This window comes from Pseudomonas sp. ACM7, assembly GCF_004136015.1.
Lineage (GTDB): Bacteria > Pseudomonadota > Gammaproteobacteria > Pseudomonadales > Pseudomonadaceae > Aquipseudomonas > Aquipseudomonas frigoris.
Window position 1 is genome coordinate 4,522,175 of sequence record NZ_CP024866.1, and the last position, 56,970, is coordinate 4,579,144.

The following is a 56,970-nucleotide window of genomic DNA, read 5'->3' on the forward strand; positions in this document are numbered from 1 at the left end:
CGTCATTACCGATAACGGCGCTCTGCCGCAGACGGTCGATGTCAAGCCCGATGGGAGCTGGACCTCGACCCGCACCGGGCTGAGCCGGACCGCGCACAGCTTCGTCGCGAAATCGGAATCGCTGGCGTCGGCGGCCTGGGTTGTAAATGTGGTGGCAGAGGTGCAGCCGACCATCGACAAGGTCACCGACTCGCAGTTGCGGGATATCGCCAACCGCGGCACGACCGTCGACACGACGGTGATCCTGACGGGCAAGGCGACACCGAACCTGAAGGTCGTCATTACCGATAACGGCGCTCTGCCGCAGACGGTCGATGTCAAGCCCGATGGGAGCTGGACCTCGACCCGCACCGGGCTGAGCCGGGCAGGGCACAGCTTCGTCGCGAAATCGGAGTCGCTATCATCGGCGGCATGGACCTTGACCGTGGTGGCATTGGTCACACCGAGTGTTGCCGTCAGGGACCCGCAGGGGAATTCTATTGCCAACGGCGGCACGACCACGGCAACCACCGTGTATGTCGGCGGCAATGCGTCTATCAATACCACTGTCGAGGTTCGTGATAATGGTAGTCCGAAGCAGAACGCATCGGTCAACAGTATCGGTGGATGGGGGGAGATCAGTCTGTCGGTGGGGGTTGGTTTTCATAGCATTACGGCCAGAGGGCTTTATGGTAATAACCCGGTATCTCCGGCCCGGACCTTTACCGTAGTGGTTGATACCTGGCGGGACTCCATTACTGACTTCAGCAATGGGACCGCAGGTAACTGGCAAATAGGCCCTGCAGGTTTTCAAGGGCGTATTACGGGGGGGGTGTTTCATAACGATACGACAGCTCATACAGGGCATGCCGGAGTGTTGTTCAGTCAAACATTTAACTTCATGGCAGGACGAACCTACTCATTCAGCTATAGCGTTCGAAACTTTAGTCCGCTCGTAAACAATATACCGCCGATTTTTTCAGTCAGCACCGCCTCGAACCAACAGATACTTCCTGTCTATAGCGTCCCCAGGACAGGGCAATGGTATCAACAGAGTGCCAACTTCTCCGTTACCCAGACTGGAAATCAGCTAGTGCGCATAATGAGTCACCAGGACAGGGGCGGTGGCGGTGGCAGTGACGGAGGGAATGACTATCAGATAGATAACATCATAGTGAGAAGACTTTCCTGAAGCTTAAAAAGTAAATGAGCAGAAAAGGTGAAGGTTTATTTTTCCGACATGAAAAATAAACCTGCACCCTTGATTCCAGAGCCATGGAAATGTCCGGTGAATTTTCAGGGTTGCCGGTCGGAAGTGCCGCGACTGTCAGTCCGAGGCTAATCCAGGTGATAGCGGACTTGGTCGCTATGGCGCCAGTCCAGACTACACAGAATCCATAAACCCCTCTATTCCCCGCCCCCGCAAAAGTTGGAAGGCTTCTTGCAGTACCCGCTCTGCGCCTGCTTCAGGCGTCAAAAAGTTTGCTTTAAAGGAACGGGGAAAACCGGTGGATCGCTCTCAGTTATTCAACAGTGCTCGCACAAACGTTGCCGACTTAAGTCGAGGCAATCTGGGTGTGCCGTTGTTGCTGCTGGTCATGCTGGCGATGATGATGTTGCCGGTGCCGCCGTTCCTGCTGGACGTGTTCTTCACCTTCAACATCGCGTTGTCGATTGTCGTCTTGCTGGTCTGTGTTTACGCGTTGCGGCCGCTGGATTTCGCGGTGTTCCCGACCATTCTGCTGGTGGCGACCCTGTTGCGACTGGCGCTGAACGTGGCCTCCACGCGAGTGGTGATGCTCCACGGTCAGGACGGCCATGCCGCCGCCGGTAAGGTGATCCAGGCCTTCGGTGAGGTGGTGATCGGCGGCAACTACGTGGTCGGTATCGTTGTGTTCGCGATTTTGATGATCATCAACTTCGTCGTGGTGACCAAGGGCGCCGGGCGGATTTCCGAGGTGAGCGCGCGTTTCACCCTTGATGCGATGCCCGGTAAACAAATGGCCATCGACGCCGATTTGAACGCCGGTCTGATCGATCAGAACCAGGCCAAGCTGCGCCGGATGGAAGTGGCACAGGAAGCCGAGTTCTACGGTTCCATGGACGGTGCCAGCAAGTTCGTTCGCGGTGACGCCATTGCCGGCCTGCTGATTCTGTTCATCAACCTGATCGGCGGCATGGCGGTCGGTATCTTCCAGCATGGCATGAGCTTCGGCGACGCCGGCAAGGTTTACGCGCTGTTGACCATCGGTGACGGTTTGGTGGCGCAATTGCCATCACTGCTTTTATCTACAGCAGCAGCGATCATGGTGACCCGTGCTTCCGGTTCGGAAGACATGGGCAAGCAGATCAATCGCCAGATGTTCGCCTCGCCCAAAGCGTTGGCCGTGGCGGCGGGTTTGATGGCGGTGATGGGCCTCGTGCCGGGCATGCCGCACTTTTCCTTTCTCAGCATGGCAGCCCTGGCGGCCGGCGGCGCGTACCTGTTCTGGAAGAAGCAGAACGTGGTCAAGGTTCAGGCATTGCAAGAGGTCAAGCGTCAGCAGGAGCTGTTGCCATCGCCGGCCCGCGCTCAGGAAACCAAGGAGCTTGGCTGGGATGACGTCACTCCGATCGACATGATCGGCCTGGAAGTCGGCTACCGGCTGATTCCGCTGGTGGATCGCAATCAGGGTGGTCAGTTGCTGGCGCGGATCAAAGGTGTGCGCAAGAAGTTGTCCCAGGACCTGGGCTTCCTGATGCCGACCGTGCATATCCGTGACAACCTCGACCTGGCGCCGAGTGCCTATCGCCTGACCCTGATGGGGGTGATCCTCGCTGAGGCGGAGATTTACCCGGACCGCGAACTGGCGATCAACCCGGGGCAGGTCTACGGTACGCTCAATGGCATTACCGCCAAAGATCCGGCTTTCGGTCTGGAGGCGGTCTGGATCGAAATCAGCCAGCGTGCCCAGGCACAATCCCTCGGTTACACCGTGGTCGATGCCAGTACGGTAGTGGCAACCCACTTGAACCAGATTTTGTACAAGCACTCGAGCGAGTTGATCGGTCACGAAGAAGTGCAGCAACTCATGCAATTGTTGGCCAAAAGCTCACCAAAACTGGCCGAAGAGCTGGTGCCTGGTGTGGTGTCTCTGTCTCAGTTGCTCAAAGTATTGCAGGCATTGCTAGCCGAACAGGTGCCAGTACGGGACATTCGCAGCATTGCCGAAGCCATCGCAAACAATGCCAGCAAGAGTCAAGATACTGCCGCGCTGGTGGCCGCGGTGCGCGTCGGCGTATCCCGCGCAATCGTCCAAAGCATTGTAGGGACTGACTCCGAGCTACCAGTGATCACCCTGGAGCCAAGGTTGGAACAAATATTGCTCAATAGTCTTCAGAAGGCAGGACAAGGCTCGGAAGAGGGTGTTCTGCTGGAGCCAAGCATGGCTGAGAAACTGCAACGCTCGTTGATCGATGCGGCGCAGCGTCAGGAAATGCAAGGTCAACCGGTGATTCTGTTGGTAGCCGGTCCGGTTCGCGCGATGCTGTCGCGATTCGGCCGATTGGCAGTCCCGGGTTTGCATGTGTTGGCTTACCAGGAAATTCCTGACAACAAGCAAGTGACCATCGTTGCGACAGTAGGGCCCAACGGCTGAGGTAGTGGTTTATGCAAGTTAAGCGTTTTTTCGCCGCCGATATGCGTCAGGCCATGAAGCTGGTTCGTGATGAGCTGGGCGCTGATGCCGCTATCATTGGCAACCGCCGGATCGCCGGTGGGGTCGAGCTGACGGCTGCCCTGGATTACAAGTTGTCGGCGCTGGCTCCGCGCGTTCCGAACATGGAACTCGAAGACGAGCTGCGCAAGACCCAGTCGCGGATCGTCACCGCCCAGGCCGAACTGAGCCTGCGCAGCGATGGCGAGAGCGATAAGTCCACCAATCGCCAGTTGTTCGCCGGCCTGCCACTGACCGCCGCCGAGCCGCTGATCGAGCCGACCTACACCGAACCCCGTCGTCCAGTACCGGCTGCGGCACCTGCCTCCGGTGGCGTCGACCCACGGGCGTTCGACTCGATGCGTTTCGAACTCAACAGCCTGCGCGAACTGATGGAAGTGCAACTCGGCTCCCTGGCCTGGAATCAGCTGCAAGGCAGCCGTCCGGCCCAGGCCAATCTTTGGCGTCGCCTGCAACGCATTGGCCTGTCCGGCCCGTTGTCGCGCGATTTGCTGGCGCTGATTACCGATATTGAAGAACCTCGTCAGGCCTGGCGCATGTTGCTGGCACACCTGGCGCGGATGATCGTCACACCGGAAGTCGAGCCTCTGGAAGAGGGCGGCGTGATTGCCATGGTCGGCCCTGCCGGCATGGGCAAGACCACCACCCTGGCCAAACTCGCGGCCCGTTACGTGCTCAAGTACGGCGCGCAGAATATCGCGCTGGTCAGCATGGACAGCTACCGTATTGGTGCTCAGGAACAACTCAAGACGTTGGGCCGGATCCTCAATGTGTCGGTGACGCATGTCGATCCGGGCCAATCGCTGGTGCAGGCTCTGGAGCCTTTGCTGCGCAAACGCGTGGTGCTGATCGATACCGCGGGCCTACAGGCCAGCGATCCGGCACTGCGCATGCAGCTCGAAAGCCTGGCCGGTCGTGGCATCAAATCGAAAAATTATCTGGTCCTGGCAACCACCAGCCAGAAACAGGTTCTAACGGCCGCTTATCACAGTTACAAGCGTTGTGGGCTCGCTGGCTGCATCCTGACTAAACTGGATGAAACGGCAAGTCTGGGCGAGGTGTTGAGCCTGGCCATCAGTCATGAATTGCCGGTGGCTTACCTCACCGATGGCCCGCGGATTCCGGATGATTTGCATCTACCGCGTCGTCATCAGTTGGTCAGTCGCGCCGTCAGCGTGCAAATGCAAGAAGAACCCAGCGAAGAAGCCATGGCTGACATGTTCGCTGATATTTACCACAGCCCGACCAAGCAGGTCGGCTGAGGTATTAATGAACAGTTTTTGTACCTACATCGATGGTCTGCCATGCATTGTTCAGTTAGTGAACGCGCAGCCAGTAATGTGGCCTCCGTCTAAGTAAGACAAGGTAAAGAAAATTCATGGGCAGCATGCATCCCGTACAGGTGATCGCGGTGACCGGCGGCAAAGGTGGCGTCGGGAAGACTAACGTGTCAGTGAACTTGTCCCTGGCTCTAGCTGAGCTCGGTCGGCGCGTCATGCTGTTGGACGCCGATCTGGGGCTGGCGAACGTCGACGTCCTGCTGGGACTGACACCCAAACGTACTTTGGCCGACGTGATCGAAGGCCGCTGCGAGCTGCGCGACGTACTGTTGCAGGGCCCTGGCGGCATTCGCATCGTCCCGGCCGCGTCCGGCACACAGAGCATGGTTCATTTAAGCCCGGCCCAACACGCCGGCCTGATCCAGGCGTTCAGCGATATCGGCGACAACCTCGACGTGCTGGTGATCGACACCGCTGCGGGCATTGGTGACTCGGTCGTCAGTTTCGTCCGCGCAGCGCAAGAAGTCTTGCTGGTGGTCTGCGACGAACCGACCTCGATCACCGATGCCTACGCACTGATCAAACTGCTGAACCGCGATTACGGCATGAACCGCTTCCGCGTCCTGGCCAACATGGCCCAAAGTCCGCAGGAAGGGCGCAACCTGTTCGCCAAGTTGACCAAGGTCACGGATCGCTTCCTTGACGTCGCCTTACAATACGTCGGCGCGGTGCCTTACGACGAAAGCGTGCGTAAGGCCGTGCAGAAGCAGCGCGCCGTCTATGAAGCCTTCCCGCGTTCCAAGTGCTCACTGGCGTTCAAGGCCATTGCACAGAAGGTCGATACCTGGCCGCTACCTGCCAACCCGCGTGGGCACCTGGAGTTTTTCGTCGAGCGCCTCGTGCAACAAACGGCAGGACCCGTCCTATGACAGCCAGTGGCTACAACCTCTACAAGAAGTCGGCACGTGACGCGCAGTACGAGCTGATCGAGCGTTACGCGCCACTGGTTAAACGCATTGCCTACCACTTGCTGGCGCGTCTGCCAGCCAGTGTCCAGGTTGAAGATCTGATCCAGGCCGGGATGATCGGCTTGCTTGAAGTGTCGACCAAATACGACGCCAGCAAAGGCGCGAGTTTCGAGACGTACGCGGGCATACGAATCCGTGGCGCGATGCTCGATGAAGTACGCAAGGGGGACTGGGCGCCGCGTTCGGTCCACCGCAATACCCGCATGGTCAGCGACGCAATTCGCTCTATTGAAGCTAAAACCGGCCGTGACGCTAAAGATCACGAGGTTGCGGCCGAACTCCAATTGAGTCTCGACGATTATTACGGGATTTTGAACGACACCCTGGGCAGCCGCTTATTCAGTTTCGACGATCTGTTGCAGGACGGCGAACACGAAGGGCTGCACGAGGATGGCGCGAGTGCTCATCTCGAGCCGTCACGCGATCTGGAAGATGAACGCTTCCAGGCGGCGCTGGCGGACGCGATTGCCAATTTGCCGGAGCGTGAGCGACTGGTGTTGGCGCTGTACTACGACGAAGAGTTGAATCTCAAGGAAATCGGTGAGGTCCTGGGGGTCAGCGAATCTCGGGTCAGCCAGTTACACAGCCAGTGCGCGGCCCGTTTGCGGGGGCGTTTGGGGGAGTGGCGAGCGCGCTGAAGGCAGTGTGGGGACACTGCGAACGCGGCGGGTGGGGTGTTGAACCTTACCGGTCCCGATCTGTTGTGCTCCAGACAGTCATTGAGTGCTTTGCCGGATTGATTGAAATGGCGCGTCCAGGTGCTGGGCGCGTTTAAGACTGCTTGGAGGTCGAATTGGACAAGAACATGAAAATCCTCATCGTTGATGACTTCTCAACGATGCGGCGGATCATTAAAAACCTGTTGCGTGACCTTGGGTTCACCAACACGGTCGAGGCCGACGATGGCACTACTGCCATTCCGGTTCTCAACAGCGGCAGCATCGACTTTCTGGTAACAGACTGGAACATGCCTGGCATGACCGGTATCGACCTGCTGCGCCACGTGCGTGCCGATGAAAAGCTCAAGCACCTGCCGGTGCTGATGGTGACCGCTGAAGCCAAGCGCGAGCAGATCATCGAGGCAGCCCAGGCCGGTGTTAACGGCTATGTGGTCAAGCCCTTCACGGCCCAGGCGTTAAAAGAAAAAATCGAGAAGATTTTCGAACGCATCGGTTGATGTGCGAAGCCACTGCGCCACGGGGGAGCTATGGAGCATAACGAGTCTTCACAGGGCGATTTCGAATCGACTCTGAAAAAACACGCGGTCGAACTGGTCGAAAGCCTTGAAAAAGGCAGGTTCGGCGACGCTGTGCAACTGATCCATGAGCTCAATCAGACCCGTGACCGTGGCCTGTATCAGGAAGTGGGCAAGCTCACTCGCGAGCTGCATAGCGCAATCGTCAATTTCCAGATTGACCCGCACATGCCGCAAGCCGAGGAAGTCTCGCAGATCACGGATGCCACCGAGCGTCTGGGTTATGTGGTCAAGCTGACCGAGGCCGCTGCCAACCGCACCATGGACCTGGTGGAAAACGCCACGCCACTGGTCAACGGCCTGAGCAACGAAGCCCAGGCCCTGAGCACCGACTGGGGACGGTTCATGCGTCGCGAAGTCGGGGCTGAAGAGTTCCGCGAGCTGGCCCGGCGAGTCGACGGTTTCCTGACACGCAGCAGCGAAGACAATCGCGTTGTGTCGAGCAACCTCAACGACATTCTGCTCGCTCAGGATTACCAGGATCTCACCGGTCAGGTGATCAAGCGTGTGACCCAATTGGTCACCGAAGTTGAAAGCAACCTGCTCAAGCTCGTGCTTATGGCCAGTCAGGTGGACCGCTTTGCGGGCATCGAACATGACCGTGAAGCGATGCTGGCAGAAAAAGATCCGCAAAAACATCTCTCTCAGGGTGAAGGTCCGCAGATTCATGCCGATAAAAGAGAAGACGTTGTGTCCGGTCAGGACGATGTGGACGATTTGCTATCCAGTCTTGGATTTTAGGTTTTTAGGTTTTTAGACCTTTAGGAGCACCCCCTTAATGAGCTTCGGCGCCGATGAAGAGATCCTTCAGGATTTCCTGGTTGAGGCCGGCGAGATTCTAGAGCAACTGTCCGAACAGCTGGTCGAGCTTGAAAGCCGACCTGATGATGCGGACTTGCTCAATGCAATTTTTCGCGGTTTTCACACTGTAAAAGGAGGCGCCGGCTTCCTCCAGCTCAACGAGCTGGTGGAGTGCTGTCACATCGCCGAGAACGTGTTCGACATCCTGCGCAAGGGTGAACGTCGCGTCGACTCGGAACTGATGGACGTGGTTCTCGAAGCGCTGGATGCGGTGAACGGCATGTTTACCGAAGTCCGCGAGCGCAGCCCGATCACGGCTGCCACGCCTGAATTGCTGGCAGCGCTGGCGCGTCTGGCCGAGCCGCAAACCGCCGATGAAACGGCTCCGGTCGCCGAAGTGGTGGAAGAACCTGCCGCCGAAAGCGAATCGGGTGACATCACCGATAACGAATTCGAACAACTGCTGGACTCGCTGAACGCCGTCAAGGCTCAGGCAGAAGCCCCGGCAGCTGTGCCAGCGCCGAGCAGCAACGCGGCAGCCAGCGACGAAATAACCGATGCCGAGTTCGAGTCGTTGCTCGATCAACTGCACGGTAAAGGCCAGTTCGCCGTCGATGCGGTAGCCCCTGCGCCAGCCGCACCGGCTGCCCCGAAAGCGGCAGGCGACAGCTCCGATATCACCGACGACGAGTTCGAAGCACTGCTCGATCAGTTGCACGGCAAGGGCAACTTTGCCGTTGATGCGCTGGAATCGGCCATTGCTGCGGTCCCGGCCCCGGCTGCGCCAACCGCTAAAGCGGCTGGCGGCGATCTGATCTCCGATCACGAGTTCGAATCACTGCTCGACGAATTGCACGGCAAAGGCAAGTTCACTGAAGTCGGTACCGCGTCGGGCGCCAGCGCTTCGGTTGTGGCGCCAATTGCCAAGGCTGTTGCACCGAAACCCGTTGCCAAAGCGCCCGAGCCTAAAGCCGAAGCGCCGAAGCCTGCCGCTGCTGCTGCCCCGGCTCCGGCCCGTGCCCCGGCCGCGCCGCCACCGGAAAAACCGGCCAGCGAAGCCGAGACTACCGTGCGGGTCGATACCGCGCGTCTCGACGAAATCATGAACATGGTCGGCGAGTTGGTACTGGTGCGTAACCGCTTGGTCCGTCTGGGCCTCAACAGCGGCGACGAAGCCATGTCCAAGGCCGTGTCGAACCTCGACGTGGTCACGGCCGACCTGCAAACCGCGGTCATGAAGACCCGGATGCAACCGATCAAGAAGGTCTTCGGGCGTTTCCCGCGCCTGGTTCGCGACCTGGCTCGCCAGCTCAAGAAAGAGATCAACCTGGAATTGGTCGGCGAAGAAACCGACCTCGACAAGAACCTCGTCGAGGCCCTGGCCGACCCGCTGGTCCACTTGGTTCGCAACTCGGTCGACCACGGTATTGAAGAGCCGGCCGAGCGTGAAGCGATGGGCAAGCCTCGCAGCGGCAAGGTGATCCTGTCCGCTGAACAGGAAGGCGACCACATCCTGCTGTCGATCTCCGATGACGGCAAGGGCATGGACGCCGATGTTCTGCGCGGCATTGCCGTGAAGAAAGGCTTGATGGACAAGGATGCAGCGGATCGCCTCAGCGAATCCGATTGCTTCAACCTGATCTTCGCGCCGGGTTTCTCGACCAAGACCGAAATTTCCGATGTCTCCGGACGCGGCGTGGGCATGGACGTGGTGAAAACCAAAATCGCCCAGCTCAACGGCACCATCAATATCTATTCGACCAAGGGCAAGGGCTCGAAGATCGTCATCAAGGTCCCGTTGACCCTGGCGATCATGCCGACGCTGATGGTCATGCTGGGCAACCAGGCGTTTGCGTTCCCGCTGGTGAACGTCAACGAGATCTTCCACCTCGACCTGTCGCGCACCAACGTGGTGGACGGCCAGGAAGTGGTGATCGTGCGGGACAAGGCGCTGCCATTGTTCTACCTCAAACGCTGGCTGGTCAGCTCCGCCGCTCACGAAGAGCAGCGCGAAGGCCATGTGGTGATCCTTTCGGTGGGCACTCAGCGGATCGGCTTCGTCGTCGATCAACTGGTGGGCCAGGAAGAAGTGGTCATCAAGCCATTGGGCAAAATGCTCCAGGGAACCCCGGGCATGTCCGGCGCCACCATCACCGGTGACGGCCGCATTGCGCTGATTCTCGATGTTCCGAGCATGCTCAAGCGTTACGCCGCACGGCGTATTTGATTCTGGTGGGGCGGGGCGACTGAGCCTCGCTCCGTCTAACGGAGTGTTTATGGCAGTTAAAGTCCTGGTGGTGGACGATTCGGGGTTTTTCCGCCGCCGCGTCTCGGAAATTCTTTCAGCGGATCCGAATATCCAGGTCGTCGGCACGGCGACCAACGGAAAAGAGGCGATTGATCAGGCGCTGGCCCTCAAGCCAGACGTGATCACCATGGACTACGAGATGCCGATGATGGATGGCATCACGGCGGTGCGGCACATCATGCAGCGCTGCCCGACCCCGGTGCTGATGTTCTCCTCGCTGACCCACGAAGGCGCTCGGGTAACCCTCGACGCGCTGGACGCCGGCGCGGTGGATTTCCTGCCGAAGAATTTCGAAGACATCTCCCGCAACCCGGAGAAGGTCAAGCAACTGCTGTGCGAGAAGATTCTCAGCATCTCGCGCAGTAACCGTCGCGCCAACACCTACAGCGCTCCGGCACCTGTCGCCGCACCCGCCCCGACGCCTGCACCTTCGAGCGTCAGCAGCTACGGCAGCAGCGCGCCTGCGCGTCCGGCACCGGCGCCGATTCCGGCGCGTACCCACGCCCCGGCCTCGTCGTCGCCCGCGCCGAAACGCAAAGCCTACAAACTGGTCGCCATCGGTACGTCCACTGGCGGCCCGGTTGCCCTGCAGCGGGTTCTGACCCAGTTGCCGGCCAACTTCCCTGCACCCATCGTATTGATCCAGCACATGCCGGCCGCCTTCACCAAGGCCTTCGCCGAACGACTGGACAAGCTCTGCCGCATCAGCGTCAAGGAAGCCGAGGATGGCGACATCCTGCGTCCGGGCCTGGCGTTGCTGGCGCCGGGTGGCAAGCAAATGATGATCGACGGCCGTGGCGCGGTGAAGATCCTCCCGGGCGACGAACGTCTGAACTACAAGCCGTGCGTGGACATCACCTTCGGTTCCGCAGCCAAGTCTTACGGTGACAAAGTTCTGGCGGTCGTATTGACCGGCATGGGCGCCGATGGTCGCGAAGGCGCGCGTCTGCTCAAGCAGGGCGGCAGCTCGATCTGGGCTCAGGATGAAGCCAGCTGCGTGATCTACGGCATGCCGATGGCCATTGTCAAAGCCGAACTCGCCGACGCGGTGTACGGCCTGGACGATATTGGCAAGCATCTGGTCGAGGCTTGTATCTGATGGATGTTTTAAGCCTCATCGGGATCATCATGGCGTTTGTCGCCATCATTGGCGGCAACTACCTTGAAGGCGGCCACCTCGGCGCTCTGGCCAACGGCCCGGCGGCGTTGATCGTACTCGGTGGGACCATCGGTGCGGCGCTGTTGCAGGCGCCGATGAGCGCCTTCAAGCGCGCCATGCAGATTCTGGCCTGGATCCTGTTTCCGCCACGCATCGACCTCGCCGGTGGCGTCGATCGTGTTGTCAGCTGGAGCCTGACCGCACGCAAGGAAGGCTTGCTCGGTCTGGAAGGGGTGGCCGACGCCGAACCTGACAACTACTCGCGCAAAGGCCTGCAACTGCTGGTGGACGGCGCCGAACCGGAAGCGATTCGCAGCATTCTGGAAGTGGATTTCTACACTCAGGAAAGCCGCGACATCGAAGCCGCCAAAGTCTTCGAAAGCATGGGCGGCTACGCGCCGACCATCGGCATCATCGGTGCGGTGATGGGCCTGATCCACGTGATGGGCAACCTGGCCGATCCATCGCAACTGGGTAGCGGCATTGCCGTGGCCTTCGTCGCGACCATCTACGGCGTGGCCAGTGCCAACCTGGTGCTGCTGCCGATTGCCGCCAAACTCAAGTCCGTCGCTTTGCGGCAGTCGCGTTATCGCGAAATGTTGTTGGAAGGCATTCTGTCGATCGCCGAAGGTGAAAACCCTCGCTCTATTGAGTTGAAGCTTCAGGGCTTCATGGATTGATGGGAGACATGGACCATGGCACGTCGTCGCCAACCTGAAGAACATGTAAACCATGAGCGTTGGCTGGTTTCGTACGCCGACTTCATTACGTTGCTGTTCGCTTTCTTCGTGGTGATGTACTCGATCTCTTCGATCAACGAAGGCAAGTACAAGGTTATTTCCGAAGCGTTGATCGGGGTCTTTACCGACTCCGACCGCGCCCTCAAGCCGATCCCGATCGGCGACGAGCGACCGAAGACCGTGACCCCGGCCAAGCCGCTGGTTAAAGACGCCGAGCAGGTCGATGCCGGTATCGCGGGTGCCAGCGATCCGCTCAAAAGCATCGCCGACGACATCAGCGCCGCGTTCGGCGACTTGATCAGTTCCAACCAGATGACCATTCGCGGCAACGAACTGTGGGTCGAGATCGAACTCAATTCCAGCCTGTTGTTCGGCAGCGGCGACGCCATGCCCAGCGACATCGCGTTCAACATCATCGACAAGGTTGCTGCGATTCTGAAGCCGTTCGACAACCCGATTCACGTCGAAGGTTTCACTGACGATCAACCGATCCGCACCGCGCAATACCCGACCAACTGGGAGCTGTCCTCCGCCCGGTCGGCGAGCATCGTGCGCATGCTGGCGATGCAGGGTGTGAACCCCGGTCGTCTGGCGTCGGTGGGTTACGGCGAGTTCCAGCCAGTGGCCAACAACGCCACTGCCGAGGGCCGGGCGCGTAACCGTCGCGTGGTGCTGGTGGTGTCACGAAATCTGGATGTACGCCGCAGCCTCACGGGTACCGGAACGGCCAATGCGAAACCGGATGCCGCGTTGAAGCGTGCTGGCACACAAACTGCACCGACCCCGGTCAAGTCGCCGGGACGAGAGAGTGCCGTCAATTCTCCGTCACCCGCATTAATACGTTGAGCTTTTCCTCGGTCGACCATTTCGACCGGGAGGAACAATCCGAATGAGAGTCTGGGCAGTCGCCAATCAAAAGGGTGGTGTCGGTAAAACCACTTCCTCTATCGCTTTAGCCGGTTTACTGGCCGAGGCGGGCAAGCGCGTGGTTGTGGTCGATCTCGACCCGCACGGCTCCATGACCAGCTACTTCGGTTACGACCCCGACAGCCTGGAACACAGCAGCTACGACCTGTTCCTGCACAAGGGCAGTGTGCCGCAAGGCTTGCCCGGTCAGTTGCTGTTGCCCACCAGCCACGAGAGTATTTCCCTGCTGCCATCAAGCACCGCACTCGCGACCCTCGAGCGCCAGTCGCCGGGGCAGAGTGGTTTGGGCCTGGTGATTGCCAAGAGCCTGGCGCAACTTTGGCAGGATTTCGATTACGCCGTGATCGACAGTCCGCCGTTGCTCGGCGTGCTGATGGTCAATGCCTTGGCGGCGAGCCAGCAATTGGTGATTCCGGTGCAGACCGAACACCTGGCGGTCAAAGGCCTGGAACGCATGGTCAACACCCTGGCGATGATCAACCGTTCGCGTAAACAGGCGCTGCCTTTCTGTATCGTGCCGACTTTGTTCGACCGCCGCACGCAGGCGTCCCTCGGAACGCTGCGGGTGTTGCGCGACAAATACCCGGAAGAAATCTGGCAGGGCTACATCCCGGTCGATACCCGCTTGCGTGACGCCAGCCGTGCCGGCGTGACGCCTTCGCAGTTCGACGGCAAGAGCCGTGGTGTTCTCGCGTACCGCGCACTGCTCAAGCATCTGCTGGCCGCACAACTTGTTCCGCAGGTGGCGTGAGATGAACCCAATTCCTGTAGGAGCTGCCGCAGGCTGCGATCTTTTGATCTTGCTTTGTGACGTCCTTGAAATCGCCAAAAGATCGCAGCCTGCGGCAGCTCCTACGGTGGTGCGCGCATGAACCGGCCGGTGAAGGTTACCTCGCGTCCGCAACTGGCGCTGCAGTCTTATCTGGACAGCTTGCTGATGGAGGCGACCGAAGAGTTGCCGTTGGAAGTCGAAGCGCTGGTTGAAGTCGTCGAGGTTGTTGAAGCGCTCGAGGTTGAAGCCGCGCTGGACGAGTTCCAGGCTGCTGTGCTCGAAGAGCAGGCCCGTGATGCGCAGAAACCTGCCGTCGCTGCCGCGCCAGTAGTAGCGGCAGTCGTTGAGAAAGCACCGGTAGCCGTGATCGAAGCACCAGCGCCGGTTCTCGCACCGATCTCGACCATCGCACCGTTGCTGCAAGCCTTGGTGCCGCCGGTGGTCGAAGTCCACCTGCCACCGAGCAACACGCCACCACCAGTGGAAACCGATGGTCGCCCGTCCTGGGCCGCCGAGCCATTCGAATGCCTGTTGTTCGATGTCGCCGGGCTGACCCTGGCGGTGCCGCTGGTATGTCTGGGCTCGATATATTCCCTGGCCGGTCACGAGCTGACACCGCTGTTCGGTCAGCCGGAGTGGTTCCTCGGGATCCTGCCGAGCCAGGCCGGCAACCTGAAGGTATTGGACACCGCGCGTTGGGTCATGCCGGACCGCTACCGCGACGATTTCCGCCAGGGCCTGCAATACGTTATTTCGGTTCAGGGCTACGAGTGGGGGCTGGCGGTGCATCAGGTCAGCCGCTCGTTGCGCCTGGACCCGAACGAAATCAAATGGAGAAGTCATCGAGGTCAGCGGCCATGGCTCGCCGGCACGGTAATTGAGCACATGTGTGCATTGCTGGACGTTTCCGCCCTGGCCGAGTTGATCGCCAGCGGTGGGGCAAAGCACATGAGCGGCAGCAAGCCGCTACACAAACCGACATAGCTGCCGACATAACAAGTATGCGACGGCATTGTTGAATGCCGCCAACAGAACACACACCGCCAGAAGCGGTTTTTCGAGGGGTCAGGGTATGAGTAGTCAAGCGACGAATGCAAAAGGTTCTGAAGATCCGATCCTGCAATGGGTGACCTTCAAACTGGACAACGAAACCTACGGCATCAACGTGATGCGCGTTCAGGAAGTCCTGCGTTACACCGAAATCGCCCCGGTCCCGGGTGCCCCGAGCTACGTGCTGGGCATCATCAACCTGCGCGGTAATGTGGTCACCGTGATTGACACCCGTCAGCGCTTCGGCCTGATGAATGCCGAGATCAGTGACAACACCCGTATCGTCATCATCGAAGCCGACAAGCAAGTCGTCGGGATCATGGTCGACAGCGTGGCCGAAGTGGTTTACCTGCGTCAGTCGGAAATCGAAACCGCGCCGAACGTCGGTAACGAAGAATCCGCCAAGTTCATTCAAGGCGTGTGCAACAAGAACAACGAACTGCTGATCCTGGTCGAGCTGGACAAGATGATGAGCGAAGAAGAATGGTCGGACCTGGAGAACATCTGATTGATTCTTGAGGTAGCGGTCATTGTCCTGTTCCTCTTCTGGGCAGGCACGCTGGCGATGTTTCTGGCGTACATACGAGGCCAACGACTGATCGCCGCGCAACAGGCCCAGGGCGATGCGCTGCGCGATCAGCGCATCAAGGACCTGGGCAAGCGAGTTGACGACTACCAGAGCGGCAACGTGCGCATGGGTGAAGACCTGCACGAACTGCGCGCGGTGGTGGGCCCGTTAACGGACAAACTGGCTCAGCTGGAACAGCGCGATCCGTCGAGCCTGTCGTTTGCCCAGGCGGCAAAACTGGTCGGTATGGGCGCGAGCGTCGATGAACTGACTCAATCCTGCGGCTTGACCCAGGCTGAGGCGGAGTTGATGAGTAAGTTGCACAAGAACTGACAGATCAAAAGATCGCAGCCTCGTTTCACTCGACAGCTCCTACATTGGGATGGCTTACCCCGTGTAGGAGCTGTCGAGTGAAACGAGGCTGCGATCTTTTTGCATTCAACACAGAATCAATAGTCATCCCCGCGCTCGGTAATGTCCTTCTCGATCATCGCCGCATCCGGATCTTGCCCCTTGGGGAACTTACCCTTCAAATTCCACGCAAACGCAATAATCTCGGCAATCGTGCGATACAACTCCTGCGGAATACTCTCCCCCAATTCCATCCGCGCCAGCAGTTTCACCAGCTCGGCGTTTTCGTAGATGGGCACTTCATAATCGCGGGCAATCTTCAGAATGGCTTCGGCCAGTGCTTCGTCACCTTTGGCCGTGAGGGTAGGGGCGTGGGTGCCGTCGTACTTGAGCGCGATGGCCTGGCGCGGGGTGTTGGGGTTTTTCATGCGGTTTCGTCGACCCAGCGTTGTTCGAGACGGGTTTGAGGGCCCTGTGGCGGTGTGCCAAGGTGGCAATCGAGATCGCCGACATTCAGGCCGGAGGCCAGCAGGCGCTGACGCAGTTCGGCCAGGTTACTTTCGATCAGGCTGGCGGTGTACGGGCGTTCGGCCCACAGCTGGCTGGACAGGCTGCCTTTGATCAGTTGTGCCTGAATCTGCAGCGGGCCCAAAGGCTCCATGTCGAATGCCAGGTCCACTCGCCACAATTGTTGTTTGGGTTCGCGCTCGTCGCGGCGTTCGTTTTGTTGTTCTTTCTCGGGCGCGTCTTCGCGCTGGAACTTGACCTGCAACGGCACGATGTCCTGCAGATTGCGCATCGGGATTTCCAGTTGCCAGGTGCTCATCAACCGTCCGTCGTCAGTGACGCCGGTCTGTTCCAGGCTCGACAGTTGATGGCTTTGCAGGCGTGAAACAGCCGCTGCGGCCAAACGCAGCAAGTGCTCGAGATCGCCTTCGCCGTCCATGCTTTGTAACAGCCGTTCGGGCAGCGGGAAGCTGGTGGGCTGCGGTTTGGCGCTGACCTGACCGAGCATGCCGAGGGCGCTGCGCACGAAGTTCGGCATGGCCTGGGCCAAAGTGTTGGCGGCAATGATCGCGTTGAGATTGGTGTTGGCCGGCAGGCCTGGCGTCAGTTGTGCGATCAGCTTGAGCAGATCGCCTTTCATGTCCGGGGCCAGCGTCGGGTTCTGACCGCTGAGCAGTTTGGCTTCAAGGAACAGCCCGCTATTGGCCAGTGCCTGGGCCAGCCCCTTTGGCGTGCTGAGTTGTTGAACATCGGGCAGGCCGGCGAGCAACTTGTCGACGGCGGCACGCAGATCACTGGAGGTCTGATTCGAGGACGGCAGGTTTTGCAGGAGCTTGAGCAGGCCATCCAACGAACCCTGGCGACTCTGTTGACTGACCAGTTGTTGGGTCACCGCCAATTGCTCCTGACGACTGCTCAATGGCACGAACTTCAGCGTCTGGGTGTCCTGCACCAGCGCGCTCAGCAAGGTACCGATGCGCAGCGGCGTCGGGCTGTCGATGCTCAGGGTGCTGCCGCTCAACGCGGTGTTGAGCAAGCTCACCATCGAGCGAAACACCGTCGGCTGGCCCGGCACCTGCGGCAACACCTGAGAGGTCAGCACTTTGCCTTGCAGCAGGGTGCCGACGGGCAGTTGCGCCGTGTCGATACGGGTGAGGGTGGCGATGCTGGAGGCGATGGCCTGTTGCACGGTGACGGCCAGATTACCCGCCGACGGCTGGGTGATCGCCAGGCTGGTGCCCTGAGGCAACGGTTGGGTGCTGGTGGCCTGGACCGTGGTCTGACGGCCGCTGTCGAGGGTGACCTTGAGCAACAGTTGAAAGGTCTGATCCGCCTGCTTGAGTGACAGCACTTCGGCCTTGGCGGTCTGGCCCGCAGTGATCAGGCCCTCCATCGGCGTCAGTAACTTCAGCAGGTCGCCACTTACCACCAGCGGCCGCGAAGTCGCGGGCGTGGTCTGCGGTAGCGGGAGGATGTTCATTTCGCCTGTCATACGCGGTCACAACCTGAGGAAATTGCCCTCTTGAACAGGGCGTGTTGACGTTAAATGATGGATCGCGTTGGTGTTGTGAGCGTGCCAGGCAAGGCGCAAGACGCCGGTAAGGGTCGTTTCCTTACCAAGTCTTGCAACGCAGCATGGCATGCTCACAACGCCAACCCGAAGGGCCGCCACCCCGGAAGGCGCAATACGTCGTTATTCGTTACTCATTTGGAATACCAAACTTCGCTCCTCATGCCTAGTCTTGTGCCTTCCGGGGTGGCGGCGCGACCATCATTTAACGTCAACACGCCCTGTTGGGGCATGGCATGTATAATGCCGCCCCGTTGTATCCGGGGCGCTGAAAACATTTCAAATACTTGATCCAGCTCCTTAGAACGGGCCGCCAATGCATTTATCCTGCATATCTTTAACGGCCGCTCCACTGCCGACTTGAACCCAAAAGGCCCGTGATCTCTTGACCAGTCCTGTCCTGCAAACCGTTGCCCTCGCCTGTGAGCGAGACCTTCGGCTGCTCTTCGAAAATCTCGAATTGAGACTGGCCAGTGGCGAAATGTTGCAAATCAGCGGCCCTAACGGCAGCGGCAAAACCAGCCTTTTACGTCTGCTTTGCGGTCTGATGCAGCCGACTGCCGGTCAGGTGCTGCTCAACGGCCAGCCATTGAACGAGCAACGCTTTGAGCTGGCGCGCAACCTGCTGTGGATCGGTCATGCCGCCGGGATCAAGGATCTGCTGACGCCGGAAGAGAATTTGAGCTGGCTCTGCGCCTTGCATCAACCGGCCTCCCATGAGGCGATCTGGCAAGCGCTGACGGCCGTCGGACTGCGCGGTTTCGAGGATGTTCCTTGCCATACGTTGTCTGCCGGGCAGCAACGCCGGGTCGCGTTAGCGCGGCTGTACCTGGAAAGTCCGCCGCTATGGATCCTCGATGAGCCATTCACCGCGCTCGACAAACAAGGCGTGGCGCAACTCGAAGAACACCTGGCCGCACACTGCGAGCGCGGTGGCATGGTGGTCTTGACCACTCACCACACGCTGACCCGGATTCCGGCCGGCTATCGCGACATTGATCTGGGGAACTGGGCCGTATGAGTGTTTTCGGCCTGTTGGTCGCCCGTGAAGCCCGATTGTTGTTCCGCCGTCCGGCGGAGTTGGCCAATCCGCTCGTATTCTTCGCGATCGTCGTTTCCCTGTTCCCGTTGGCGGTCGGACCCGAGTCTCAATTGTTGCAAACCTTGTCTCCGGGACTGGTCTGGGTAGCGGCCCTTTTATCGGTTTTGCTCTCGCTGGACGGGCTTTTCCGCAGTGATTTCGAAGACGGATCGCTTGAACAGTGGGTCCTTTCGTCGCACCCCCTGCCTCTTCTGGTTTTGGCCAAGGTACTGGCACACTGGTCCTTCTCTGGCCTGGCACTGGTTTTGCTCGCTCCATTACTGGCATTGATGCTCGGTTTGCCAACCGCCTGTCTGCCGGTGTTGCTGCTTTCTTTGTTGCTGGGTACACCGGTGCTGAGCCTGCTCGGTGCGGTGGGCGCAGCACTGACGGTGGGATTGAAGCGTGGTGGCCTGTTGCTCGCACTGCTGATTCTGCCGTTGTACATCCCGGTGTTGATTCTTGGTAGTGGCGCCTTGCAGGCGGCATTGCAGGGAATGCCGGCGACCGGTTATCTCTTGTGGCTTGGTAGCCTGACCGCCCTGGCGATAACCCTGACACCTTTTGCAATAGCTGCTGGCCTGAAGATCAGCGTCGGCGAATAATGAGGTCTGGTCAAAATTTGATCAGCAAAGACCCTGGCTCTTCATAGCGAAGAGCAACCGTGATGGAAACAGTAATGAACTGGACTTGGTTTCATAAGCTCGGCTCGCCCAAATGGTTTTACGGCATCAGTGGCAAACTGCTGCCGTGGCTGAGCGTCGCGGCGTTGCTGCTGATCAGCGTTGGTGTAGTGTGGGGCCTGGCCTTCGCGCCGCCGGACTACCAGCAAGGCAACAGCTTTCGCATCATTTATATCCACGTTCCGGCCGCCATGCTGGCCCAGTCCATCTACGTGATGCTGGCGGTGTGCGGCATCGTCGGGCTGGTTTGGAAGATGAAGCTGGCCGACGTCGCCCTGCAATGCGCGGCGCCCATCGGCGCGTGGATGACCGCCGTGGCGCTGGTCACCGGCGCGATCTGGGGCAAACCGACCTGGGGCTCGTGGTGGGTCTGGGATGCACGACTTACGTCCATGCTTATTCTGTTGTTTCTGTACTTCGGTCTTATTGCGCTGGGCAACGCGATCAGCAATCGTGACAGTGCCGCCAAGGCCTGCGCGGTATTGGCGATTGTCGGCGTGATCAACATCCCGATCATCAAATACTCGGTGGAGTGGTGGAACACCCTGCACCAGGGCGCGACGTTCACCCTCACTGAAAAACCGGCGATGCCCGCCGAGATGTGGCTGCCACTGCTGCTGACGGTGCTGGGTTTCTACTGTTTCTTCGGCGCGGTGTTGCTGCTGCGCATGCGCCTTGAAGTGCTCAAGCGCGAAGCCCGCGCCAGTTGGGTCAAGGCCGAAGTGCAGAACAGTCTGGAGGCCGCTCGATGAGTTTTGCTTCATTCGGCGACTTCCTCGCCATGGGCCATCATGCCCTGTATGTCTGGTCAGCCTATGGCATCTGCCTGGCGGTGCTGGCCCTCAACGTGGCGGCGCCGATCCTGGCCCGCAAGCGGTATCTGCAACAAGAGGCGCGTCGTCTGCGCCGGGAGAACGGCAAGTGAATCCGCTGCGCAAAAAGCGTCTTATCATCATTCTCGCGATCCTGGTCGGTGTCGGCGCTGCTGTCGGCCTGGCCCTGAGCGCCCTGCAGCAGAACATCAATCTGTTTTACACCCCGACTCAGATCGCCAACGGCGAAGCCCCGCAAGACACGCGGATCCGCGCTGGCGGCATGGTCGAGAAAGGTTCGCTGCAACGCTCCGGCGATTCGCTGGACGTGAAATTCATCGTCACCGACTTCAATAGATCCGTGACCATCAGCTACCTCGGCATCCTTCCGGACCTGTTCCGCGAAGGGCAGGGCATCGTTGCCCTGGGCAAGATCAACGCCGACGGCGTGGTGGTGGCCGACGAAGTGCTGGCCAAGCACGACGAGAAGTACATGCCGCCGGAAGTGACCAAGGCTTTGAAAGACAGCGGTCAATCTGCTCCAACGCCCGCGAAGGAGGGTTGATCGATGACGTCCGGACTCTTTATTCCTGAACTCGGCCATCTGGCCATGATTCTGGCGCTGTGTTTCGCGCTGGTTCAGGCCATCGTGCCGTTGCTCGGTGCCTGGCGCGGTGACCGCTTGTGGATGAGCCTCGCCCAACCGGCCGCCTGGGGGCAATTCGCGTTTCTGCTGTTCGCCTTCGGTTGCCTGACTTACGCCTTCATGGCCGACGATTTCTCCGTCGCCTACGTTGCCAGCAACTCCAACAGCGCATTGCCGTGGTACTACAAGTTCAGCGCGGTGTGGGGCGCTCACGAAGGGTCGTTGCTGCTGTGGGCGTTGATTCTCGGCGGCTGGACCTTCGCGGTGTCGGTGTTCTCCCGACAATTGCCGCAAGTGATGCTGGCTCGCGTTCTGGCAGTGATGGGCATGATCAGCACGGGTTTCCTGCTGTTCCTGATCCTCACGTCCAACCCGTTTGCACGGATCCTGCCGCAGATTCCTGCGGACGGTCGTGATCTCAACCCACTGCTGCAAGACATCGGCCTGATCGTTCATCCGCCGATGCTGTACATGGGCTATGTCGGTTTCTCCGTGGCCTTCGCTTTCGCCATCGCTGCACTGCTGGGCGGTCGTCTTGATGCGGCGTGGGCTCGCTGGTCCCGTCCGTGGACCATCGTCGCCTGGGCCTTCCTCGGTATCGGCATCACCCTCGGTTCATGGTGGGCGTACTACGAACTCGGCTGGGGCGGCTGGTGGTTCTGGGATCCGGTGGAAAACGCCTCCTTCATGCCATGGCTGGTGGGTACGGCGCTGATTCACTCCTTGGCGGTCACGGAAAAACGTGGCGTGTTCAAGAGCTGGACCGTGTTGCTGGCCATCGCTGCCTTCTCGTTGAGCTTGCTGGGGACCTTCCTCGTACGTTCCGGCGTGCTGACCTCGGTTCACGCCTTTGCGTCCGACCCTGAACGCGGCGTGTTCATCCTGATCTTCCTGCTGTTCGTGGTCGGTGGTTCGCTGACGCTGTTCGCCCTGCGCGCTCCCGTGGTGAAAAGCCACGTCGGCTTCAACCTCTGGTCCCGGGAAACCCTGCTACTGGGTAACAACCTGGTGCTGGTAGTGGCGGCGTCGATGATTCTGCTCGGCACGTTGTATCCGCTGATCCTCGATGCGATGACCGGCGCCAAGCTGTCGGTCGGCCCGCCGTACTTCAACGCACTGTTCATCCCGTTGATGGCCTTGCTGATGATGGTGATGGCAGTCGGCATGCTGGTGCGCTGGAAAGACACTCCGGTCAAATGGCTGTTGAGCATGTTGACCCCGGTGTTGCTCGGCAGCGCCGCGCTGGCCGTGGTAGCCGGTGTCGCTTATGGCGATTTCAATTGGGCGGTGATTGCGACGTTCATGCTCGCGGCCTGGGTGTTGCTGGCCGGTGTGCGTGACATCTTCGACAAGACTCGCCACAAAGGCCTGATCAAAGGTCTGCCGACCCTCACCCGCAGTTATTGGGGCATGCAGGTCGCTCACCTCGGCATCGCCGTGTGTGCCCTCGGCGTCGTGCTGTCGAGCCAGAACAGTGCCGAGCGCGATTTGCGCCTGGCGCCGGGCGAGTCCATGGACCTGGCCGGTTACCACTTCGTGTTCGAAGGCGCCAAACACTTCGAAGGCCCGAACTTTACGTCTGACAAGGGCACCGTACGGGTGATCCGCAACGGCAAGGAAGTCAGCGTGCTGCACCCGGAAAAACGCCTCTACACCGTGCAGAACTCGGTGATGACCGAAGCCGGGATCGACGCCGGTTTCACCCGCGACCTCTACGTCGCACTCGGCGAACCGTTGGGCGACGGCGCTTGGGCCGTTCGCGTCCACGTCAAACCGTTCGTGCGCTGGATCTGGTTCGGTGGGCTGCTCACTGGTTTGGGCGGGTTGCTGGCGGCACTGGATCGCCGTTACCGGGTCAAGGTAAAAAGCCGTGTGCGTGAAGCACTGGGCATGACGGGAGCCACGGCATGAGACGTTGGTTGATGCTGTTGCCACTGGTGATTTTTCTGGTGGTGGCTGTTTTCCTTTATCGCGGGCTCTATCTGGACCCGGCCGAGCTGCCTTCGGCGATGATCAACAAGCCGTTCCCGGAGTTTTCCCTGCCGGCCGTGCAGGGCGACAAGACCCTGACCAAGGCCGACATTCTGGGTAAACCGGCACTGGTCAACGTCTGGGGCACCTGGTGCATTTCCTGCCGGGTCGAGCACCCGGTGCTGAATAAACTGGCCGAGAAGGGCGTGCTGATCTACGGCATCAACTACAAGGACGTCAACGCTGACGCCTTGAAGTGGCTGGTGGAATTCCACAATCCGTACCAGTTGGACATCCGTGACGACGCAGGCACATTGGGTCTGAACCTGGGTGTGTATGGCGCTCCGGAAACCTTCTTCATCGACGCCAAGGGCATCATCCGCGACAAGTTCGTTGGTGTGATCGATGAACAGGTCTGGCGCGAAAAACTGGCGGCCAAGTATCAGGCGCTGGTCGATGAGGCCAAGCCATGAAGCGCTGGATAGCTGCCGCAGTATTGGGTTTGAGCATGGCCGGCGTGGCGCACGCGGCCATCGACACGTATGAGTTCGCCAAAGAAGGCGACCGTGAGCGTTTCCGCGAGCTGACCAAAGAGCTGCGCTGCCCCAAGTGCCAGAATCAGGACATTGCCGATTCCAACGCACCGATCGCCGCCGACCTGCGCAAAGAGATTTTCCGCATGCTCGGCGAGGGCAAGGACAATCAGCAGATCATCGACTTCATGGTCGACCGCTACGGTGATTTCGTCCGCTACAAACCCGCTCTGAACGCCAAGACTGCTTTGCTCTGGTTCGGCCCTGCCGGCCTGCTGCTGGGCGGTTTTGTGATCATCGCCGTGATCGTCCGCCGTCGTCGCGTGCAACGCGCTGACACCAAGGATGAGCTCTCTGCCGAGGAGCGTGAGCGCCTCGACCACCTGTTGGATAAAACCAAGAATGATTGATTTCTGGCTCGCTGCAGGTCTGCTACTTCTGGTTGCCCTGAGTTTTCTGTTGATTCCCGTTCTGCGTGGTCGTCGCGCCCAGCTTGAAGAGGACCGTACGGCCCTGAACGTCGCGCTGTATCAGGAGCGTGTGGCCGAGTTGCAGACTCAGCAGGAAGAGGGCGTTCTCGACGCCGCGCAAATGGACACCGGTCGCGCCGAAGCCGCCCGTGAATTGCTCGCCGACACCGAAGGCGTCGAAGTGCCGCGTGTGTCCCGCCTGGGCAAACCGTGGCCCTTGCTGGCGGCGATTCTGGTACCGGTGCTGGGTCTTGGCCTGTATTTGCATTTTGGGGCGAGCGACAAGGTCGAACTGACCCGTGAATTTTCCCAGGCGCCGCAGTCGATGGAAGAGATGACCCGTCGCCTGGAACGTGCGGTCTCGGCTCAGCCGGATTCGGCCGAAGGTTTGTACTTCCTTGGTCGCACGTACATGGCTCAGGATCGCCCTGGCGATGCGGCGAAGATCTTCGAACGCACGGTGAACCTGGCCGGTCGTCAGCCGGAACTGTTGGGTCAATGGGCGCAGGCCCAGTACTTCGCCGACGGCAAGAAGTGGTCGGACAAGGTTCAGGCCCTGACCGACGAAGCACTGAAAGCCGATCCGAAAGAAGTCACCAGCCTTGGCTTGCTCGGTATTGCTGCCTTTGAAAGCCAGCGTTATCAGGACGCCATCGACTACTGGAATCGCCTGCTGGTGCAACTGCCCCCGGAGGACAGTTCCCGTGCCGCGCTGCAAGGCGGCATCACTCGGGCCACCGAGAAACTCGAAGCCAGCGGCGGCAAGGTGGCCCAGGCGCCCGCCGCCAAGGTGGCGGCACTGCTCAAGGTGCGCGTGGATCTGGCACCAGAGCTCAAAGCCAAGGTTCAGCCGGGCGACAGCGTATTCATCTTCGCCCGCGCCACCGCAGGGCCTCCTGCGCCATTGGCCGCCAAGCGCCTGACCGTGGCCGACTTGCCGGCGACCGTCGAGCTGGGCGATGCCGACGCAATGATGCCGCAGTTGAAACTGTCGAACTTCCCTGAAGTCCAACTGGTTGCGCGCATCTCCCGCGCCGGCAAACCCACTGCCGGCGAATGGATCGGTCGCAGCCAGCCTCTGGCCAGCAGCACCATTGCGCAGCAAACACTGACCATCGACAGCCCGGATAAATGACAGGAAACGCCACTATGACCGCCATCGCTCGTATCACCCTGCTCAGTATGGTTTTGGGGTTAAGTGCTTGTGTGGTCCAACCGCAGCAGCCTGAACGGCTGCCACCGATCCCGCCGTCGCAGCCGCGTCCGACGCCGTCCCCGACACCGACACCGGGCAAGCCGAGCATTCCGGCCAAGCCCGCCAAACCGCTGCCACGCACCTCCGCGAGCTTCGCGCCGCCACCGGGTGGCAACAGCCATTGGGATGCCAAGCTCGGCGTGTACGTACTCGATGATCAGACCAACACCTTCTACCGCCAGCGCACGTACTATCGCTGGGACAACGGCTGGAGCCGGTCGATCAGTCCGAACGGGCCATGGGAAGAGACAGACATCCATGGTGTGCCGGGCGGGTTGGGGCGGCAATTCGGGCAGTAAACAGAAACGGCGATCCTTGGATCGCCGTTTTGCTTTTTGGAGTCTGAAAAGATCGCAGGCTTCGCCAGCTTCTACAGGATCGTTTACGACAAGGACCGGCGGGTGTATGCGGTAAAGGTAGGAGCTGGCGAAGCCTGCGATTTTTTGATCTTGATTGCGTAGCTCAAGGGCGCGGGGTACAGAACACATGCGTCATATACAGCGGTAAAAGAGGATTGCCTCACTCGTATCCTGTCCTTAACGCTTGTGCCTGCTCGGCGAGAAGCGTCATTGCTTGCTCGCTGGCAGTGTCGCGCCGGTTTTTATAGTCCATCAAATCGGCAAAGCGCACACGTCGGTGCTTGCCGGTTTTGTGGTAGGACAACTCGCCGGATTCCAGCAGTTTGATCAGGTGCGGGCGTGAGACGTTAAGCAGGTCGGCGGCTTCCTGGGTGGTCAATTCGGCGTGAACTGGGACCACTTTGACAGCGTTGCCCGTAGCAAGCTCTGCCAGGATGTCGACTAGAAGTCGGAGGGCCGAAGTGGGCAATTCGACGCTATGAGCTTCATTCTGTTCGTCGAAAATCTGGATGTGCTGAGTTTCGAATTGAGTGGCGAGATAGGCCGCCAAGGCGCGCTGCCCCTCGATGGCAGCTTGTACTTCGCGCTCCATAGGCAAGGTGATCGGCGGGTGGATGACAGGCGACATGGCGGTTTCCAATATTCTGAATAATCGAAGCTGGGAGGCTATTCGAATTAATCGAAAATCGCAATAAACGAAATAAACAAAATAATCGAAATATCAGACGTCTTTTGTCAGCAACCCCTGCACATACTCCACAAACGCCCGGGCCTTCGCACTGGCCATCCTGCCCGTAGGAAACACCGCCCAAAGATCCTGATTCGGCAGCGCCCACTCCGTCATAACCTCCCTCACCAAACCACTGGCCAGCTCTGGCGCAAACATCCATTGCGATGCCATGGTCAACCCTTGGTGAGCGAGTACCGCCTCACGTAAACCTTCGGCGGCGTTGACGCGGACTCGCCCGCTGATGATGACTGACTGATCAACTGTCCCGTTGCGGAACTGCCAATTGGCACCGCCACCCAAGGTGTAGACGACTGCTTGATGTTTGCTCAGATCGGCAGGGCAGGTGGGGTCGCCATGTTTTTCGAAATAGGCGGGCGTGCCCAACACCACGCGCCGACACTCGGCGATCTTGCGGGCGGTGAGGCCGGAGTCGCTCAAGGCGCCCATGCGCAGGGCGATGTCGACGCCTTCTTCCACCAGATTGACGTTTCGGTCATCCAGCATCAGGTCGATGTTCAGGTCCGGGTTCTGCTCGAGAAATGTCCCCAGGTGCGGAACGATGTGCAGCCGGCCGAAGGTCACGGCGGCACAGATGCGCAGGTTGCCGCTCAGGCCGCTGGCGGCACCGCGAGCGGCATTGTCAGCCTCATCGGCTTCTTCGATGGCGCGCTTGGAGCGCTCGAAAAACGCCAGGCCCGCCTCGGTCGGCGTCAGACCTCGGGTCGAACGCAACAGCAGCCTGACCGCAAGGCGCGCTTCCAATTGCGCGATGGCTTTCGAGACGGCGGGCTGGCCGATGTTCAGGCGCCGGGCGGCGGCGGAAAACGAACCGGTTTCCACCACGTAGACGAAGGTTTCCATTGCGCCGAGGCGGTCCATCTCAGGTCCTTGTGCAAGTCTGAATAATGTTGAGATCCCCTGTGGGAGCGAGCTTGCTCGCGAAAGCGGACTGTCAGCCTCAACAATGTTGGATGTGCCGCCCCTTTCGCGAGCAAGCTCGCTCCCACAGGGGTTGGTGTTGTTGGTTAAAACGCGGCTTTACCTATCGAGGACCCGCCGTCGACAAACAGAGTTTGCCCGGTGATAAACCCGCTCTGCTCGGACAACAAAAACGCAATCGCCGCAGCGATCTCCTGCGGTTGCCCCAGCCGACCCATCGGCACGCCGGCCAGATACCGCGCCTCACCTTCGCTGCCCGGCGGATTGTTGGCGCGAAACAGTTCGGTTTCAGTTGGCCCCGGGGCCACGGCGTTCACTGTTACGCCGGTTTGCGCCAGTTCCAGCGCCCAGGATCGTGTGAAGTTGATCACCGCCGCTTTGGCCGCCGCATAGGCGGTGCGCTGCGTAATACCCAGCACAGTCAGGCTGGAAATGTTCACCACCCGACCCCAGGCCTTGGCGCGCATGTTCGGCAGCAGTGCCTGAGTAGCCTGCAAAGCCGAATGCAGGTTGACGCGCATCACGTCGTCGAAAGTATCGAGGTCGATTTCGCCCAGCACCTGCGGGCGCACCAGACCGACGTTATTCACCAGCCCGTCGAACTCATAAGTCCTGGCCAGATCCGCCAGCACTTCCTGAGTCAGTGCCCTGTCGCTCAGATCCAGCGGAAACAGGATGCCGGGAAAGCTCAGGTCGGGCGATCGGGCGATTCCGACCACCCGATGACCCGCGCGGTCCAGGTGCTCGGCGACCGCACGGCCGATGCCTTTGCTGGCACCGGTGATGAGAAAGGTACGTCGGGTCATTGCACACTCCTTGAAAGAACATGCCGCGGGTCCGGCGGCATTTGATCGGTTCAGCCGCGAATCGCATCCAGCATCGCGTCAGGCTCAGGACGCTGAGTGTAATCCGGGTTGACCTCGGCGTAACGAACTAGGCTGAGCCAAAGTATTCATTCCTGGGAAGAATGCCGCCGCCCGCAATCACACTCTGTAAAACAACCGAGCGTCGCGTTCCGGATTTTTGTGCTTGAGTAAAGATAACTCTAGGGTTACTTTTGTTTGGGCCTGAGCAAGGAGGCGATTGGTGCAGAGCAGGCTATTGATCAAGGAGTTGGAGGAGGCCGGCTGGATACTGGATCGGATTGCCGGCAGTCATCACCTCTTCAAACACCGATACAACCCGTACACGATACCCGTCCCTCATCCGAAAAAGGATTTGCCGATCGGGACGGTCAAAAGCATCAGGAGGCGAGCCGGGCTGTATTGCCCGGGAGCCAGTTACGCAGGAGATCCATAATGCAATATCCAATCTGTATCGAGTGGGGCGACGAGAACACCGCCATCGGTATTCAGATCCCCGATATTCCAGGCGCCGTAACGGCCGGGGATACGTTTGAAGACGCCTACAACGCGGCGGTCGAGATTGCCCACATCATGCTTCAGGAGATTGCGGCTGATGGGGAGTCGATTCCCATGCCTACATCTGCTGCCGCCCACCGTGGCAATCCGGACTTTGCCGACATGGGCTGGGGAATGCTGGAGCTGGACATCGCGCCGTACATGGGCAAAACCGAGAAGGTCAATGTGACGCTGCCCGGCTATGTGATCCAGCGTATCGATCGTTATGTGCGTGAGCACAATGTCAAAAGCCGCTCTTCATTTCTGGCAGATGCGGCGATGGAGAAGTTGGTTCGGCACTGAATGGTGTCAGTCACACAGCAATTGCAGATCAACCTCGCTCCCGTAGGAGCGAGCGGTGCGGCGGTCCGACTTGCCCGCGATGCTTTTAAAGCTTCACGCCGCCGCCAACGAACGCTTCTCCGAAACACTCAAAAACCGTAATAACGCCAACAGCGGAAACGCGCTACCCACCATCACGATCCACAACCAGCCGCCGTGTTCATACACAGCACTGGCCACCGAAGAACCAAATGCGCCGCCGATGAAGATGCTGGTCATGTACAGCGCATTCAGGCGACTGCGGCTTTTGGCGTCGAGGGCGTAGACCGCGCGTTGGCCGAGGACCATGTTCATTTGTACGCAGAAGTCGAGCACCACGCCGGTGACGGCAAGGCCGATGACGCTGTAGACCGGATGGATGAACGCGGGCAGGAAGCTCAGGCTGGCGAACAGCAGGGCCAGCAGTGAAGCGATGCGGGTGTGGCCGGCATCGGCCAGTCGACCGGCAATGGGGGCGGCGATGGCGCCAATGGCCCCGACCAGGGCGAAGATCGCGATCTGGGTTTGCGACAAGCCATGATTGCGCGCCAGTTCCAGCGGCACGGCGGTCCAGAACAGGCTGAAGGTGGCGAACATGCACCCCTGGTAAAACGCGCGCTGACGCAACACCGGTTGTTGGCGCAACAGGGTCCACAGAGAGCCCAGCAACTGACCATAAGAAGCGCTGTGATCAGGCTGACGCTTGGGAATGGTCAGCGCCAGCACGATGCTGATCGCCGCCATCAACACTGCCGCAATCACAAACATCGCGCGCCAGCCGAAGTGGTCAGCCACCACGCTGGACACCGGTCGCGCCAACAGAATCCCCAGCAGCAAACCGCCCATGATCCCGCCGACCACACGCCCGCGAGACTCTTCCGGTGCCAGATGCGCGGCCAGCGGAATCAGGATTTGCACCGACACCGAACTGAACCCCACCAGCAGCGAGATCAGCAAAAACACATTTGGCTGATCGGTGAACGCAGCGGCTAACAGACTGGCAATTGCCACCACCGTGGTAATGATCATCAAGCGGCGGTTTTCCAGCAGATCGCCCAGCGGCACCAGGAAGAACAGGCCCAACGCGTAACCGATCTGGGTCAGTGAAACGATCAGGCTGGCCATGGTGCTGGTCAGGCCAATGTCCGGCGCGATCAGGCCGATGATCGGTTGGGCGTAGTAAATGTTGGCAACGATGGCGCCGCAGCAGAAGGCAAACAGCAGCACCATGCCTCGGGTCATTGTTGCGGTGCCGTGGGGCACCTGGGTCGCTGGGTTCATAACGGGTCTCGCTGAGCAAAAGAGAATGCGCGCAGGCTAAAGGGCTATCGGAATGGGCAGAAGAGGGTTTGGAGTGATAGCAATCATTCCGTTGCGGAATGAGTGACGGACGTGTGTGATGTCCATCGAGGAGCCTTGCGTCAAAATATCGAGGTCCGATGATACATTCACTTACATCCTGTTCGATAGCGTGCTTATGTTCTGTCCTCACGTTTCATAACCGGAAGGCACTTCCATGAATGCGATGTTTCGTCACGTGGTTCGCGGCGCTTCAGTTGTTACTTTGATCGGCTTGTTCACGGCAGGTCTCGCCCAGGCTGCTGATGCGCCAGGCATGCGCATCGGGGTTCGCGGCGAGATCACCGGGGTCAGCCCCGACGTGCTGAAAGTGCACGTCAATAGTGGTGAAAACGTAGTGATCAACCTGACCAAGGACACCAAAGTCCGCGCCGTCACCCTGGCCAACATCGAAGACATCAAACCCGGAAGTTACATCGGTTCGGCGGCCGTGCCTCAGGAAGACGGCACGCTCAAGGCGCTGGAAGTCCATGTCTTCCCACCGGAGCTGGCTGGTAGCGGTGATGGACATCGGCCGTTCGATCTGGCCAAGGGCAGCAGCATGACCAATGGCCGCGTGGGCGATCTGGTGGTCAGCAACGGCCGGATTTTGACCGTCAACTACAAGGGCGGGCAACAGAAGATTCTGGTGCCGGAGGATGTGCCGATCGTCAATCTGATGCCGGGGGATCGCAGCCTGCTGAAGGTGGGGGTGAAGATCGTGACGTTTGTGACCCAGAGTGCAGACGGGACGCTCACCGCCCAATCCATCTCGGCCGGCAAGGATGGTGTTACACCGCCGATGTAATGGCTGGTGATAACCCCTGTGGGAGCGGGCTTGCTCGCGAAAGCGGTGTGACAGTCAACATCTATGCTGAAGGTTATGACCGCTTCGCGAGCAAGCTCGCTCCCACAGGGGATCTTCATTGGATACAAGTCTTGTGTCTAACCGCGGCCACAAAAAAGGCGACCTTCTCAAGTCGCCTTTTTCATTGGACTCAGGAATTACTGACCGCTGTAGATCTGATCAAAGATCCCGCCATCATTGAAGTGGGTCTTCTGCACAGTCCGCCAGTCACCAAAGGTCTTCTCCACTGACAGGAAATCCACTTTCGGGAAACGATCGGTGTACTTGGCCAACACCGCCGGATCACGCGGACGCAGGTAGTTCGCCGCCGCAATTTCCTGACCTTCCGGCGACCACAGGTACTTCAGGTATTCCTCGGCCGCAGCGCGGGTGCCTTTCTTGTCGACGGTTTTGTCGACCACCGACACTGGCGGCTCGGCTTCGGCGGAAACACTTGGGTAGATCACTTCGAACTGATCACGACCAAACTCACGGGCAATCATTTCCGCTTCGTTTTCGAAGGTCACCAGCACATCACCAATCTGGTTGGTCATGAAGGTCGTAGTGGCGGCGCGGCCACCGGTATCCAGCACCGGCGCTTGTTTGAACAGCTTGCCGACGAAGTCTTTGGCTTTACTTTCGTCGCCACCGTTTTTCAGCACATAACCCCAGGCCGAGAGGTAGGTGTAGCGGCCGTTACCCGACGTTTTCGGGTTTGGCACGATCACCTGTACGCCGTCCTTGAGCAGGTCGGGCCAGTCTTTCAGGGCTTTCGGGTTGCCTTTGCGGACGATGAATACGGTGGCTGAGGTGAATGGCGCGCTGTTGTTCGGCAGGCGGGTGACCCAGTTGTCCGGGACCAGTTTGCCGTTGTCCGCCAGGGCGTTGATGTCGGTAGCCATGTTCATGGTGATGACGTCAGCCGGCAGGCCATCGATCACCGAGCGCGCCTGTTTGCTGGAGCCACCAAAGGACATCTGCAGGGTGATGTTTTCGTTGTGCTCGGCTTGCCAGTGTTTCTGGAAGGCAGTGTTGTAGTCCTTGTAGAAATCACGCATCACGTCGTAGGAAACGTTAAGCAGGGTCGGTGCGGCCTGAGCCATGCTGGTCAGTGCCAGGCCAGCGGCCAGAAGTGAGGCGCCAAAGAGTTTTTTCACTGCGCAGTCCTTGTTCTTTGTAGGAGCTGCCGCAGGCTGCGATCTTTTGATGTTGATTCTTCAAGATCAAAAGATCGCAGCCTGCGGCAGCTCCTACGGGTTAGTTGTCAGTTATCTAAGAGATGTTGCCACTGTTTTGCCAGCGACTATAACGGGGCTCGCATAGTCCTTTAAAGATTAAAAAGTACTTTGCTTATTCCATTTTCTTAAACAATGCATTCCCGCATCGGGAGCAGAACGCCGCCCCATGCTCGTGGTTGTTTTTCTTGCACACAGGGCAGTCATGTTGCAGTTGTTCGCCGCGCATCGCGCTGGCCAGTTCGGCGGTAAAAATCCCCGTAGGTACGGCGATGATCGAGTAACCGGTGATCATCACCAGCGACGAAATCACCTGACCCAGCGGCGTTTTAGGCACGATGTCGCCGAAGCCCACGGTGGTCAGCGTGACGATAGCCCAATAGATGCCTTTGGGAATGCTGGTGAAGCCGTGCTCCGGGCCTTCGATCACGTACATCAGCGTACCGAACACCGTCACCAAGGTGCAGACGCTGACCAGAAACACCACGATCTTCTGCTTGCTGCCGCGCAATGCGGACATCAGATAGTTGGCTTGCTTCAGATACGGGCTGAGTTTGAGCACGCGGAAAATCCGCAGCATCCGAATGATCCGGATGATCAGCAGGTACTGCGCATCGGCGTAGTACAACGCAAGAACGCCGGGCACGATCGCCAGCAAATCCACCAGCCCATAAAAGCTGAACGCATAGCGCAACGGCTTGGGCGAGCAGTACAGCCGCAGGCCGTATTCGATGGCGAAGATGACGGTGAAGCCCCACTCGATGTACGCCAGCACGTTGGCGTAGTTCTGGTGAACCGCATCGATGCTGTCGAGCATCACGATCACAATGCTGGCGAGGATGATCAACAGCAGGGTGCCGTCGAAGCGCCGCCCAGCCACGGTGTCGCTCTGGAAAATCATGACGTAGAGGCGTTGGCGCCAGTTGTTGTTGCATTCCATAAGGTCTTGCCCAAGCCGAAAATGAGAGAAGCCTGGGTGATTGACGAGGATTGCGCAAGCAGGACGCCGGGTACGCCATGTTCAGCCGGTTCTAGTCGTTCATGGCTTAAGAAATTGATTACCTCGTCGATATATCGACTTCCCACAGAACAAGAACCTTTGTTTCGATGTGCTGCCCAGATTTCAGGCGATGGGTTTCAAAACCACACGGAAGCGATATGGATAGTCAGTTTTTCAAGAAAAGCCTGCTGGCAATGGTTGTCAGCACTTCGACCGCTCAGGTATTTGCCAGCGAGTACGACCTGAGCCAGGGTTTCAAGGACTGGAGTGGTCAAACCCTCGGTGAAACCTTGACCCTGACCGGGCAACGGACCCGCCAGAGCAACACGGACAAAACGGGTGTCACGTTCTTCCAGAACACCGTCGCGGGCTCACTCATTAACCGGGGCGACTTCACTTTCGACGCTCAAGGCGCGACGGTGACCGGGATCGGACTGGATGCCGGTTTCCATGGCTTGAACTCTATCGGCAGCAACATCCAGGGTGACTTCATCAATGCCGGCAAGCTTTCTCTTTCCAACGTGAACAACGCTGAGGGAATCGAGATCGGCAATACCACTATCACCGGCAATGTCATCAACGCCGGTACTGTCTCCATCACTCAGGCATCGGGAGCCAATATCTATGGCGAGCCTGAGGGTATCTACTTGCATGGGACCACTATTGGCGGCGATCTGATCAACAGTGGTGTTGTCGATGTGCAGGGTAACTATGCCATGGGGCTGATTCTGGATTCCCATTACGGGCATCCCGTGAGCATCGCCGGCAGGCTTCTCAACTCAGGGACGATTCGTGCCACGGGTCAGGGCGCGTCCGCTTTTCACGTAGAAATCCAAACCAGTGCGTTGAGGATCGAGAACAGCGGCTCGATCATAAGCGCTGGCAAGAACTCCGCGGCTATCGAGTTTTTGGATGGTTCAGTCGGTTATTTGCTCAACACCGGGACTATTGAGGCATCGGGTGAAGACGCCGTGGGCATCAAGCTCGGCGGTGCCACTTTCACGCAGAATGCTGTGTCTGGCGCTCGGGGCATTATCAACTCCGGCAATATCACTGCAGACGGTGTTGCGATCCAGGTCGATGCAGGCCAGACATCAGCGTTCGAGATCAACCAGCAAGGTGGCGAAATTCGCAGCAATCATGCGGCGGCCATCGATGGCGCAGGGTTGGCGCACCTGAACTGGACCGGCGGTGCGATCAAGGGCGATCTGCTCAATCTCAACGGGGTAAATGTTGCTGGTCAGGCCAATTACACCGGTAGCAAAATCGACAGTACGGTTTCCGTCGTTTCGGGCTCTCTGAACCTTCAGAACCAGGGGGCCGAAATTACCGGTGACCTGAACGTCGGTACCAACAGTGGTATCGATATGTTGCTTTCGGACCGCGTCACACCTGGTACGCCTTATTTGACGGTGGACGGCAAGGCCACCTTCGCTCAGTCCTCGAAAGTGACGCTGAATGCCAAACCAGGTGACTTCACACCGACCGCTGCCGGCACTCAATACACCCTGGTCAAGGCCAGCAGCCTGCAGAACAACGGGTTGAGCGTTATCAGTTCGTCCTCGTTGTTAAACGTCGCCAGCTATACAACCGATGCCCAGACGGTCAATGCGCTGGTCACACTGAAAAGTGACAGTCAGGTGGATGAAGAGCAGGGGAGCATCGGTACTTCCAGAAGCACCCGCGAGATTCTCAATCGCTTCAAGAATGGCCCGCTGGGACAATTGAACAGTGATGATGCGGTCTTCAAAGCCTTTGCCAACGCCTCCTCTCAAAAGGAACTGGCAAAGCTCGGTGAGCAACTGGCTCCGGAAGTCAGCGGTGGGGCGGTCAATGCGGCAGTGTCGGGTCAGGCGATGATGAATGGTGCGATCAGCAACCGCGTGTCCGGTCTGCGTTCGGGGCTCTCATCAGGGGATTCGCTGGCAGATACTGGCGTATGGATTCAGGGTTTGAGCAGCAACCAGGATCAGGACAGCCGTGATGCAGTCGCCGGTTACTCGGCCAACAGCAGCGGTGTTGCTGTCGGGGCGGATGGCAAGCTGAATGCCAATTCCACCGTGGGCTTGGCCTATTCGTATCTGAACACCAACGTCACCTCCGATACCGGAAATAAAACCGATGTACAGGGCAGCGCATTGACGCTGTACGGTAGCTGGGACCAACGCAACTGGTTTGTCGATGGCAGCCTCAGTTACGGGCGCAATGACAATGACAGCAAACGCTATATCGCCGACAGCGTGGCCAAGGCCAGCTACAACAGTGACGCATGGGCACTGAGCGTCTTGAGCGGTTATACCTTCAAACTCACTGACCAACTGATTGTCGAACCGCGCGTCGCCGCACGTTACACCAATATTCAACTGGACAGTTTTAATGAGCATGGTTCCTCCGCCGCCCTGCACTCCAATGCCCAGCGCTTCGAAATTGGCGAGCTGGGTGCCGGGTTGCGAATGGCCGCTGACGTGCCATTGCTCAATGGCACCCTTACACCTGAAGCGAGCATGATGGCTTACCATGACTTCATCGGTGACCAGATCAATCAGACCTCCAGTTTCACCTTGGGGGGCTCGCCTTTCATTGTCGCGGGAGCCAGTCCGGTGCGTGATAGTTATGAAGGTCGCGTAGGGGCGAAGTATCAAATTGATGCTCTAACCTTGGGGACCCATTACAGCTATCAAGCGAAGACCGGTTTTAACGCCTACACCTTTACCCTTGAAGCGCGCTACGCTTTTTGATCGACTGGATTGCAACGGTTCGCGCTGGCGGACCGTTGCGTCTGATCAACAGATTAAAACCATGTTTAAAGCACTGGCCGCCATCGGCTTCGCGCTCCTCGGGCTCTTCGGGCTCAGCGGATGCGCGGGTAAAGTCGATTTGCAGGCGGTCAGCCAAGGCTCTTCGCTTACTCCTGGCACGCTCGATAGTTCACCTTACACACTCATGGCCTTGCTACCGCCACCAGAGGGCTACAAGCATCTACGTGTTTACATCGAAGGCGATGGTCGGGCGTGGGCGACACGGTCTCAACCGAGTATCGATCCGACCCCTCGCGTGTCCTTGATGGCGAGATTGGCCGCTGGAGATCGGGGCCCCAGCGCCTATCTGGCGCGCCCTTGTCAGTTCGTGACATCACCGGGTTGCAACACTGATTTGTGGACTTCCGGTCGTTTCAATTCATTGGTCATAGAGACCATGAACGCGGCCCTTGATCGTCTGAAAAGTCGCTTTGCAGTGGAGCAGTTCGAACTGGTCGGATACTCGGGCGGCGCGGCGATTGCCTTGATCCTTGCGGGTTCTCGTAACGACGTCACTCAGGTGCAAACGATTGCCGGGAATCTCGACCCTGTAAAGTGGGCGAAGCTGATGCAGCTCGCGCCATTCTCGAAGCCGGTGACACCTCTGGAGTTTCGCGACAAGTTGCGTGCGCTCCCGCAACGTCATTTCATCGGTTTGAATGACAAGGTCGTGCCGCCTCAAATGCTCCAGGTCTACACCACGCAGCTACAGGGCAAATGCCTGGAAGTCGTCGAAACCCTCGCCACCCACGATCAGGGATACGATGAAAGTTGGGGCTCGCGGTCGGATCTGCCATTGGCTTGCGAGACTGACCCATTGCGCTGAATGCAGACTCAGCCCTTTCAGGCGCCACCCTTGGTTTGGCGCTCAATAGCGCAAGGCGCACTGTCGACACCGGCCTGGCGCAGCACCCGAATGCCGGCACGGATCAGCCAGCAAGCGAGGATAAACGGAGCGGTCAGCGTAGGCAGACCGATGGCGGTAAACACCGGCGTCAGCAACAGCGCTGATGCAATACCGACCAGCGGCAGCCAAGGCTTCTGGCGCTGCGAGCTGAAGGCGAGGGCGGCGAGTACGGCGTTATAGCCACCGAGGCCGATCAATGCGGTATAGAAGTCGTGATGCAGCATGCTCCAGCCCATGCCCGCGACAGACGCCAACAACGCCCAGCAGAATGCGCGGCGATCAGCGATCAGCAAACCCACGGCAATCATCGCACCGGCCAGCGGATGACCGAGGAACATCACCTGGCCGAGGCCTTTCAGTGGTGCGGCGAGCATGTTCAGCGTATTGATTTCGATCAAGTGCGCATTTGTCGAGGGCGTGGCGAAGCACAGCAGCAACCAGCCCAGCCCCACGAAGGGCGCCGTATAGGCAGGCAGGTATTGGCTGACCCGGACGCGTTTGAGCCACTGTTGAGTGAACATCGCGCTCAGGCCGCCCGCGGCGATGATCAGCGGCGGCAACATCGCTGACCAGGGGAAGTAGAGGCTCAGCAGCAAACCGAGCAAGACACCGTTGTAACTGAACAGCCCGGCCTGACGATCGGCCTTGGCATAACCGCGTCGTTGCGCGGTGAGCAGCCCGGCGACACCGCCCAGCAGTGCACCGCCGAGCAGGGTGGGCGCGGTGAAAAGAATGGCCAGCAGGCACAGCAGACCGCACAGCGGGTTGCGCTGGAGGAAGATCTGGCTGAATCCGTTGAGCAGGGCAGTCGCCCAGTCGGGGCAGTGGGTGTTGAAGTGGTTGGCAGGCATTTTCAAGTCTGTGGTGTTTCAGTTAAACCGTGTCGCCTGCTTCGCGAGCAAGTCGAATCGTCGCACCGTCGCTCCCACACTGAATCTCTGTTCAGTATTAGATTTGTGATCAACACACATAACCAATGTGGGAGCGGGCTTGCTCGCGAAGAGGCCGGTACAGACGCTAAATCAACGTCTCGATACGCAGTGAGTTAGTCGACCCAGGCTGCCCAAACGGCACACCCGCCGTGATCAACAACGTGTCGCCACGCTTGGCCATTCCCTGCGCCTGGGCAATCTCCAGCGCCGTCGAACACACCTCATCCACCTGTCGCAGTCGATCATTGACCACCGAGTGCACACCCCACGCCACCGTCAACCGGCGCGCAGTCTGCAGGTTCGGCGTCAGGTTGAGGATCGGCACCGTCGGCCGTTCCCGCGCCGCACGCAAACTCGACGTGCCGGACTCGCTGTAATTCACCAGTACCGCCACCGGCAGCACATTGCTGATGCGACGAATCGCGCAGCTGATCGCATCGGAAACAGTCGCCTCAGCCTTAGGCCGGCTGACGTCCAGTTGCGCCTGATAGTCCGGACCATTTTCCACCTGGCGGATGATCTTGCTCATCATCTGCACGGCTTCCAGCGGGTACTCGCCGGACGCGGTTTCCGCCGACAGCATCACCGCATCCGCACCTTCGGCCACGGCGTTGGCAACGTCGGTCACCTCGGCACGGGTCGGGGCAGGGGAGAAGCGCATCGACTCGAGCATCTGGGTCGCCACCACCACCGGTTTGCCGAGCTGACGGCAGATGCTGATGATGTTTTTCTGAATCTGCGGCACGCTTTCGGCCGGCACTTCCACGCCCAGGTCACCGCGAGCAACCATGATCGCATCGCTCAACTCAGCGATCTCGCGCAGTTGCGTCACCGCCGATGGCTTCTCGATCTTGGCCATCAAAAACGCTTTGTCGCCGATCAGTTCACGCGCCTCGCGAATGTCTTCCGGACGCTGCACAAACGACAGCGCGACCCAGTCCACACCCAGCTCCAGACCGAAGCTCAAATCGCGACGATCCTTGGCGGTCAGCGGGCTCAGTTCCAGCACCGCTTGCGGCACGTTCACACCTTTGCGGTCCGACAGCTCGCCACCATTCAGCACCGTGGTGTCGATGGCGTCGGAGTACTTTGTCACCACGCGAAGACGCAGCTTGCCGTCGTCCAGCAGCAGGTCCATGCCCGGTTCGAGCGCCTCGATGATTTCCGGGTGAGGCAAGTTGACCCGGCGTTCATCGCCCGGCGTCGGATCAAGATCCAGACGCAGCGCCTGACCGCGATGCAGTTGCACCTTGCCCTCGGCGAACTTGCCGACCCGCAATTTCGGGCCTTGCAGGTCCATCAGAATGCCCAGCGGATAATTCAGCTGGCGCTCGACTTCACGAATCCACTGATAGCGCTGAGCGTGGTCGGCGTGATCGCCGTGGCTGAAGTTCAGGCGAAAGATGTTGACCCCGGCTTGCACCAGCTCACGGATGTCGTCGATCCCGTTAGTGGCAGGACCGAGGGTGGCGAGGATTTTGACCTTTTTATCAGGCGTCATTTTTTGTGCTCTCGAGAATCAGGATGGCGCGGAAGTCGTTGACGTTGGTGCGGGTCGGCTCGGTGACGATCAGTGCGTCCAGCGCCTCGAAATAGCCGTAGCCATTGTTGTTGTCCAACTCGTCGCTGGCGCTCAGGCCGAGGGCGGCGGCGCGGGCGTAGCTGTCCGGGGTCATGATTGCGCCGGCGTTGTCTTCGGAGCCATCGATGCCATCGGTGTCGCCGGCCAGCGCGTAGACGCCGGGCAGGCCTTTGAGGCTGTCGGTCAGGCTCAGCAGGAATTCGGCGTTGCGTCCGCCACGGCCATTGCCGCGTACGGTGACCGTGGTTTCACCGCCCGAGAGGATCACGCAGGGCGCCGCCAATGGTTGGCCGTGCAGCACGACCTGACGGGCGATACCGGCGTGAACCTTGGCCACTTCGCGGGATTCGCCTTCCAGGTCGCCGAGTATCAGCGGACTGAAACCGGCCTGACGTGCTTTCACCGCAGCAGCTTCAAGCGACTGTTGTGGACGAGCGATCAGCTGGAAGTGACTGCGCTCAAGGCTCGGATCGCCGGGTTTGACCGTCTCTGATTCCGGGCTCTGTAGCCAGTTGCGCACCGAGGCAGGAACATCGATGGCGTAACGCTTGAGGATCGCCAACGCTTCGGCGGAGGTGCTCGGGTCGGCCACGGTGGGACCGGAGGCGATGACCGTGGCGAGGTCGCCCGGTACATCGGAAATCGCGTAGGTATAAACAGTGGCAGGCCAGCAGGCTTTGCCGAGTCGGCCGCCCTTGATCGCCGAGAGGTGCTTGCGTACGCAATTCATCTCGCCAATGGTGGCGCCGGATTTGAGCAGGGCTTTGTTGATCGACTGCTTGTCGGCCAGGGTGATGCCGGCCGCGGGCAACGCCAGCAGGGCAGAGCCACCGCCCGAGAGCAGGAAGATCACACGGTCGTCTTCAGTCAGATTGCTGACCAGTTCCAACACGCGTTTGGCGACCGCCAGACCGGCAGCGTCAGGCACCGGGTGAGCGGCTTCGACCACTTCGATTTTTTCACACGGGGCGCCGTGACCGTAACGCGTCACCACTAAACCTGATACTTCACCCTGCCAGCAACGCTCCACCACTTGGGCCATGGCCGCGGCGGCTTTGCCGGCGCCGATGACGATCACCCGACCACTGCGGTCTTTGGGCAAATGGGCTTCGAGGACTTGCTGCGGATGGGCCGCGTCGATGGCTGTGGCAAACAGCTCGCGCAGGAATTGTTGCGGATTGACCGACATGGCGGGCTCCCGGGAATTTCTTGTTATTGGAGAACGACTCGGTTCCCTGTGGGAGCGGGCTTGCTCGCGAAGGCGGTATGTCAGTCAACATCTCTGTTGAATATGAAATCGCCTTCGCGAGCAAGCCCGCTCCCACAGGGTTTTGGTGCAGGGCTTACTTATCGCGAATCGAGAAATTCGCCATGTGTTCCAGGCCCTTGATCAGCGCCGAGTGGTCCCAGTTGCTGCCACCGATCGCTGCGCAGGTGCTGAACACTTGCTGGGTGTTGGCGGTGTTCGGCAGGTTGATGCCCAACTCGCGCGCGCCGGCCAGGGCCAGGTTCAGGTCCTTCTGGTGCAGGCTGATGCGGAAGCCTGGGTCGAAGGTGCCTTTGATCATGCGCTCGCCGTGCACTTCGAGGATCTTCGAGGATGCGAAACCGCCCATCAGTGCTTCACGGACCTTGGCGGGATCGGCACCGTTTTTCGAAGCAAACAGCAGGGCTTCGGCCACGGCCTGGATGTTCAGCGCCACGATGATCTGGTTCGCCACTTTGGCGGTTTGACCGTCGCCGTTGCCGCCCACCAGGGTGATGTTCTTGCCCATCGCCTGGAACAGTGGCAGAACGCGTTCGAAGGCATCGGCATCGCCGCCGACCATGATGCTCAGGGTCGCGGCCTTGGCACCGACTTCACCGCCGGACACTGGCGCGTCGAGGTACTGAGCGCCTTTTTCGTTGATTTTGGCAGCGAAGGCTTTGGTGGCGGTTGGCGAGATCGAGCTCATGTCGATCACGACTTTGCCTTTGCCGACACCGGCCGCAACACCGTCGGCGCGGAACAGCACGTCATCGACCTGCGGGGTATCCGGCACCATGACGATGATGAATTCGGCTTCTTGCGCGACTTCTTTCGGGTTTGCCAGAGCGACGGCGCCACCGGCAATCAGGTCGGCAGGCGCGGGGTCGTGGTGCGCCGACAGGAACAGGCTGTGACCGGCTTTCTGCAGGTTCAACGCCATTGGGTGGCCCATGATGCCGGTGCCGATAAATCCGATTTTAGCCATGAGAAATTCCTCTTTTTTTATGTGGCCCCCTGTAGGAGCTGCCGAAGGCTGCGATCTTTTGATCTTGATCTTGAAAGGCAAAGTCAAAAGATCGCAGCCTTCGGCAGCTCCTACAGGGATGTCATGTTCGGTTAGATTGCGTTATGGGTTTTCAACCAGCCCAAACCCGCTTCAGTGGTAGTCAGCGGCTTGTATTCGCAACCGACCCAACCCTGGTAACCGATGCGGTCCAGATGTTCGAACAGGAAGCGGTAGTTGATCTCACCGGTGCCCGGTTCGTTGCGCCCTGGGTTGTCCGCCAATTGCACGTGGTTGATCTCGCCCAGGTGCGCGGCCATGGTGCGGGCGAGGTCGCCCTCCATGATTTGCATGTGGTAGATGTCGTATTGCAGGAACAGGTTGGCGCTGCCGACCTGTTCGCGAATCGACAGGGCTTGCGCCGTGTTGTTCAGGTAGAAACCCGGGATGTCGCGGGTGTTGATCGCTTCCATCACCAGTTTGATGCCCGCCGCTTGCAGCTTGTCGGCGGCGTACTTGAGGTTGCTGACGAAGGTTTTTTCCACGGTGGCATCGTCGATGCCTTGTGGACGAATACCGGCCAGGCAGTTGACTTGGGTGTTGCCCAGCACTTTCGCGTAGGCAATCGCCAGGTCGACACCGGCGCGGAACTCTTCAACCCGGTCCGGCAGGCACGCGATACCGCGTTCGCCCTTGGCCCAGTCACCGGCCGGCAGGTTGAACAGCACCTGGGTCAAGCCATTGGCATCGAGCTTGGCTTTGATCTCGGCGGAGCTGAAGTCGTAAGGGAACAGGTATTCGACACCACTGAAGCCGGCCTTGGCGGCAGCTTCAAAACGGGCAAGAAAATCCTGCTCGGTGAACAGCATGGACAGGTTGGCTGCGAAACGCGGCATGGTGGTCTCCTGTAAATTTGTGAAGCCTCCTGTGGGAGCGAGCTTGCTCGCGATAGCGGTATGCCAGACAACAAAGATGTTGAATGTGCCGGCCTCATCGCGAGCAAGCTCGCTCCCACAAGGGCGTTAATCGAGCATCGAAATCGCGGTTGGCGCATCGTTGCCGACCAGCGCCAGGTCTTCGAACTCGTTGACGGCGTTGATCTCGGTGCCCATGGAAATGTTGGTCACGCGCTCCAGAATAATCTCGACGATGACCGGCACCCTGAACTCTTCAATCATTTCCTGAGCCTTGCGCAGGGCAGGCTGGATCTGACCCGGTTCGAACACACGCAGCGCCTTGCAGCCGAGGCCTTCAGCAACCGCGACGTGGTCGACACCGTAACCGTTGAGTTCCGGGGCGTTCAGGTTGTCGAAGGCCAGCTGTACGCAGTAATCCATGTCGAAACCGCGCTGAGCCTGACGAATCAGCCCCAAATACGAGTTGTTGACCACCACGTGGATGTACGGCAGCTTGAACTGCGCGCCCACCGCCAACTCTTCGATCATGAACTGGAAGTCATAGTCGCCCGACAGCGCCACGACCTTGCGGGTCGGATCAGCCTTGACCACGCCCAGCGCTGCCGGAATGGTCCAGCCCAACGGACCTGCCTGACCGCAGTTGATCCAATGACGCGGTTTGTAGACGTGCAGGAACTGCGCGCCGGCAATCTGCGACAGACCGATGGTGCTGACGTAGCAGGTGTCTTTGCCGAACACCTGGTTCATCTCTTCGTAAACGCGCTGCGGCTTGACCGGCACGTTGTCGAAGTGAGTCTTGCGCTGCAGGCTGGACTTGCGCTGCTGGCAGTCTTGCAGCCAGGCGCTGCGGTTTTTCAGCTTGCCGGCGGCTTGCCATTCGCGAGCGACTTCGATGAACACGGTCAGCGCGGCAGCGGCGTCGGAAACGATGCCCAGGTCCGGGGTGAACACGCGGCCGATCTGGGTCGGTTCGATGTCAACGTGAATGAACTTGCGGCCTTCGGTGTAAACGTCGATCGAACCGGTGTGACGGTTAGCCCAGCGGTTACCGACACCGAGCACCAGGTCGGATTTGAGCATCGTGGCGTTGCCGTAACGGTGCGAGGTTTGCAGACCGACCATGCCGACCATCAACGGGTGATCGTCCGGAATGGTGCCCCAGCCCATCAGGGTCGGGACCACCGGAATACCGGTCAACTCGGCGAATTCCACCAGCAACTCGCTGGCGTCGGCATTGATGATGCCGCCACCGGCTACCAGCAACGGACGCTCGGCCTGATCGAGCATGGCCAGGGCCTTCTCGATTTGCACGCGGTTAGCGGTTGGCTTGGCCAGCGGCAGTGGTTCGTAGGCGTCGATGTCGAATTCGATTTCAGCCATCTGCACGTCGAACGGCAGATCGATCAGCACCGGGCCTGGACGGCCGGAGCGCATTTCGTAGAAGGCTTTCTGGAAAGCGTAAGGCACCTGGCCCGGTTCCATGACGGTGGTTGCCCACTTGGTCACTGGCTTGACGATCGAGGTGATGTCGACAGCCTGGAAGTCTTCCTTGTGCATACGGGCGCGGGGGGCCTGGCCGGTAATGCAAAGAATCGGGATCGAGTCGGCCGAGGCACTGTAGAGCCCGGTGACCATGTCGGTACCGGCAGGTCCCGAAGTGCCGATGCACACGCCGATGTTGCCGGCCTTAGTGCGGGTGTAACCCTCGGCCATGTGCGAGGCGCCTTCAACGTGGCGAGCGAGGACGTGATCGATGCCACCGACCTTCTGCAAGGCGGAGTACAGCGGGTTGATCGCGGCGCCCGGGATGCCAAAAGCGGTATCAACCCCTTCACGGCGCATCACCAGAACGGCGGCTTCGATTGCTCTCATTTTGCTCATGGTTTTGGTGCCTCTTACGTTTTGTAATTGTATACAAGTGGCTTTGCGCAGAGTGTATTCACGGCGGACGGCGCAGGTCAATCCATTTTCTCAAGCGGCCGTTTCATTCGTCGGAAGCCAGATATACTGTGGCTTTTCGTCGCATGTGGCGCTTTTCGAAAATTATTGTATACAAAAAAATAACTCATTGTGTTCTATTTGTTGCATCGGACTTCTGAACAAAAAGCAGTCCAGCAGCTTTCCCTATAACAAAATGAGGACGGCACCATGAGCGCTTTAACCTTGAAAGTCGCAGTCAACCTGGCCAATCAGGCTATCTCCGCAGGGCGTGCAATCTCGGCGGCTCCATTGACCATCGCCGTACTGGATGCGGGTGGACACTTGGTCACCCTGCAGCGTGAAGACGGCGCCAGCCTGCTGCGCCCGCAGATCGCCATCGGCAAAGCCTGGGGCGCCATCGCCTTGGGCAAAGGCTCACGCCTGCTGGCGCTGGACGCACAACAACGACCGGCGTTTATCGCCGCTTTGAATAGTCTGGGGCAGGGCAGCGTCGTCCCGGCACCGGGCGGTGTATTGATTCGGGATCAGGACGGGAACGTGCTGGGGGCTGTTGGTATCAGCGGCGATCTTTCTGATGTTGATGAGCAATGTGCGATCAACGCGATTGAGGCGTTGGGGTTGCGGGCGGATGCGGGGGTGACGGCTTGATTATGTGGTGACTGATCTACTGCTTTCGCGAGCAAGCCCGCTCCCACACTGGTTCGTCGGTGGACACAAATTGTGTGAACACTGTAGATCAACTGTGGGAGCGGGCTTGCTCGCGAAGGCGGCCTCCCAGACACATCCAGCTAAAAGTCTGCCGCACCCTCAAGCATTCGCAGGTCTAGCCTTCTCATGAATTCATCATGAGAGAAGGCAAAGGAATGCCTGAACTGTCAGCTTCACATCGCCTGCGAATCGGCCGCTATGCCGAGCAAAACAGGGTTTATCTCCTGACTGCCAATACCCTGAAGCGGGAGCCGGTTTTCATGGATTTCAGCTTGGGAAGATTGGTCGTACACCAATTCAAACAAGCACAGGACCAAGGGTTTGCCGACTCTTTGGCCTTTGTCGTCATGCCTGATCATTTTCATTGGCTTGTCCAGTTGCAAAAAGGGTCGCTGGGCCAGTTGATGTGCCAGACCAAATCGTTAAGTACTCGCACAATCAATGCCGCCACAGGCAGAACAGGCAGCCTGTGGCAGCAGAGTTTTCATGATCATGCGGTGCGACGAGAGGAGGATTTGGTGAAGCTTGCTCGATATGTTGTAGCCAACCCATTGCGGGCGGGGCTGGTTGAGAAGCTTGGCGACTATCCGTTGTGGGATGCGATATGGGTTTGACGGGATACCGAGTTGCCTTCTTCGCGAGCAAGCCCGCTCCCACAGGGGATCTTCGGTGTGGTGGAGATCGAGTGTGGGAGCGGGCTTGCTCGCGAATGGCCGCGCCACGGTCTAACGGTCAGGCTCACACCCCTTCAGCACCAACCGGATAATCGTCTGCGCCGCCGCTTCATAGTCGGCCTCATCGAGCTTGACCTTTCCGGTCACCGCGGAAATCTGCCAGTCGAAGTCGGCATAGGTCTGGGTCGCGGCCCAGATGCTGAACATCAGGTGGTTGGGGTCGATCGGGGCGATCTGGCCGCGGTCGATCCAGGTCTGGATGCAGTCGATGTTGTGCTTGGCCTGGCCGTTGAGCCGTTCAACCAGATCAGCGCTCAGGTGCGGCGCGCCATGCATGATTTCGCTGGCGAATACCTTGGAGGCGAAGGGCAGGTCGCGGGAGATGCGGATTTTCGAGCGAATGTAGCCGCTCAGCACTTCACTGGGCACGCCGTCGGCATTGAACGGTGTCGAGGCCTGCAGAATCGGTTCGATGATGCTTTCCAGGACCTCGCGGTAGAGGTTTTCCTTGGATTTGAAATAGTAATAGACGTTGGGCTTGGGCAATCCCGCCTTGGCTGCGATGTCACTGGTTTTGGTCGCAGCGAAGCCCTTGTCGGCAAATTCTTCACTGGCGGCACGCAGGATCAGTTCTTTGTTGCGCTCGCGGATGGTGCTCATAAACCAGGGGGTTCCTTGCCTGTTCTGGCGGTTGCGCATGGTAGCACCGGCCTCGCGCGGCGCTCAAGAATGCCCCGTGCGGCACCCGGCCGCGCTATGCTGCGCGGCATTCATTCAAGAAGGAAACCTGATTCATGGCAGGAAGCAGTTTGCTGGTGCTGATCGATGACATCGCCGCGGTACTCGACGATGTGGCGTTGATGACCAAAATGGCCGCCAAGAAAACCGCTGGCGTGCTCGGCGACGATCTGGCGCTCAATGCCCAGCAGGTTTCCGGTGTGCGTGCCGAGCGGGAAATCCCGGTGGTGTGGGCGGTGGCCAAGGGGTCGTTTCTCAACAAGCTGATCCTGGTGCCCTCGGCGTTGGCTATCAGCGCGTTCATTCCCTGGCTGGTCACACCGTTGTTGATGATCGGCGGCGCGTACCTGTGTTTCGAAGGTTTCGAAAAGCTGGCCCATAAATTCCTGCACAGCAAGGCTGAAGACCAGGCCGAGCATGCAGAGCTGGTCGAGGCCGTGGCTGATCCGGCGGTCGATCTGGTGGCGTTCGAGCAGGACAAGATCAAAGGCGCCATCCGCACCGACTTCATTCTCTCTGCAGAAATCATCGCAATCACCCTGGGCATCGTGGCGGATGCCTCGCTGACTCAACAAGTCATCGTGCTTTCGGGCATTGCCATCGTCATGACCATCGGCGTGTATGGCCTGGTGGCCGGCATCGTCAAACTCGACGACCTCGGCTTGTGGCTGACTCAGAAGCCAGGACAGATGGCCAAAAGCTTTGGCGGCGGGATCCTGCGTGCGGCGCCGTACATGATGAAAAGCCTGTCGGTGATCGGCACGGCGGCGATGTTTCTGGTGGGTGGCGGAATTCTCACCCATGGCGTGCCGGTGGTTCATCACTGGATTGAAAGCGTCAGTGCAGGGGCGGGCGGTGCCGGGTTTGTCGTGCCGACGTTGCTGAATGCGGTGGCGGGGATTGTGGCGGGGGCCATTGTGTTGGCCTGTGTCATGGTCGTCAGCAAAATCTACAAGGCGCTGAAAGGCTAAAACCTGGCACTGACCAAAAATGTGGGAACGGGCTTGCTCCGGGCGGCGTTCCGACGAAAGCGGCGGAACATTCAACATCGATGTGACTGACAGACCGCTTTCGTCGGAACGCCGCCCGGAGCAAGCCCGCACACAGTTGATTTGTGGTGTTTGAGATTCCGTGCATGAAAAAGGCCATTCGATTCGGATCGAATGGCCTTTTTTTGTTGCCGATGAATTACTCGGCGATCTGCAACTTGCGCGACTCGGTGTACACGTAGCGCACTTTCTCGTACTCGAATGGCGAGTTCAGCTGGCCATAGCGGAAGCTGTTCTGGTAGCGCTTGTCGATACCACGCAGGACCCAGATTTCCGGATGGTTTTCGCTGACTTCGGAGACGTTCAGGAAGTTGATCGCCGACTCTGCGGTGAAATCGACCGCCAGGCCCCCGGTGTCGCGGATGTTGGAAGGTCCGAGGATCGGCAACACGAAGTAGGCGCCGCCCGGTACACCGTAGAAGCCCAGCGTCTGGCCGAAGTCTTCGTTCTGGCGCGGCAGACCCATGGCGGTGGCCGGGTCCCACAGGCCGGCGATGCCGACGGTGGTGTTGAGCAGCAGGCGCGCGGTGGTTTCCATCGAGCGCTGCCCCTTGAACTGCAGCAGGCTGTTCAACAGGTTCGGCACGTCACCGAGGTTGTTGAAGAAGTTGCTGACACCGGTGCGCAGGAAACTCGGCGTGATGTAGCGATAGCCATCGACCACTGGCAGGAACACCCATTGGTCGAAGCGGTAGTTGAAGTGGTAGACGCGGCGGTTCCACTCTTCCAGCGGGTCGTAGACGGCCAGCGCGCTAAGCGTCGAGCGTTCGAACTCGCGCTGATCCAGCCCAGGGTTGAATTTGAGTTTGCTCAGCGGCTCCTTGAAGCCGTCATTGTCAATCACAACCGGTGCGTTGGCTTTGCTGTTGTCGGCATTGGCTACGCCTGCACAGAGTAACGCTGCGATAAGCAGGAGATATTTAGCCACGGAAGAACTCCAGCATGGCGTCGCTGTTGACGCGGTAATTAAGGTTGCCGCAATGGCCGCCCAGTGGATAAACGGTCAAACGATCGCCAAAGGTCTTGCGCAGGAAACCGAGGTCGCCAGGGCCGAGGATCACGTCGTCGGCGTTGTGCATGACGGCGATTTTCGGGCTGTCGTGCAGGTAATCCTTGAGTGCATACAAGCTGACCTGGTCGATCAGTTGCAGCAGGCTGCCGCCGTCGGTGCGGGCGCGCCACATAGGGATGAGCTGTTCGGTGATGTAACAGTCGAAGTCGCACTGCAGCGCACGCTTGAGGTACGGTGTGAGGCTAGTGCCTTCGGTAATCGGGTACTTCGGCGGGGTGATGAGGCCACGGCGGTTGATCAGGTCCGAGGTGAAGGCAATGTCGGCGGCCGAGAAGCGGAATGAGGTGCCGATCAGCATGGCCATCTGTTCGTTGCTCAGGTGCTGCTTGGACTGCTGGAAGTCGTAGAGCAGGGCATCGTTGAGGTCGATGTAGCCCTTCTGCTGGAAGTAGCGGGTCAGTTTGTTCAGCACCAGCTCATAGAAGGTGGTGGTGTTGTTAATGCCCTTGACCTCGGTCTGGACCAACTTGTCCAGGTTGGTGATCGAGGTGTAGAGGTTGACCGGCGGGTTGAGCAGCAAGACTTTCTTGAAGTTGAAGCTGCGACGGGTTTCGTCCAGGTGCGCGACAAATGCCGCGTCCAGGGCACCCAGGCTGTAGCCGGTCAAGTAGTAATCGGTGACGGGGACTTTCGGGTTTTGTGCCCGCACGGCCTGCATTACCCGGTACATGTCTTCGGCATCGTCCTCGGTGATACCCGGGGTGGCGAAGCGTGAGGCGGCGCTCATGAAGTCGAAGCTGGTAGGCGACGACAGTTGCACCACATGGTAGCCGGCCTTGTAGTACAGCTTTTTCAGGTATTCGTTAAGGCTGCTGTCGTAGCGCGCGCCGGTGCCGGAGATCAGGAAAATCAGCGGTGCGGCTTTATCCTGAGTGGCGATGCGATAGGTGAGCTTCTTCACCGGCCAGAAGTTGTCCGGCAGGTCGAACTCACGCTCCGGGCGCAAGGTAACGCTGCGTGTCTGCTGATCGATGTCGTCGTCCAGCGGCAACTCCGGACGCAGGTTCGGCGGTGTCGTGGCAATGGTCGCCTCGAACGGGTTGGTCAAGGGGTAGCCATAGCTGGCAGCGTCGATATCGACGGCCAGTGCGGACGCACTCAAAATAAGGCCGCCAAACAGGGCGGCGAAGCGCAAGAAACGGAGCATGACTAGATCCCTTAGAGAAAGGTGCCGAATGAAGTTCGCAGGCTATGACCACGGGGTTTGCGCCAAAGTGCCATGGATCGGCACCAATCAGGCCTAATTTCGGAGTAATGGTAGCTGGACGATACACTCTGCAGCGATTTCGTGACCAATTATCTCTTGCACGCGTTTGCTTACCGCTGGCGGGGGATTAAGCTGGCCGCCGTTTTCGTTTATTGGAGTGCTTCATGTCCCGCCGTCTGCCTGTGATTCTGCTGCTCGTTCTCCTGCCATTATGGCTGGCCGCCAGTTATGGCGCGCGTTATGGCTTTATGGAAGATGCTCAATGGGTCGGCATCTGTGTGGACGAAGCGAGTCGCTGGGAATGCCAGGTTCGTTCAAGCCTGGGCTTGATGATTCACTTCAATGTCTTGGGCTTCGCGGCATTGGCGGCAGCCTTTATCGGTTTTGTGCTGCCGGGCCGGGCAGGGTGGTGGTTGGCGGTGCTGGCGCTGGTGTTCGGTTTTCCGGCGTTGGCGTTGTACAACACAACTTTGGCTGTTTTTGCGGTGGTGATTGCTGGGTTGCGTCTGGTCAGGGCTTCCCGCAGCGCCTGACAGTCAGTCTTCGCGAGCAAGCCCGCTCCCACATTCGAACGCATCTATCATGAGAACGCGGTCAAATGTGGGAGCGGGCTTGCTCGCGAAGGGGTCAGCAGATGCACCGAAGATTTACCCCTTGCGAACCCGCAAACTGCGCCACAACGCTGCAACCATCAACACACTCACCAGCGCCCAACCCCAGGCCTGCTGATTCTGCAACCCTTCACGGTAAAGCTGCGGCGCAATGCCAGCACCGATGATGAAGGTCAGCAGGGCAATCTCCCGACGCGGCACGCTCACCGGGCGGCACAGATAGACCAGCGCCGGCAGGATGAATGCAACACTCGGGAAGCTGCGATAACGCGGATCGAACACCAGCTCCAGCATCGTCACCGCAGCGGCAAAACCGGCCGCAGCGAGCAACCAGCCCGCCCGACGTTCCAGCGCATTGAACGCCCGTCCGCGCCAGCCAGTGCGAGCGCTCAGAGTCAGTGCCGCATGGGCCAGCACCAACACGTTGAGCGCCGTCAGCAAAGCGACCCACAACCATTCACTGGCAAACCGCGTGGTGACCCGGGCCAGGTCGCCCCAGGCGCCAATCGAGCAGGCGGCCAGCGCACCGAGCAGCGGTAGAACCAGCGCTGCGCGAGTGCTGCGTACACGTCCACCGAGGATGAGTGTGCCGAGGAAGATCAAACCACCCACCACCAGCCACTGCGTCCAGTAAGGCACGTTCGACACCGGACCGGCGAGCACGCCCTTGTCCTGGCGATCGGCATCGAACAGCCCCCAGTAACCACCGACCGCACCTTCGCTGGCGCGTTTCCACGGCTGGTCGAAGGCTTCGATCAGGTTGTAATGCCAGCCTTGCTGCTCCGCCATGATGACAAAACCACGAATGAACTTGGCTTCATTGACCCGGCTCGGCAGGGCGGTTTCACGCTGACGGCCTTCGCTGGGCCAGCCGGTTTCGCCAATCATCACGTCCTTGGGTGCGAACTTGTTGCCGAACACCTGACGTACTTCGGCCACATGCTGCAGGGCGGCGTCGATGTTCGACGGGTCATCTTCCCAGTACGGCAACAAATGGATGGTCAGGAAATCCACCGCCGGGGCGATTTCCGGGTGCTTGAGCCAGAACTCCCAGACGTCGGCGTAAGTGACAGGTTGTTTGACCTGGCTTTTGACTTTATTAATGAGCTTGGCCAGCTGCGCGCCAGTGACTTCCTTGCGCAACAGGGTTTCATTGCCGACGATCACTGAGGTCACCACGTCCGCGTTGGCGTTGGCCGAGGCGATCAGCAGGTCGACTTCCTTGGCGGTGTCCACCGGGTTGCTGTTGACCCAGGCGCCGATCATCAGTTTCAGCCCGTGCTTGCGCGCCAGGTCGGGCAGGGCCTCGAGGCCGGTCATGGAATAGGTGCGGATGCATTCGAAGCTTTTTGCCAGCAGCGCGAGGTCGGCGTCCATGCGCTCGGGGCGCAGCTTGAACGGCTGATCGAACGGCGATTGGTCCTTGTCGAACGGGGTGTAGGAGGCGCATTGCAACTTGTGCGTCGCGCTGGCCACGTCCGGCAGCACCACCGGTTTACCGAGGCCGTACCAGAAGCCACCAAGGGCAAAAAGCCCCAGCAGGCAGGCGAATAGGTAAGCAAAGAAAGGAAAGCGGGATGTCGCGGGCATGGTCAGGCCGTCTGGGAGCAAAGCCGCGCATGTTACCTTCATTTGCCGCGTGCTTGGTGGCCTGCATACTTTTGACATGCAAAGTTTGGGCGGATTGGCCGGCGGACTTCCGGTGGTCTAGATTAATGGCGTTCTGATGTCGTTTCTCGATGCCTTGAGGTCGCTGGCAGAGCAGGTCGCCATTGTCTTGAGGTTGATTATCGACGCATCAGTGCTCTCATAGATAAATCGCGCTGATGTTCGGACGAGTTTGCGGTGGGCGTGATGGGGGCGCTGTGCACCATAACAATACGTTGACGCGACTCGGCATCCGTCGAGCGCAGCACTTTCGGGGAAGTAACGATGAAGATGCGACGACTCTTGGGCGCCGGTGCCGCTTTGGTGCTGGCGATCAGTTCTACTGTAGCCAGCGCCGAAGGCAAGGCAGTGACTATCGGTTATGTCGACGGCTGGTCGGACAGTGTTGCCACGACCAACGTGGCCGCTGAAGTGATCAGGCAGAAACTCGGTTATGACGTGAAACTGCAAGCAGTCGCCACCGGGATCATGTGGCAGGGTGTGGCCACTGGCAAACTCGATGCCATGATGTCTGCGTGGCTGCCTGTGACTCATGGTGAATACTGGACCAAGAACAAGGATCAAGTCGTCGATTACGGTCCGAACTTCAAGGACGCGAGAATTGGCCTGATCGTGCCGGAGTACGTCAAAGCTAAAAGTATTGCCGATCTGAAAACCGACGACAGCTTCAAAGGTCGCATCGTCGGCATCGACGCCGGTTCGGGCGTGATGCTCAAGTCCGAGCAGGCAATCAAGGACTACGATCTGACCGGCTATCAACTCAAGGCCAGTTCCGGCGCCGGCATGATTGCCGAGCTGACCCGTGCCGAGAAGAAAAACGAATCCATTGCTGTCACCGGTTGGGTGCCGCACTGGATGTTCGCCAAGTGGAAACTGCGCTTCCTGGACGACCCGAAAGGCGTTTATGGTGCGGCTGAAACTGTAAACAACATCGGCAGCAAAGAGCTGGCAACCAAGGCGCCGGAAGTTGCCAAGTTCATGAAGAACTTCCAGTGGGCGTCGAAAGACGAAATCGGTGAAGTCATGTTGGCCATTCAGGATGGTGCCAAACCTGAAGTCGCCGCGAAGGATTGGGTGGCCAAACACCCGGAACGCGTTGCAGACTGGACCAAATGATTTGAGCTGACGCGTCTGGTCAGCACTTCTCAAGGCCCCTTGGCAGTCATGCCAAGGGGCCTTTTGCTTTTCCCCAGTGGGAGCGAGCCTGCTCGCGAAGGCGGTGTGTCAGTCGACATAGATATTGACTGACACACCGCCTTCGCGAGCAGGCTCGCTCCCACATTGTTTAGGGGATGCTGGGAAATGGCGATTCTGTCATGTCGTTCTAATACTAAGGTCGTCTGGAACCAGTTCAGTAGCCGCATAGAGTGGATAACGTTCCAACTTCATCTGTGCTGCGAGGATAAAAACAATGAACGACAGCATTTACCTCTCGATTCAAAACAGCCCGCTCTTCAAGGAGCTGGTTAGTAAGCGAGAAAGGTTCGCCTGGATTCTTTCGGCGATCATGCTTGGGCTTTACTCCGGATTCATCCTTTTGATTGCTTACGGGCCGCATATTCTGGGGGCGAAAATCAGCCCCGAGTCTTCGATTACCTGGGGGATACCGATTGGTGTCGGGCTGATTCTCTCGGCCTTTATCCTGACTGCAATCTACGTACGACGCGCCAATGGCGAATTCGACGACCTGAACAATGCGATTCTCAAGGAGGCTCAGCAATGATCCGGCGTCTAATGGCTCTATTGAGCATCGCAGCCTTTGCACCTGGCGCCTGGGCAGGTGAAGCCCTGACCGGCGAAGTGCACAAACAACCGCTCAACGTTTCCGCGATCCTGATGTTCGTCGCGTTCGTGGGTCTGACCCTGTGCATCACCTACTGGGCCTCCAAGCGCAACAATTCGGCGGCTGACTACTATGCGGCGGGTGGCAAGATCACCGGCTTCCAGAACGGTCTGGCAATTGCTGGCGACTACATGTCGGCGGCGTCCTTCCTGGGTATTTCCGCCCTGGTGTTCACCTCTGGCTACGACGGCCTGATCTACTCGATCGGCTTCCTGGTGGGCTGGCCGATCATTCTGTTCCTGATCGCCGAGCGCTTGCGTAACCTGGGTAAATACACCTTTGCCGACGTGGCGTCCTATCGCCTTGGGCAAACCCAGATCCGCACGCTGTCCGCTTGCGGCTCGCTGGTGGTGGTGGCGTTCTACCTGATCGCGCAAATGGTCGGTGCCGGCAAGCTGATTCAGCTGCTGTTCGGTCTCGACTACTACGTCGCGGTGATCCTGGTCGGTATCCTGATGTGCATGTACGTGTTGTTCGGCGGCATGCTGGCGACCACTTGGGTGCAGATCATCAAGGCCGTGTTGCTGCTGTCGGGTGCTACGTTCATGGCACTGATGGTCATGAAGCACGTCAACTTCGACTTCAGCTTGCTGTTTTCCGAGGCGATCAAGGTTCACCCTAAAGGTGAAGCGATCATGAGCCCGGGCGGCCTGGTGAAAGATCCGGTCTCGGCATTCTCCCTTGGCCTGGCACTGATGTTCGGTACCGCTGGCCTGCCGCACATTCTGATGCGCTTCTTCACCGTGAGTGACGCGAAAGAAGCTCGCAAGAGCGTGCTGTATGCAACCGGCTTCATTGGCTACTTCTACATCCTGACGTTCATCATCGGCTTTGGCGCGATCCTGCTGGTCAGCACCAACCCTGCCTTTAAAGACGCGGCTGGCGCGCTGTTGGGCGGCAACAACATGGCGGCGGTGCACCTGGCTAACGCGGTGGGTGGCAGTATCTTCCTGGGTTTCATCTCGGCAGTCGCATTCGCAACCATTCTGGCTGTAGTGGCTGGTTTGACGCTGGCCGGCGCTACGGCGGTATCTCACGACCTTTATGCCAGTGTGATCAAGAAGGGCAAAGCCAACGACAGGGATGAGATCCGCGTCTCGAAAATCACCACCATCTGTCTGGGTGTGTTGGCGATCGGTCTGGGCATTCTGTTCGAAAGCCAGAACATCGCGTTCATGGTGGGCCTGGCGTTCTCCATCGCGGCGAGCTGTAACTTCCCGGTGCTGCTGCTTTCCATGTACTGGAAGAGGCTGACCACACGTGGTGCGATGATCGGCGGCTGGTTGGGTCTGATCAGTGCCGTTGGTTTGATGGTCCTTGGGCCAACCATTTGGGTGCAGATTCTGCATCACGAGAAGGCTATCTTCCCGTATGAGTACCCGGCGCTGTTCTCCATGGCCATTGCGTTTATCGGGATCTGGTTCTTCTCGATCACTGACAAGTCGACTGCGGCTGACAATGAGCGGGCGCTGTTCTTCCCTCAGTTTGTTCGTTCGCAGACGGGCTTGGGGGCGAGTGGGGCGGTTGCTCACTAAGGCTTCAGGTTTGTTTATATAAGCTGCGTTAAACAGAAATGCCCCGGTCGAGAGATTGGGGCATTTTTGTTTGAGTAGTGCTTTGAGAGTTGTGTTGGCCGGCATGCCGCCTTCGCGAGCAAGCCCGCTCCCACATTAGATCTCCTGAGTACGCAAACTCCGCGAACAACCGAGATCAAGTGTGGGAGCGGGCTTGCTCGCGAAGGCGGCAGACCAGTCGGTGCAATACTTGAGGAGAGCAGGGTAAATGGCACAAACAAAAACGGCCTCTATTTAATAGAGGCCGTTCCCGGTGCAACTCAAGACGTTATCGCAAGACAGGTCTTATTTGCGGTCTTCCAGCTTGGTGATGTCACGCGACTCGTAGCCGGTGTACAGCTGGCGCGGACGGCCAATCTTGTACGGGCTGGAGAGCATTTCTTTCCAGTGGGAGATCCAGCCGACAGTCCGCGCCAGGGCGAAGATCACGGTGAACATGCTGGTTGGAATGCCGATCGCCTTGAGGATGATCCCCGAGTAAAAGTCGACGTTCGGGTACAGCGAGCGTTCGATGAAGTACGGGTCGGTCAGTGCGATCTCTTCCAGGCGCATGGCCAGTTCGAGTTGCGGATCGTTGGTAATGCCCAGTTCCTTCAGCACTTCGTCGCAGGTCTGCTTCATGACTGTTGCGCGTGGGTCGCGGTTTTTGTAAACCCGGTGACCGAAGCCCATCAGCTTGAACGGATCGTTCTTGTCCTTGGCCTTGGCAATGTACTTGTCGATGTTCGACACATCGCCAATTTCATCGAGCATGGTCAGAACAGCTTCGTTCGCGCCGCCGTGGGCAGGGCCCCACAGTGCAGCGATGCCGGCGGCGATACAGGCGAACGGGTTGGCACCCGAAGAGCCGGCCAGGCGTACGGTGG

Annotated in this window: 55 protein-coding genes and 1 pseudogene (1 of these 56 running past the window's edge); 37 read left to right on the top strand and 19 right to left on the bottom strand. The window is 59.1% G+C overall.

Features of this window, described 5'->3' with window-relative positions:
* From CUN63_RS31725 to CUN63_RS21465, 15 genes and pseudogenes are all read left to right on the top strand, one after another.
* Positions 1–1,171: pseudogene (locus CUN63_RS31725) on the top strand (hypothetical protein); the annotation flags it as partial.
* Positions 1,172–1,487: 316 nt separating this feature from the next.
* The gene (gene flhA, locus CUN63_RS21400) at positions 1,488–3,617 is read left to right on the top strand and encodes a flagellar biosynthesis protein FlhA (RefSeq protein ID WP_129442203.1); all 2,130 of its coding nucleotides are present in this window, start codon (positions 1,488–1,490) and stop codon (positions 3,615–3,617) included.
* A gap of 11 nt (positions 3,618–3,628) precedes the next feature.
* Complete coding sequence (gene flhF / locus CUN63_RS21405; protein ID WP_129442205.1) at positions 3,629–4,957, top strand: flagellar biosynthesis protein FlhF; 1,329 nt, start codon at positions 3,629–3,631, stop codon at positions 4,955–4,957.
* Positions 4,958–5,073: 116 nt separating this feature from the next.
* Positions 5,074–5,904, top strand: a complete 831-nt coding sequence (fleN, locus tag CUN63_RS21410; protein ID WP_008001746.1) for a flagellar synthesis regulator FleN — start codon at positions 5,074–5,076, stop codon at positions 5,902–5,904.
* On the top strand, positions 5,901–6,641 hold the full coding sequence (gene fliA, locus CUN63_RS21415; protein WP_007894214.1) for an RNA polymerase sigma factor FliA: 741 nt from the start codon (positions 5,901–5,903) through the stop codon (positions 6,639–6,641). The genes fleN and fliA overlap by 4 nt, the downstream gene beginning before the upstream one ends.
* Positions 6,642–6,808: 167 nt before the next feature.
* Positions 6,809–7,180 (top strand): chemotaxis response regulator CheY, encoded by a 372-nt coding sequence (locus tag CUN63_RS21420; RefSeq protein WP_003183998.1) that lies wholly within the window; start codon positions 6,809–6,811, stop codon positions 7,178–7,180.
* A gap of 30 nt (positions 7,181–7,210) precedes the next feature.
* The gene (locus CUN63_RS21425; RefSeq protein WP_046046370.1) at positions 7,211–7,999 is read left to right on the top strand and encodes a protein phosphatase CheZ; all 789 of its coding nucleotides are present in this window, start codon (positions 7,211–7,213) and stop codon (positions 7,997–7,999) included.
* A 37-nt stretch (positions 8,000–8,036) separates the two neighbouring features.
* The gene (locus CUN63_RS21430) at positions 8,037–10,286 is read left to right on the top strand and encodes a chemotaxis protein CheA (protein WP_129442207.1); all 2,250 of its coding nucleotides are present in this window, start codon (positions 8,037–8,039) and stop codon (positions 10,284–10,286) included.
* 49 nt (positions 10,287–10,335) lie between these two features.
* Positions 10,336–11,466, top strand: coding sequence for a chemotaxis response regulator protein-glutamate methylesterase (locus CUN63_RS21435; protein WP_129442209.1), 1,131 nt, complete (start codon positions 10,336–10,338; stop codon positions 11,464–11,466).
* Positions 11,466–12,206 carry a flagellar motor protein gene (locus CUN63_RS21440; RefSeq protein ID WP_129442211.1) on the top strand — a complete coding sequence of 247 codons (741 nt, stop codon included), beginning with the start codon at positions 11,466–11,468 and terminating at the stop codon, positions 12,204–12,206. Before CUN63_RS21435 ends, CUN63_RS21440 begins: the two co-directional genes overlap by 1 nt.
* Positions 12,207–12,221: 15 nt before the next feature.
* On the top strand, positions 12,222–13,112 hold the full coding sequence (motD, locus tag CUN63_RS21445) for a flagellar motor protein MotD (RefSeq protein ID WP_008155811.1): 891 nt from the start codon (positions 12,222–12,224) through the stop codon (positions 13,110–13,112).
* Positions 13,113–13,155: 43 nt separating this feature from the next.
* Positions 13,156–13,944 (top strand): ParA family protein, encoded by a 789-nt coding sequence (locus CUN63_RS21450; RefSeq protein WP_129442213.1) that lies wholly within the window; start codon positions 13,156–13,158, stop codon positions 13,942–13,944.
* Between the two features lie 117 nt (positions 13,945–14,061).
* The gene (locus CUN63_RS21455; protein ID WP_129442215.1) at positions 14,062–14,949 is read left to right on the top strand and encodes a CheW domain-containing protein; all 888 of its coding nucleotides are present in this window, start codon (positions 14,062–14,064) and stop codon (positions 14,947–14,949) included.
* Positions 14,950–15,037: 88 nt separating this feature from the next.
* Entirely contained in the window at positions 15,038–15,523 is a 486-nt protein-coding gene (locus CUN63_RS21460) for a chemotaxis protein CheW (protein ID WP_010456928.1), read from the top strand.
* Positions 15,524–15,916 (top strand): DUF2802 domain-containing protein, encoded by a 393-nt coding sequence (locus CUN63_RS21465; protein ID WP_129442217.1) that lies wholly within the window; start codon positions 15,524–15,526, stop codon positions 15,914–15,916.
* 116 nt (positions 15,917–16,032) lie between these two features.
* On the opposite strand, the gene CUN63_RS21470 is transcribed toward CUN63_RS21465, so the two are convergent.
* A complete protein-coding gene (locus tag CUN63_RS21470) occupies positions 16,033–16,362 on the bottom strand; it encodes an EscU/YscU/HrcU family type III secretion system export apparatus switch protein (RefSeq protein ID WP_129442219.1) in 330 nt (109 codons plus the stop codon).
* The gene (locus tag CUN63_RS21475) at positions 16,359–17,933 is read right to left on the bottom strand and encodes a flagellar hook-length control protein FliK (RefSeq protein WP_129442221.1); all 1,575 of its coding nucleotides are present in this window, start codon (positions 17,931–17,933) and stop codon (positions 16,359–16,361) included. The genes CUN63_RS21470 and CUN63_RS21475 overlap by 4 nt, the downstream gene beginning before the upstream one ends.
* A gap of 463 nt (positions 17,934–18,396) precedes the next feature.
* Between CUN63_RS21475 and ccmA the strand changes: the two genes are divergently transcribed.
* The 10 genes from ccmA (at position 18,397) to CUN63_RS21525 (ending at position 25,761) form a co-directional block, all read left to right on the top strand.
* A complete protein-coding gene (gene ccmA / locus CUN63_RS21480; RefSeq protein WP_129442223.1) occupies positions 18,397–19,032 on the top strand; it encodes a cytochrome c biogenesis heme-transporting ATPase CcmA in 636 nt (211 codons plus the stop codon).
* Positions 19,029–19,697, top strand: a complete 669-nt coding sequence (gene ccmB, locus CUN63_RS21485; protein ID WP_008155797.1) for a heme exporter protein CcmB — start codon at positions 19,029–19,031, stop codon at positions 19,695–19,697. Before ccmA ends, ccmB begins: the two co-directional genes overlap by 4 nt.
* 74 nt (positions 19,698–19,771) lie before the next feature.
* On the top strand, positions 19,772–20,527 hold the full coding sequence (locus CUN63_RS21490) for a heme ABC transporter permease (protein WP_111451896.1): 756 nt from the start codon (positions 19,772–19,774) through the stop codon (positions 20,525–20,527).
* Positions 20,524–20,700 carry a heme exporter protein CcmD gene (ccmD, locus tag CUN63_RS21495; RefSeq protein WP_008145547.1) on the top strand — a complete coding sequence of 59 codons (177 nt, stop codon included), beginning with the start codon at positions 20,524–20,526 and terminating at the stop codon, positions 20,698–20,700. The genes CUN63_RS21490 and ccmD overlap by 4 nt, the downstream gene beginning before the upstream one ends.
* A complete protein-coding gene (gene ccmE, locus CUN63_RS21500) occupies positions 20,697–21,152 on the top strand; it encodes a cytochrome c maturation protein CcmE (RefSeq protein WP_129442225.1) in 456 nt (151 codons plus the stop codon). Before ccmD ends, ccmE begins: the two co-directional genes overlap by 4 nt.
* Positions 21,153–21,155: 3 nt before the next feature.
* Positions 21,156–23,144, top strand: a complete 1,989-nt coding sequence (locus CUN63_RS21505; protein WP_129442227.1) for a heme lyase CcmF/NrfE family subunit — start codon at positions 21,156–21,158, stop codon at positions 23,142–23,144.
* Positions 23,141–23,677: a DsbE family thiol:disulfide interchange protein gene (locus CUN63_RS21510; protein ID WP_129442229.1), complete on the top strand. Its 537-nt coding sequence runs from the start codon at positions 23,141–23,143 to the stop codon at positions 23,675–23,677. The genes CUN63_RS21505 and CUN63_RS21510 overlap by 4 nt, the downstream gene beginning before the upstream one ends.
* Positions 23,674–24,147 carry a cytochrome c-type biogenesis protein gene (locus CUN63_RS21515; RefSeq protein WP_129442231.1) on the top strand — a complete coding sequence of 158 codons (474 nt, stop codon included), beginning with the start codon at positions 23,674–23,676 and terminating at the stop codon, positions 24,145–24,147. Before CUN63_RS21510 ends, CUN63_RS21515 begins: the two co-directional genes overlap by 4 nt.
* Positions 24,140–25,342, top strand: coding sequence for a c-type cytochrome biogenesis protein CcmI (ccmI, locus tag CUN63_RS21520; protein ID WP_129442233.1), 1,203 nt, complete (start codon positions 24,140–24,142; stop codon positions 25,340–25,342). The genes CUN63_RS21515 and ccmI overlap by 8 nt, the downstream gene beginning before the upstream one ends.
* A 14-nt stretch (positions 25,343–25,356) precedes the next feature.
* Positions 25,357–25,761 (top strand): hypothetical protein, encoded by a 405-nt coding sequence (locus tag CUN63_RS21525; protein ID WP_129442235.1) that lies wholly within the window; start codon positions 25,357–25,359, stop codon positions 25,759–25,761.
* A gap of 220 nt (positions 25,762–25,981) precedes the next feature.
* Here the strand turns inward: CUN63_RS21525 and CUN63_RS21530 are convergent, their stop codons facing one another.
* From CUN63_RS21530 to CUN63_RS21540, 3 genes are all read right to left on the bottom strand, one after another.
* Positions 25,982–26,449, bottom strand: coding sequence for a helix-turn-helix domain-containing protein (locus CUN63_RS21530; RefSeq protein ID WP_129442237.1), 468 nt, complete (start codon positions 26,447–26,449; stop codon positions 25,982–25,984).
* A 93-nt stretch (positions 26,450–26,542) separates the two neighbouring features.
* Positions 26,543–27,430: a LysR family transcriptional regulator gene (locus CUN63_RS21535; RefSeq protein ID WP_129442239.1), complete on the bottom strand. Its 888-nt coding sequence runs from the start codon at positions 27,428–27,430 to the stop codon at positions 26,543–26,545.
* Between the two features lie 146 nt (positions 27,431–27,576).
* Positions 27,577–28,296, bottom strand: a complete 720-nt coding sequence (locus CUN63_RS21540; RefSeq protein ID WP_129442241.1) for an SDR family oxidoreductase — start codon at positions 28,294–28,296, stop codon at positions 27,577–27,579.
* Positions 28,297–28,576: 280 nt separating this feature from the next.
* Between CUN63_RS21540 and CUN63_RS21550 the strand changes: the two genes are divergently transcribed.
* Complete coding sequence (locus tag CUN63_RS21550; RefSeq protein WP_129442243.1) at positions 28,577–28,789, top strand: type II toxin-antitoxin system HicA family toxin; 213 nt, start codon at positions 28,577–28,579, stop codon at positions 28,787–28,789.
* Positions 28,789–29,193, top strand: a complete 405-nt coding sequence (locus CUN63_RS21555; RefSeq protein WP_056742059.1) for a type II toxin-antitoxin system HicB family antitoxin — start codon at positions 28,789–28,791, stop codon at positions 29,191–29,193. Before CUN63_RS21550 ends, CUN63_RS21555 begins: the two co-directional genes overlap by 1 nt.
* Before the next feature lie 93 nt (positions 29,194–29,286).
* Here the strand turns inward: CUN63_RS21555 and CUN63_RS21560 are convergent, their stop codons facing one another.
* Complete coding sequence (locus CUN63_RS21560) at positions 29,287–30,492, bottom strand: MFS transporter (protein WP_129442245.1); 1,206 nt, start codon at positions 30,490–30,492, stop codon at positions 29,287–29,289.
* Positions 30,493–30,727: 235 nt separating this feature from the next.
* Here CUN63_RS21560 and CUN63_RS21565 point away from each other — a divergent pair, with 235 nt between their 5' ends.
* Positions 30,728–31,357, top strand: a complete 630-nt coding sequence (locus tag CUN63_RS21565) for a hypothetical protein (RefSeq protein WP_178082667.1) — start codon at positions 30,728–30,730, stop codon at positions 31,355–31,357.
* Positions 31,358–31,554: 197 nt separating this feature from the next.
* On the opposite strand, the gene CUN63_RS21575 is transcribed toward CUN63_RS21565, so the two are convergent.
* Together CUN63_RS21575 and CUN63_RS21580 are read right to left on the bottom strand one after the other, a co-directional pair.
* Entirely contained in the window at positions 31,555–32,553 is a 999-nt protein-coding gene (locus CUN63_RS21575) for a sulfate ABC transporter substrate-binding protein (protein WP_033056035.1), read from the bottom strand.
* Between the two features lie 193 nt (positions 32,554–32,746).
* Entirely contained in the window at positions 32,747–33,571 is an 825-nt protein-coding gene (locus CUN63_RS21580) for an ion transporter (RefSeq protein ID WP_129442247.1), read from the bottom strand.
* 218 nt (positions 33,572–33,789) lie between these two features.
* Here CUN63_RS21580 and CUN63_RS21585 point away from each other — a divergent pair, with 218 nt between their 5' ends.
* Both CUN63_RS21585 and CUN63_RS21590 read left to right on the top strand, forming a co-directional pair.
* On the top strand, positions 33,790–36,369 hold the full coding sequence (locus CUN63_RS21585; protein ID WP_129442249.1) for an autotransporter outer membrane beta-barrel domain-containing protein: 2,580 nt from the start codon (positions 33,790–33,792) through the stop codon (positions 36,367–36,369).
* Positions 36,370–36,430: 61 nt separating this feature from the next.
* Positions 36,431–37,255 carry an alpha/beta hydrolase gene (locus CUN63_RS21590; RefSeq protein ID WP_129442251.1) on the top strand — a complete coding sequence of 275 codons (825 nt, stop codon included), beginning with the start codon at positions 36,431–36,433 and terminating at the stop codon, positions 37,253–37,255.
* Positions 37,256–37,272: 17 nt separating this feature from the next.
* Here CUN63_RS21590 and CUN63_RS21595 read toward each other — a convergent pair whose 3' ends face one another.
* From CUN63_RS21595 to gcl, 6 genes are all read right to left on the bottom strand, one after another.
* On the bottom strand, positions 37,273–38,187 hold the full coding sequence (locus CUN63_RS21595; protein ID WP_129442253.1) for an urea transporter: 915 nt from the start codon (positions 38,185–38,187) through the stop codon (positions 37,273–37,275).
* A gap of 166 nt (positions 38,188–38,353) precedes the next feature.
* The gene (pyk, locus tag CUN63_RS21600) at positions 38,354–39,769 is read right to left on the bottom strand and encodes a pyruvate kinase (RefSeq protein ID WP_129442255.1); all 1,416 of its coding nucleotides are present in this window, start codon (positions 39,767–39,769) and stop codon (positions 38,354–38,356) included.
* Positions 39,759–41,039, bottom strand: coding sequence for a glycerate kinase (locus CUN63_RS21605; protein ID WP_129442257.1), 1,281 nt, complete (start codon positions 41,037–41,039; stop codon positions 39,759–39,761). The genes pyk and CUN63_RS21605 overlap by 11 nt, the downstream gene beginning before the upstream one ends.
* 154 nt (positions 41,040–41,193) lie before the next feature.
* Complete coding sequence (locus CUN63_RS21615) at positions 41,194–42,084, bottom strand: 2-hydroxy-3-oxopropionate reductase (RefSeq protein WP_129442259.1); 891 nt, start codon at positions 42,082–42,084, stop codon at positions 41,194–41,196.
* 131 nt (positions 42,085–42,215) lie between these two features.
* Positions 42,216–42,998: a hydroxypyruvate isomerase gene (gene hyi, locus CUN63_RS21625; protein ID WP_129442261.1), complete on the bottom strand. Its 783-nt coding sequence runs from the start codon at positions 42,996–42,998 to the stop codon at positions 42,216–42,218.
* Positions 42,999–43,124: 126 nt separating this feature from the next.
* Positions 43,125–44,900, bottom strand: coding sequence for a glyoxylate carboligase (gcl, locus tag CUN63_RS21630; RefSeq protein ID WP_129442263.1), 1,776 nt, complete (start codon positions 44,898–44,900; stop codon positions 43,125–43,127).
* Between the two features lie 267 nt (positions 44,901–45,167).
* On the opposite strand from gcl, the gene CUN63_RS21635 reads away from it, so the two are divergent.
* Positions 45,168–45,608 carry a heme-binding protein gene (locus CUN63_RS21635; protein ID WP_008145573.1) on the top strand — a complete coding sequence of 147 codons (441 nt, stop codon included), beginning with the start codon at positions 45,168–45,170 and terminating at the stop codon, positions 45,606–45,608.
* Between the two features lie 215 nt (positions 45,609–45,823).
* The gene (locus tag CUN63_RS21640) at positions 45,824–46,282 is read left to right on the top strand and encodes a transposase (protein ID WP_129445130.1); all 459 of its coding nucleotides are present in this window, start codon (positions 45,824–45,826) and stop codon (positions 46,280–46,282) included.
* A gap of 111 nt (positions 46,283–46,393) precedes the next feature.
* Here CUN63_RS21640 and CUN63_RS21645 read toward each other — a convergent pair whose 3' ends face one another.
* Positions 46,394–47,002 (bottom strand): TetR/AcrR family transcriptional regulator, encoded by a 609-nt coding sequence (locus CUN63_RS21645; RefSeq protein WP_129442265.1) that lies wholly within the window; start codon positions 47,000–47,002, stop codon positions 46,394–46,396.
* Between the two features lie 134 nt (positions 47,003–47,136).
* On the opposite strand from CUN63_RS21645, the gene CUN63_RS21650 reads away from it, so the two are divergent.
* Positions 47,137–48,051 (top strand): DUF808 domain-containing protein, encoded by a 915-nt coding sequence (locus tag CUN63_RS21650; protein WP_129442267.1) that lies wholly within the window; start codon positions 47,137–47,139, stop codon positions 48,049–48,051.
* A 217-nt stretch (positions 48,052–48,268) separates the two neighbouring features.
* On the opposite strand, the gene CUN63_RS21655 is transcribed toward CUN63_RS21650, so the two are convergent.
* Both CUN63_RS21655 and CUN63_RS21660 read right to left on the bottom strand, forming a co-directional pair.
* Positions 48,269–49,057, bottom strand: a complete 789-nt coding sequence (locus CUN63_RS21655; RefSeq protein ID WP_129442269.1) for a VacJ family lipoprotein — start codon at positions 49,055–49,057, stop codon at positions 48,269–48,271.
* Positions 49,050–50,348 carry a serine/threonine protein kinase gene (locus tag CUN63_RS21660; protein WP_129442270.1) on the bottom strand — a complete coding sequence of 433 codons (1,299 nt, stop codon included), beginning with the start codon at positions 50,346–50,348 and terminating at the stop codon, positions 49,050–49,052. Before CUN63_RS21660 ends, CUN63_RS21655 begins: the two co-directional genes overlap by 8 nt.
* A 224-nt stretch (positions 50,349–50,572) precedes the next feature.
* Here CUN63_RS21660 and CUN63_RS21665 point away from each other — a divergent pair, with 224 nt between their 5' ends.
* On the top strand, positions 50,573–50,941 hold the full coding sequence (locus CUN63_RS21665; protein WP_129442272.1) for a hypothetical protein: 369 nt from the start codon (positions 50,573–50,575) through the stop codon (positions 50,939–50,941).
* Between the two features lie 114 nt (positions 50,942–51,055).
* Here the strand turns inward: CUN63_RS21665 and CUN63_RS21670 are convergent, their stop codons facing one another.
* A complete protein-coding gene (locus CUN63_RS21670; RefSeq protein WP_129442274.1) occupies positions 51,056–52,651 on the bottom strand; it encodes a beta (1-6) glucans synthase in 1,596 nt (531 codons plus the stop codon).
* A gap of 300 nt (positions 52,652–52,951) precedes the next feature.
* On the opposite strand from CUN63_RS21670, the gene CUN63_RS21680 reads away from it, so the two are divergent.
* The 3 genes from CUN63_RS21680 to CUN63_RS21690 all read left to right on the top strand — a co-directional run bounded on the left by CUN63_RS21680 (position 52,952) and on the right by CUN63_RS21690 (position 56,065).
* Complete coding sequence (locus tag CUN63_RS21680; RefSeq protein WP_129442276.1) at positions 52,952–53,803, top strand: glycine betaine ABC transporter substrate-binding protein; 852 nt, start codon at positions 52,952–52,954, stop codon at positions 53,801–53,803.
* Between the two features lie 295 nt (positions 53,804–54,098).
* Positions 54,099–54,410, top strand: a complete 312-nt coding sequence (locus CUN63_RS21685) for a DUF485 domain-containing protein (protein WP_129442278.1) — start codon at positions 54,099–54,101, stop codon at positions 54,408–54,410.
* On the top strand, positions 54,407–56,065 hold the full coding sequence (locus tag CUN63_RS21690) for a cation acetate symporter (protein ID WP_129442280.1): 1,659 nt from the start codon (positions 54,407–54,409) through the stop codon (positions 56,063–56,065). Before CUN63_RS21685 ends, CUN63_RS21690 begins: the two co-directional genes overlap by 4 nt.
* Before the next feature lie 324 nt (positions 56,066–56,389).
* Here CUN63_RS21690 and gltA read toward each other — a convergent pair whose 3' ends face one another.
* A protein-coding gene (gene gltA, locus CUN63_RS21695; RefSeq protein WP_008148584.1) for a citrate synthase crosses the window boundary here: on the bottom strand, positions 56,390–56,970 show its 3' end. It continues 709 nt past the right edge of the window; only the last 581 of its 1,290 coding nucleotides appear in the window; its start codon lies beyond the right edge, outside the window; its stop codon occupies positions 56,390–56,392.

Coding starts and splice junctions, on each gene's coding strand:
- flhF (WP_129442205.1), top strand. CDS start 3,629: ATGCAAGTTAAGCGTTTTTTCGCCGCCGATATGCGTCAGGCCATGAAG.
- fleN (WP_008001746.1), top strand. CDS start 5,074: ATGGGCAGCATGCATCCCGTACAGGTGATCGCGGTGACCGGCGGCAAA.
- fliA (WP_007894214.1), top strand. CDS start 5,901: ATGACAGCCAGTGGCTACAACCTCTACAAGAAGTCGGCACGTGACGCG.
- CUN63_RS21420 (WP_003183998.1), top strand. CDS start 6,809: ATGAAAATCCTCATCGTTGATGACTTCTCAACGATGCGGCGGATCATT.
- CUN63_RS21425 (WP_046046370.1), top strand. CDS start 7,211: ATGGAGCATAACGAGTCTTCACAGGGCGATTTCGAATCGACTCTGAAA.
- CUN63_RS21430 (WP_129442207.1), top strand. CDS start 8,037: ATGAGCTTCGGCGCCGATGAAGAGATCCTTCAGGATTTCCTGGTTGAG.
- CUN63_RS21435 (WP_129442209.1), top strand. CDS start 10,336: ATGGCAGTTAAAGTCCTGGTGGTGGACGATTCGGGGTTTTTCCGCCGC.
- CUN63_RS21440 (WP_129442211.1), top strand. CDS start 11,466: ATGGATGTTTTAAGCCTCATCGGGATCATCATGGCGTTTGTCGCCATC.
- motD (WP_008155811.1), top strand. CDS start 12,222: ATGGCACGTCGTCGCCAACCTGAAGAACATGTAAACCATGAGCGTTGG.
- CUN63_RS21450 (WP_129442213.1), top strand. CDS start 13,156: ATGAGAGTCTGGGCAGTCGCCAATCAAAAGGGTGGTGTCGGTAAAACC.
- CUN63_RS21455 (WP_129442215.1), top strand. CDS start 14,062: ATGAACCGGCCGGTGAAGGTTACCTCGCGTCCGCAACTGGCGCTGCAG.
- CUN63_RS21460 (WP_010456928.1), top strand. CDS start 15,038: ATGAGTAGTCAAGCGACGAATGCAAAAGGTTCTGAAGATCCGATCCTG.
- CUN63_RS21470 (WP_129442219.1), bottom strand. CDS start 16,362: ATGAAAAACCCCAACACCCCGCGCCAGGCCATCGCGCTCAAGTACGAC.
- CUN63_RS21475 (WP_129442221.1), bottom strand. CDS start 17,933: ATGACAGGCGAAATGAACATCCTCCCGCTACCGCAGACCACGCCCGCG.
- ccmB (WP_008155797.1), top strand. CDS start 19,029: ATGAGTGTTTTCGGCCTGTTGGTCGCCCGTGAAGCCCGATTGTTGTTC.
- CUN63_RS21490 (WP_111451896.1), top strand. CDS start 19,772: ATGAACTGGACTTGGTTTCATAAGCTCGGCTCGCCCAAATGGTTTTAC.
- ccmD (WP_008145547.1), top strand. CDS start 20,524: ATGAGTTTTGCTTCATTCGGCGACTTCCTCGCCATGGGCCATCATGCC.
- CUN63_RS21505 (WP_129442227.1), top strand. CDS start 21,156: ATGACGTCCGGACTCTTTATTCCTGAACTCGGCCATCTGGCCATGATT.
- CUN63_RS21510 (WP_129442229.1), top strand. CDS start 23,141: ATGAGACGTTGGTTGATGCTGTTGCCACTGGTGATTTTTCTGGTGGTG.
- CUN63_RS21515 (WP_129442231.1), top strand. CDS start 23,674: ATGAAGCGCTGGATAGCTGCCGCAGTATTGGGTTTGAGCATGGCCGGC.
- ccmI (WP_129442233.1), top strand. CDS start 24,140: ATGATTGATTTCTGGCTCGCTGCAGGTCTGCTACTTCTGGTTGCCCTG.
- CUN63_RS21525 (WP_129442235.1), top strand. CDS start 25,357: ATGACCGCCATCGCTCGTATCACCCTGCTCAGTATGGTTTTGGGGTTA.
- CUN63_RS21530 (WP_129442237.1), bottom strand. CDS start 26,449: ATGTCGCCTGTCATCCACCCGCCGATCACCTTGCCTATGGAGCGCGAA.
- CUN63_RS21535 (WP_129442239.1), bottom strand. CDS start 27,430: ATGGACCGCCTCGGCGCAATGGAAACCTTCGTCTACGTGGTGGAAACC.
- CUN63_RS21540 (WP_129442241.1), bottom strand. CDS start 28,296: ATGACCCGACGTACCTTTCTCATCACCGGTGCCAGCAAAGGCATCGGC.
- CUN63_RS21555 (WP_056742059.1), top strand. CDS start 28,789: ATGCAATATCCAATCTGTATCGAGTGGGGCGACGAGAACACCGCCATC.
- CUN63_RS21560 (WP_129442245.1), bottom strand. CDS start 30,492: ATGAACCCAGCGACCCAGGTGCCCCACGGCACCGCAACAATGACCCGA.
- CUN63_RS21565 (WP_178082667.1), top strand. CDS start 30,728: ATGAATGCGATGTTTCGTCACGTGGTTCGCGGCGCTTCAGTTGTTACT.
- CUN63_RS21580 (WP_129442247.1), bottom strand. CDS start 33,571: ATGGAATGCAACAACAACTGGCGCCAACGCCTCTACGTCATGATTTTC.
- CUN63_RS21585 (WP_129442249.1), top strand. CDS start 33,790: ATGGATAGTCAGTTTTTCAAGAAAAGCCTGCTGGCAATGGTTGTCAGC.
- CUN63_RS21590 (WP_129442251.1), top strand. CDS start 36,431: ATGTTTAAAGCACTGGCCGCCATCGGCTTCGCGCTCCTCGGGCTCTTC.
- CUN63_RS21595 (WP_129442253.1), bottom strand. CDS start 38,187: ATGCCTGCCAACCACTTCAACACCCACTGCCCCGACTGGGCGACTGCC.
- pyk (WP_129442255.1), bottom strand. CDS start 39,769: ATGACGCCTGATAAAAAGGTCAAAATCCTCGCCACCCTCGGTCCTGCC.
- CUN63_RS21605 (WP_129442257.1), bottom strand. CDS start 41,039: ATGTCGGTCAATCCGCAACAATTCCTGCGCGAGCTGTTTGCCACAGCC.
- CUN63_RS21615 (WP_129442259.1), bottom strand. CDS start 42,084: ATGGCTAAAATCGGATTTATCGGCACCGGCATCATGGGCCACCCAATG.
- hyi (WP_129442261.1), bottom strand. CDS start 42,998: ATGCCGCGTTTCGCAGCCAACCTGTCCATGCTGTTCACCGAGCAGGAT.
- gcl (WP_129442263.1), bottom strand. CDS start 44,900: ATGAGCAAAATGAGAGCAATCGAAGCCGCCGTTCTGGTGATGCGCCGT.
- CUN63_RS21635 (WP_008145573.1), top strand. CDS start 45,168: ATGAGCGCTTTAACCTTGAAAGTCGCAGTCAACCTGGCCAATCAGGCT.
- CUN63_RS21640 (WP_129445130.1), top strand. CDS start 45,824: ATGCCTGAACTGTCAGCTTCACATCGCCTGCGAATCGGCCGCTATGCC.
- CUN63_RS21645 (WP_129442265.1), bottom strand. CDS start 47,002: ATGAGCACCATCCGCGAGCGCAACAAAGAACTGATCCTGCGTGCCGCC.
- CUN63_RS21650 (WP_129442267.1), top strand. CDS start 47,137: ATGGCAGGAAGCAGTTTGCTGGTGCTGATCGATGACATCGCCGCGGTA.
- CUN63_RS21660 (WP_129442270.1), bottom strand. CDS start 50,348: ATGCTCCGTTTCTTGCGCTTCGCCGCCCTGTTTGGCGGCCTTATTTTG.
- CUN63_RS21665 (WP_129442272.1), top strand. CDS start 50,573: ATGTCCCGCCGTCTGCCTGTGATTCTGCTGCTCGTTCTCCTGCCATTA.
- CUN63_RS21670 (WP_129442274.1), bottom strand. CDS start 52,651: ATGAAGGTAACATGCGCGGCTTTGCTCCCAGACGGCCTGACCATGCCC.
- CUN63_RS21680 (WP_129442276.1), top strand. CDS start 52,952: ATGAAGATGCGACGACTCTTGGGCGCCGGTGCCGCTTTGGTGCTGGCG.
- CUN63_RS21685 (WP_129442278.1), top strand. CDS start 54,099: ATGAACGACAGCATTTACCTCTCGATTCAAAACAGCCCGCTCTTCAAG.
- CUN63_RS21690 (WP_129442280.1), top strand. CDS start 54,407: ATGATCCGGCGTCTAATGGCTCTATTGAGCATCGCAGCCTTTGCACCT.